Source organism: Vibrio chemaguriensis, assembly GCF_012275705.1.
Lineage (GTDB): Bacteria > Pseudomonadota > Gammaproteobacteria > Enterobacterales > Vibrionaceae > Vibrio > Vibrio diabolicus.
Genome location: NZ_SHOE01000018.1, coordinates 1 through 57,671 on the forward strand (window position 1 = coordinate 1; position 57,671 = coordinate 57,671).

Here is a 57,671-nt window from a genome sequence, read left to right on the forward strand (position 1 = left end):
GAGATGTGTATAAGAGACAGAGCTTGGGAAGGTTTTGCTGCAGGCGACTGGCAAAACGAAGTAAACGTTCGTGATTTCATTCAGAAGAACTACACTCCGTACGAAGGCGACGAATCTTTCCTAGTTTCTGAAGGTACTGAAGCGACTAACAAGCTTTGGGCTAAGGTAATGGAAGGCATCAAACAAGAGAACGCGACTCACGCTCCTGTTGATTTTGATACTTCAGTTATCTCTACCATCACTGCTCACGATGCAGGCTACATCGAAAAAGACCTAGAAACTATCGTAGGTCTTCAAACTGACGCTCCTCTAAAGCGTGCGATCATCCCTAACGGTGGTATCCGTATGGTTGAAGGCTCATGCAAAGCCTACAACCGCGAGCTTGACCCACAAGTTAAGAAAATCTACACAGAATACCGTAAAACTCACAACCAAGGCGTTTTCGACATCTACACTCCACAAATCATGGCGTGTCGTAAGTCTGGCGTATTGACTGGTCTTCCTGATGCATACGGTCGTGGTCGTATCATCGGTGACTACCGTCGTGTTGCTCTATACGGTATTGATTTCCTAATGAAGGATAAATTCGCACAGTTCTCTTCTCTACAAGAGCGTTTCGAGAACGGCGAAGACCTACAAATGACAATGCAGCTTCGTGAAGAGATCGCAGAGCAACACCGTGCTCTAGGTCAAATCAAAGAAATGGCTGCAAAATACGGTTGTGACATTTCTCGTCCTGCTGAAACTGCACAAGAAGCTATCCAGTGGACTTACTTCGGTTACCTAGCTGCTGTTAAATCTCAAAACGGCGCGGCAATGTCTCTAGGCCGTACTTCTACGTTCCTAGACATCTTCATCGAGCGCGATATCGCTGCTGGCCGCATCACAGAAGAACAAGCTCAGGAAATGATCGACCACTTCGTAATGAAACTACGTATGGTTCGTTTCCTACGTACTCCTGAGTACGATGATCTATTCTCTGGCGACCCTATCTGGGCAACTGAGTCTATGGGTGGTATGGGTCTTGACGGTCGTACGCTAGTTACTCGTACAAACTTCCGTTTCCTAAACTCACTATACACAATGGGTCCTTCTCCAGAGCCAAACATCACTGTTCTTTGGTCTGAGCAACTACCTGAAGGCTTCAAGAAGTTCTGTGCGAAAGTGTCTATCGATACTTCTTCAATCCAGTACGAAAACGACGACCTAATGCGTCCAGACATGAACTCTGACGACTACGCAATCGCATGTTGTGTATCTCCAATGGTTGTTGGTAAGCAAATGCAGTTCTTTGGTGCTCGTGCTAACCTTGCGAAAACTATGCTTTACACCATCAACGGTGGTGTGGATGAGAAGCTAAAAATCCAAGTTGGTCCACAAATGCCGAAGATCGAAGGCGATGTACTGAACTACGATGAGTTGTGGGAGAAAATGGACCACTTCATGGATTGGCTAGCGAAGCAGTACGTGACTGCACTAAACGCTATCCACTTCATGCACGACAAGTACAGCTACGAAGCGGCACTAATGGCTCTACATGACCGTGACGTTAAACGTACTATGGCTTGTGGTATTGCTGGTCTATCTGTTGCGGCTGACTCTCTGTCTGCAATCAAATACGCAAAAGTTAAGCCAATCCGTGACGAAGACGGTCTAGCAATCGACTTCGAAATCGAAGGTGATTACCCTAAATTTGGTAACAACGACCCACGCGTTGATGATATCGCATGTGAACTTGTTTCTGTATTTATGGGCAAAATCCGTAAGCTTAAGACTTACCGTGATGCAATCCCTACTCAGTCAATTCTTACTATCACTTCAAACGTGGTTTACGGTAAGAAAACTGGTAACACACCTGACGGTCGTCGTGCTGGTGCTCCATTTGCTCCAGGTGCTAACCCAATGCACGGTCGCGATGAGAAAGGTGCCGTAGCATCACTAACTTCAGTTGCAAAACTGCCGTTTGCTGACGCACAAGATGGTATCTCTTACACATTCTCTATCGTACCTAATGCACTAGGTAAAGATGAGGGTTCACAACGCGCTAACCTTGCTGGTCTGATGGATGGTTACTTCCACCACGAAGCGGGTATCGAAGGTGGTCAACACCTAAACGTGAACGTTCTTAACCGCGAAACTCTAGAAGACGCCGTTAAGCACCCAGAGAAATACCCTCAGCTAACAATCCGTGTATCTGGTTACGCTGTTCGCTTTAACTCTCTAACTGCAGAGCAACAAGCTGACGTAATCGCACGTACATTCACAGAGTCTCTATAAGACTTTAATGAAATAACGTTTTAGTGATACAACAAAGGCTGATGCTTCTAAGCATCAGCCTTTTTTTTATTTCTTGAATGAAAGTTGTGATATTACGAAAGATTTTGCCCACATTCTTACGTATGATGCGAAAAAAGTTAGTAAATAAAGTATATGAAACTCAGTAAATTAATTGTTCTTACTCTTCTTTCTCCAGTTGCGATGGCATCCACTAAGTCTACGGTCTCTTTTACACTCGACAATGATGGTATTTTCGGCGTCGACCAAGACTACACAAATGGTATTTTTCTTTCCTACGCAACAGGCCAACTGAAACAAGAAAGCCAATGGAAATGGCTGAGTCTGGCTGACTCAGAACACGCCAATATCGATAAAATAGAGTTGGTTCTTGGCCACAAAATGTGGACTCCGAGCGACATTGAAGCGGATTATCCACTGGTCAATGATCGCCCATATGCGGGTTATCTACATACTGAGATCAACTATCTTTCTTTGACTGATGATAAGGCCGTCCGCTACAACTTCACCATCGGTGCAACAGGTGAAAGTTCGCTTTCAGAAAAAGCGCAAGAAATCGTTCACGGCATAACAGGCTCGACTGACCCACAAGGTTGGGATTACCAGATCGACGATAAAGTGGCGTTTAGCCTTGGCTACCGCGTATTTAATAAATTGATGCGCAGCGAAGAACAAAAAACGCAATGGGAAATCACCAACATTAACGACATCAATGCAGGTAACTTCCGTAGTGATGTCTCTCAAGGCGTCATGTTTCGTTGGGGTACAAACCTAGCAAGCAGCATCGGAGCCGCCAATATTAGTGTTGAGAGCCCGTTCTCAGCGAGTATGCTCGCACAGGATACTTCAAGCTGGTTCTTATTTACGGGGTTTGAAGGTCGTTACCGTTTCAATGACATGACCATCGAAGGTGATCGCCCTGGTATTCCTGAGCCATCCGCGCCATACGACGTCACACTGCAAAATTGGCAAGCAAGCGCCGTAGCGGGTGCAACTTGGTATAACCAAAATTACGGTGCAAGCCTAACCTTTACGATAAAAACGCCAGATTATGAAGAATCCCAAACTGATGTTTATGGGACAGGCTCCTTCTCTGTGTTCGCCTTTTTCTAAAAGCTGACTTATCCCTGTATCCACACCAATCTAAATACAAGGCAAGTTCTCTCGTTTGGTATTAACCAACCCTGTGATCAAGCATTTATTTAGATTGGTCTATCTATTTTCTTTCTTCACATAACCTTGCCTTTAGTACCGACAAAGCTGTTTTAACCCTGCTTTTTGTAATAAAATAACAGCTAGAATTTACTAGTAATGAGAGCAAAAGATGTCAACAACTGGTCGTATTCACTCATTTGAGTCATGTGGTACCGTAGACGGACCTGGTATTCGTTTTATCGTCTTCTTGCAAGGTTGTTTGATGCGCTGTAAGTATTGCCACAATCGCGATACATGGGATACGCATGATGGCAAAGAAGTTACGGTTGAAGAGATCATTTCCGAAGCGAAAAGTTACCGCCACTTCATGAATGCATCAGGTGGTGGCGTTACTTGTTCTGGCGGCGAAGCGATGCTTCAGCCTGAATTTGTACGGGACTTTTTCCGCGCAGCTAAGGCAGAAGGTATTCATACGTGTCTAGATACGAACGGTTATGTTCGTAAACACACTGATGTTATCGATGAAGTACTGGATGTAACAGACTTAGTAATGCTTGATATCAAGCACATGAAAGATGAAGTGCACCAAGATCTCATCGGCGTATCGAACCGACGTACATTGGACTTTGCTCGTTACTTGCAAAAAATCGGAAAGAAAACTTGGATTCGCTATGTAGTCGTGCCTGGTTACACAGATGACCCTGAAGCGGCACACATGCTTGGTGAGTTTATTAAAGATATGGATAACATCGAAAAGGTCGAGTTACTTCCTTATCACAAATTGGGTGCCCATAAATGGGAAGCATTGGGCCTAGAATACCCACTCGAAGGGGTAAACCCTCCACCTAAGGAAACTATGGACGAGATTCAATCCATTCTTGCGCAGTACAACGATAACGTAAAATACTAAGTGAACAGCAAGACTAACCTCTTTAAAATACCAGCATATTGCTGGTATTTTTTTTAACTATACCTAAGTACCTGCAATGAATCTCTATGAGGTGATTTAGGTATAAAAAGAACAATAGAAATGATTGCGTTATGATCGCATAGGAAGGAAGTAACATGGATTGGTTTAACTTGGGCTCTCTGGTTGTCATACTTTGGATAGTACTCGCCTACTGTCTACCAGATTGGAAAAAAGTCGTTTGGCCCAAGCTTGAAAAGGAAAAAGCATTTCAGCACCTCGTTTTTGCAACACTCTTTTTTTTCAGTATCTTATGGGCAACTCAAGCTGGCGTAAAAGAAGGACTACAGATTCATTTTCTCGCGCTAACAACGCTGACGATGATGTATGGTTGGCGTATGGCCTTTCTAATCAGTATCCCTGCAATGCTGGTCAACCACCTGCTACATGATGTGTCGTTGTTGCAGTTACCCACGTCTTTAGTATTGTCTGCCCTGCTTCCTATCTTCATTAGTTACCTCGTCTTTCTTTTGAGTTATCACTACTTGCCAAGAAACATTTTTGTATTCATCTTCGTTGCAGGTTTTTTCAACGGCGCGATAACAGGAAGCCTGCATCTGCTGATTAACTCCTTTTACCATTTATCGGTTGGTCATTACGATTGGGAAACCATTCAACATAACTACTTTATTTTTGTACCGTTGCTTGCCTTCCCTGAGGGTCTATTAAATGGTATGTCACTGGCGGTTTTAACCGTATTCAAGCCAGAGTGGCTAAGAGTATTTTCAGACCGAGACTACATATACAATCATTACCATAAATAAGTGTTTTTAAACTGGTCAAAAGTGACAGTTCTTGCCATTTTTTAGTATTAAATATGTGTTGAGATCATGTTTCACTCATGTCTTAAGCGTTAACCTAAGCACATTAAAAATGTATTAGATATCTAGTGAGGTCATCATGGAAATGTCAAACGCTCAACGTTTGATTCTATCAAACCAATACAACCTTATGTCTCAACTTGATCCAAGTAATGCGGCCAAATACAAACGCTTACAAACGATCGTTGAACGTGGCTATGAGCTACAAATGCGTGAGTTGAATAAAGATTTCGGCTGTCTCTCAGAAGCGGAGTGTCGTGAGATCATCGACGTTATGGAGATGTATCACGCGATGCAAGAATCTTACAACATGCTCGATACCGAAGATCGTAACAAAGTGGATCAGCGCCGCTTGCAGTTCCTTGGGTTTGATATTGCTTCAGAGGCCCAACAAGTCCATTACGTACGCTTCCTTATTGATTCTGAAGGTCTGTACCCTCAATTTGATAAAGCAGACCATCACTTTAACAGCCAAATGCCAATGCTGGATAAATACCGTCGTATGCTACAAACTTGGCGCAACTGTCCTCGTCAGTACCATTTATGCGAAAACGAGCTTGCACAAATCTTCAGCGCATAAAATATTCGTCTACGAAAAGGAAAGCTCTCGCTTTCCTTTTTTATTTGCCCTGTCACAACCTTACCGCTGCTTTTTCACCTTCTTACGCTTCCCTTGTGCGATGTAGAGCAATGAATCACTGAGACCCTTCTGTCTTTGCCAAATATCTGATTTCTATTGCACCTATTCACGACATAAATTCATCTTCAGTGAAAGAGTGATTCAAATGTCACTTTTGCAATAAATTCATAATTGTTAAGCAAAATTGCAAATCCCCGACTAGGCTTAAGTAGAGAAAGGCTGTGATTGAAAGATTCATACCCACCGCTCACCGTTGTAATGAAAAAACTGTCCATAAAGCAAAGTCTTTGGTGTCGCCAATCTTACATTCTGTACGAACCAAATGTGATAACAGGACGTATATTCAAACAACAAGGAGCATAACAATAGGTGGGAAAGCCTGAATCAACGTTCGTCGGTAGACTGACTATTAAAGGGGAAAGCGACATGAGTATTTTCGACCACTATCAATCAAGATATGAAGCTGCAAAAGATGAAGAGATGTCGTTACAGGAGTTTCTAGCCCTGTGTAAGGATGACAAAAGCGCTTATGCTAATGCAGCAGAACGCCTACTGATGGCGATCGGTGAACCAGAGATAATCGATACGGCAAAAGACCCGAGATTGAGCCGCATCTTCTCGAATCGTGTTATCTCTCGTTATGAAACCTTTAAAGATTTTTATGGTATGGAAGATGCCATAGAGCAAATTGTGTCTTACCTAAAACACGCGGCGCAAGGTTTAGAGGAACGTAAGCAGATCCTTTACCTACTCGGTCCTGTCGGCGGTGGTAAGTCCTCACTTGCTGAAAAACTTAAGGCTCTGATGGAACAGATGCCTATCTATGTTCTTACTGCTAATGGCGAACGTAGCCCAGTGAATGACCATCCATTCTGTCTATTCAAAGCCACGGAAGACGGCGATATTTTGAAAAAAGAATATGGCATCGAGCAACGTTATCTTCGCTCAATTATGTCGCCATGGGCCGCTAAACGCCTTCATGAATTTGGCGGTGATATCACTAAGTTTAAAGTAGTAAAAGTTCGCCCTTCAATTCTCGATCAGATCGGTATTGCTAAAACAGAACCAGGGGATGAAAACAACCAAGATATTTCATCACTGGTTGGTAAAGTCGATATCCGTAAACTCGAACATTATTCGCAAGACGACCCTGATGCCTACAGCTACTCCGGTGCGCTGTGTAAAGCAAATCAAGGTTTAATGGAATTCGTTGAGATGTTCAAAGCGCCGATCAAAGTACTTCACCCACTTTTGACGGCAACGCAAGAAGGTAACTTCAACGGTACTGAAGGTCTATCTGCGATTCCATTCGATGGTATGATTCTGGCTCACTCGAACGAATCTGAGTGGCAGACTTTCCGTAACAACAAAAATAACGAAGCCTTCCTCGACCGTGTGTACATTGTAAAAGTACCTTACTGTCTCCGCGTATCCGAAGAAGTGAAAATTTACCAAAAACTGCTTGAAAACAGTGAGCTGTCTCAGGCTCCTTGTTCTCCAAGCACGCTCGAAACTCTAGCGCAATTCAGTATTCTTTCACGCCTGAAAGAACCTGAAAACTCATCCATTTTCTCAAAAATGCGCGTCTACGATGGTGAAACGCTAAAAGACACCGATCCGAAGGCAAAAAGCTATCAAGAGTATCGTGATTATGCGGGTGTTGATGAAGGCATGAATGGTCTCTCTACACGTTTCGCCTTTAAGATTTTGTCACGCGTATTTAACTTCGACCAAACCGAGGTGGCAGCCAACCCTGTACACCTGTTCTATGTGATTGAACAACAGGTTGAACGTGAACAGTTCCCTGCTGAAACGGCAGAGAAATATCTCGAGTTCTTGAAAGGCTACCTAGTGCCTCGCTACGTTGAATTTATTGGTAAAGAGATTCAGACCGCTTATCTCGAGTCTTACTCTGAATACGGTCAGAACATCTTCGACCGCTATGTCACCTACGCAGACTTCTGGATTCAAGACCAAGAGTACCGAGATCCAGAAACTGGTCAGCTATTTGATCGCTCTTCACTGAATGCTGAACTAGAGAAGATCGAAAAAACAGCTGGCATTTCTAACCCGAAAGATTTCCGAAACGAAATCGTTAACTTTGTGCTTCGTGCGAAAGCGAATAACAATGGTCAAAACCCGGTTTGGACCAGCTACGAAAAACTGCGCACAGTAATCGAGAAGAAAATGTTCTCCAATACCGAAGAGCTACTTCCGGTTATCTCATTTAATGCGAAAACCTCTTCTGAAGATCAGAAGAAGCATGACGACTTTGTCGCTCGCATGATGGAAAAAGGCTATACCGAGAAACAGGTTCGCCTACTTTCTGAGTGGTACCTACGAGTACGTAAGTCATCCTAACCCAGTATTGAGTTAGGTCGCTTGTGAAACATGAAGAGGGCTATTTCATGGCGCAATTTATAGACCGAAGGCTCAATGGCAAGAACAAGAGCGCTGTTAATCGACAGCGCTTCTTGAAGCGCCACAAAGAGCAAACAAAAGAGTCGGTAGCAGACGCAGTGAATCGACGCTCGATTACGAATACGGAAACGGGCGAAGACGTCTCTATCCCTCACAAAGACATCAATGAGCCGATCTTTCATCAAGGCAAAGGTGGTGTTCGCGAACGAGTTCATCCCGGCAATGACCAGTTCATTACTGGTGATAAAATTGAGCGTCCTAAAGGTGGCGGTCAAGGTAGTGGCTCGGGAGAAGGCAATGCCAGTCCAGATGGAGAAGGCCAAGACGAATTTGTATTCCAAATATCAAAAGATGAGTACCTCGATATTTTGTTCGAAGATCTCGAGCTGCCTAATCTAGAAAAAAACCAAATTGCCAAAATTACTGAATGGAAAACGCACCGCGCAGGCTTTCAAACTGCTGGTATCCCTTCAAACATTGCGGTAGTACGTTCGCTGCAACAATCTCTTGCACGACGTACGGCAATGACCGCGGGTAAGAAACGTCTTCTCAAAGAGCTAGAAGATGAACTTGCTCGTATCAAAAACATTGAACCCGCTCAGCAGTTTGAAGAGAACCGCTTGAAGGCTGAAATTGAAGAGCTGCGTAAGAAAATTGAGGGGGTTCCATTTATTGACACCTTCGACTTACGCTTTAAAAACTATGAAAAACGCCCTGTACCATCTAGTCAAGCTGTGATGTTTTGTTTGATGGACGTATCGGGCTCGATGGATCAAGCAACGAAAGACATCGCAAAACGTTTTTACGTTCTGTTATACCTGTTCTTAACTCGTACTTACGAGAATGTAGACGTTGTCTTTATTCGCCACCACACCCAAGCGAAAGAAGTGGACGAACACGAGTTCTTCTACTCGCAAGAAACCGGGGGCACCATTGTATCCAGCGCATTGAAACTGATGGACGAAATCGTAAAAGAGCGCTATCCAATTGGACAATGGAACATTTATGCTGCGCAAGCATCCGATGGCGATAACTGGGCAGATGACTCGCCAAGATGCCGCGATCTATTAGTGAACAAACTACTGCCAAACTGTCAGTACTACTCCTACATAGAAATTACGCGACGCTCGCACCAAACTCTATGGCATGAGTACGAAAAGCTTACCGATGAATTTCCGAACTTCGCAATGAAAAACATTCGCTCTGTGGAGGATATTTTCCCAGTCTTCCGTGAACTATTCCAAAAAGAAACGGCGTAAGGAGGCTAGCGATGAGTACCGCAACGAAAAACCTCTCAGGAGAGGCGCCTAAGAAGCGTAATAGTAAAATGCTGCCAGATGGACCGGATTGGACATTTGAGCTGTTGGAACGCTACCACAAAGAGATTAAGCGTGTCGCACAACACTATCGCCTAGACACTTACCCTAACCAGATAGAAGTGATTACTTCCGAGCAAATGATGGATGCCTACTCAAGTATTGGTATGCCCATCAATTACAACCACTGGTCGTTTGGTAAGAAGTTCATCCAAACGGAGCAGAACTATAAGCATGGTCAAATGGGGTTAGCCTACGAGATTGTCATTAACTCCAATCCGTGTATCGCTTATTTGATGGAAGAAAATACCGTGACAATGCAAGCGCTGGTGATTGCTCACGCTTGTTACGGGCACAACTCTTTCTTCAAAGGTAATTATCTGTTCCAAACCTGGACGGACGCTAGCTCCATCATCGATTATTTGCTGTTTGCCAAAAAGTATTTAGCTGAATGTGAGGAGCGATATGGAGTACAGGAAGTGGAAAAACTGCTCGACTCCTGCCACGCCTTAATGAACTTTGGTGTGGATCGTTACAAGCGACCAGAGAAAATCTCCATTACCGAAGAGAAAGCGCGACAAGAAGAACGCGAGGCATACTTACAGTCTCAAGTGAATGAATTGTGGCGCACAGTACCAAGAGCCAAAACCAAAGAGGAAGATCTTAAAGAGCGATTCCCAAGCGAGCCTCAGGAAAACTTGCTCTACTTTTTCGAAAAGCATGCCCCGCTACTAGAGCCGTGGCAACGTGAAGTCGTGCGGATTGTACGCAAAATCAGTCAGTATTTTTATCCGCAAAAACAAACGCAGGTCATGAACGAAGGCTGGGCAACATTCTGGCATTACACCATTCTCAATCATCTTTACGATGAGGGTTTGGTATCCGAAAAGTTCATTCTAGAGTTCTTACATAGCCATACCAGTGTGGTAGCTCAACCGCCTTATAATAGCCCTTACTTTAATGGTATTAATCCATACGCCTTGGGCTTTGCAATGTTCCGAGATATTAAACGTATCTGTGAAGAACCAACTGATGAGGACAAGGAGTGGTTTCCGGATTTGGCAGGAACAGATTGGTTAGATGCGGTACATTTCGCGATGCATAATTTCAAAGATGAAAGCTTCATTAGCCAATACCTTTCTCCGAAATTAATGCGTGATTTCAAGCTGTTTGCGATCAACGATGATGACCACAAAAACTTTATTGAAGTCGCCGCGATACACGATGAGATGGGTTATAAACGCATTAGAGAAACCTTAGCCGCTCAGTACAACTTATCTAATCTTGAGCCAAACATTCAGGTATTTAATGTCGATGTTCGTGGTGATCGCTCACTCACGTTGCAATACGTACCTCATAACCGAATCCCGCTTGATGACAGTTATGAAGAAGTTCTGAAACACGTGTACCGATTGTGGGGATTTGATGTCATTCTGCAAGAAGTAAAAGACACAGGTCACCGAGAAGTCTTAGCGACCTGCCCTAAACGGAACCAATATGACACAAACATCTAACTAATACTTGGATATAAGCAACAAAAAGGCTCCTGAATTAGGAGCCTTTCTCGTTCTTAATTCAATGTGACCTTTAGTTATGCTTGCTTCGCCACAATAGCGCGCACCGCCTCTAGATCTTCTGGCGTATCAACGCCGGCTGCTGGCGCTTCTTTCGCTACCGCTACATGAATTTTTTCACCGTACCAAAGCACTCGTAGTTGCTCAAGGCACTCGATCTGCTCCAATGCGCTCGGAGCCCAGTTTACATACGTATTAATAAAACCAGCTCGATAAGCATAAATACCAATATGACGCATTAATGGGTTGGCAATGATTTTGTCTTGTTTGGCAAAGTTATCGCGATCCCAAGGGATAGTTGCTCGGCTAAAGTACATCGCATAGCCTTGCTCATTAGCCACAACTTTAACTGCATTCGGATTGAACACTTCTTCTTCCGAGTCTATTTCTACGGCTAATGTCGCCATCGGAGCATCACATCCCGATAAGTTATCAGCAACCTGACGAATGATAGACGGTGGAATCAAAGGCTCGTCCCCTTGCACATTAACAATAATGTGGTCTGCAGGAATAGCCATCTTTTCAACAACTTCAGCAAGGCGTTCAGTACCTGACTCGTGATTGGGAGAGGTCATACAGACTTTACCACCAAACGACGAGACAGCATCAGCAACACGCTCGTCATCAGTTGCCACGATAACATCTTCCGCACCCGCTTGTAGCGCTTGCTCGTAAACCCACTGAACCATTGGCTTACCGCCAATATCCGCCAACGGTTTACCAGGCAAACGGCTCGATGCGTAACGCGAAGGAATGACAACCGTAAAAGACATTAGCGTCCCTCATCCATACTCATAGTACGAGCCTCAGGCTCGAGCAGAACGGGAATACCTTCTTTGATTGGGTAAGCGAGGCGATCCAATTTGCAGATCAACTCTTGATTCTCTTTATCGTACGTCAGCTTACCTTTGCAAACAGGGCAAGCTACAATCTCAAGCAGACGGTGATCCATAAGCCGCTTTAACCTCTTTTATTCTCTTTAAAATTTGCTCTGCATCGTTTGGTTCAAACTGGGCAGATACAGGCAGATACCACCAATTATCTTGCGCATAATGGCTGCACTTGACGGCATCTTTCTCGGTCATAATCACATTGGCCCCTTGTTGAGCCAATGCTTCTAATTCTTGTTGGTTAAAGTCTTGATGGTCAGCGAAACCTTTTGTGACTTTAACATCTGCGTTCATCGAGTTTAGTGTATGAAAAAATCGTGGTGGATGCCCAATCCCTGCAAATGCCACTAGCTCTTTTAATTCAGAAACGTCCACAAGTTGCTTAGTCTTGAGGTTAATGGCTTTAGATGGCGCTAAAGTCATTGCGATTTCGCCCGTATGTGCTTGACCACCATTGGTGATGATAAAGTCGACTTCAGCAAGACGCTCGACCCCTTCACGAAGTGGGCCAAGCGGAATGAGGCTTTCATTCCCAAATCGGCGATTCCCATCCACAATCACTAACTCAATATCACGGCCTAACGCATAATGTTGTAACCCATCGTCCGTAATAATGATATCCACACCTGACTCTAACAGTGCTTTCACAGCATTTGAACGCACCGGGTCTACCGCAACAGGCGCTCCTGTGCGGCGATGAATCAACTTAGGCTCATCACCACAATGTTTCGCAGGCGTATCTTCTTTTAGCACTAACGGATAGGCCGGAGCTTTTGCTCCATAGCCACGAGAAACGACCCCTGGCTTAAGCCCAAGCTGTTGCAGTTGCTCAACAAGCCAAACCACAACTGGCGTTTTGCCATTACCACCAGCTGTGATATTGCCGACAACAATAACAGGGATAGGCGCGTTGTAGGCTTGCTTACGGCCTGATTGATATTGCTTTCGCTTAGACTTACTTATTGCTCCAAATAATACACTCAGTGGCCACAAAAGCGGCCACAAGAGGTATTTTATTGGATGGTTTTCAAACCAGATTTTTTCAACCACCGCGTCTATTCACCAAACTGAATACGGTGCAATTGTGCATACGCACCATTTTTTGCAATAAGATCGGCGTGGTTGCCACGCTCAATGATGGCGCCATCATCAACCACAAGAATTTCATCGGCTTTCTCGATTGTGGATAAGCGGTGCGCAATCACGAGTACCGTTTTGTCTTTCTGCAGCTCATCTAATGCAGCTTGGATAGCGCGTTCTGATTCCGTATCCAAAGCAGAGGTCGCCTCATCAAGAATCAATACCGGTGCATCACGCAATAGAGCACGTGCAATAGCGACACGTTGACGTTGACCGCCAGATAGACTCGCGCCATTTTCACCAATCATGGTATCAAGTCCATCATCCATTTTGCTGATGAATTCCATAGCATGCGCGAGTTTTGCCGCTTTCTCGATATCACTACGCTCGTATTTTCCATCCGTTGCGTAAGCAATATTGTTTGCAATCGTGTCATTAAATAAATGAACATTTTGTGATACTAGCGCAAACTGCTGACGCAAGTTCTTTAGCTCGTATTCACGAATATCATGTCCGTCTAATGTGATAGATCCACTATCAACATCATAGAAACGATTGAACAAGTTCGCGATGGTACTTTTACCGGAACCGGAACGACCAACCAGCGCAACGGTCTTCCCTCTTGGAATATCGAAGCTGACATTTTCCAATGCTGGCTTTTCTGCGCCAGTATAAGTAAAGCTTACGTTTTTAACTGAAACATCGCCATTTGCGCGTTCAACTGTCAACTTACCTTCGTTTTTCTCAGGCTCAAGGTCAATCAACGCAAAGAGCGTTTGGCTCGCGGCCATACCACGTTGGAACTGAGAGGTAACGTTAGTAAGCGCTTTAAGCGGACGCATCAAACCAAACATCGCAGAGAAGACAACGGTAAATGTACCTGGAGTCAGTTGCTCTTTAATCGAGTCAATACTTGCTAAGTAAAGAACGGCAACAATAGCAAGTGACGCAATCATTTGGATGATAGGGTTAGCCGCTGCTTGAGCTGTCACCAACTTCATGCTTTGTTGACGCATTTGGTTGCTGACCTTCTCAAATCGTTTACGTTCGATATCCTGGCCGCCGTAGCTCAGCACGACTTTATGGCCTTTAAGCATCTGCTCTGCTGACGCAGTCACGTTGCCCATCATTGTCTGCATATTTTTGGATATTTTTCTAAAACGTTTAGAAACGACACCAATACCCCACGCGACAACAGGAGCAACAGCAAACAGCACTAACGACAACTGCCAGCTGTTGTAAAACATCAGGACTAACAGGCCAATGATACTTGCACCTTCGCGAACGATGCTCACTAACGCTTGGCTAGTTGCCGCAGAGACTTGCTCTGAATCGTAGGTAATACGTGACAATAAATTGCCCGTCTTTTCCTTATCGAAGTAAGACACAGGCATATGCATAAAGTGATTGAATACCATACGGCGGACTTGCATAACCACATTGCCGGATACCCAGCTCAAACAGTATGTGGAGACAAATCCACTTATGCCACGGACAAACATCATGGCAAAAATAATCAATGGAAGCGTGCGTAGAAAATCAGATTCAGCGTTCCCAAAACCTTCATCTAGTAATGGTTTTAATAGGGAAATCATATAGGTATCTGATATAGCATTAATAACTAATGCAATGACTGCAACGACAAGACCTGACTTGTAAAGGCGAATAAATTGCCATAGACGCTTAAACGTCTGCCAAGTCGTTTCATCAGTATTTATCGACATAGAAGTGCTTTATTTTCTTACATTAAGACTCTCATTCTACTCCCTTACGCAGCATCTGCCTATACCAAGGCTCAAATGTATCGCTACGTTTGGTTTCTGAGCGCCAATTATCACGGTGAATAGAGAAGCTTACCTGACCATATTCCCCAGTATCAAGCCAAGTAATGTCAAGCTTGCGATATGCTGCAACAACATGTTCTGCCGGCATTCCCCATTGATTATTTTTTGCCAAAGAAGCAACGGCCACACTCGGGTTTACCGCCTCAATAAAGCGAGGATTCGACGAACTTTTACTACCATGATGAGGGACCAACATCACATCACTTTTTAACTTTTCAGGCTCCCTGAGCAAGATCCACTCGCTAATGGTCTCAATATCACCAGTAAAAAGCATACTGAACATAGAAATAGGGTCAGTAAGACGTAGTACACAGGAGTGCGGATTATATGCACGTTGAACAAGAGCAGGAGGCCAAAGTACTTCTATATTTAACCCTTGCCATTTCCAATGATCGCCGCGAGTACAAGACTCATATCCGATAAAGTTTTGGCTACTGAGTTTGCGCTGTGGCGAAAAGGCATCTTCAATGAACAAGCGCCCTCCTGCATGGTCATTGTCGGAATGGCTGAGGATCATCGTATCGATGCTTTCATAACCTCGTTGATGCAAGACCGGAGTGACGACCTGCTCCGCAATACTGCCATTTTGCCATGCTTTACCTGTGTCATAGAGCAACACTTTATCGTCTTTTTCTACAATCACCGCAAGGCCATGGCCCACATCTAGTACATCAATGCGCCAATGTTGCTGATCATATTCCGATGTGAGCTTAATACTAATTACAATGCCAAGTAACAAACACCACGCGTACTGAAACATGAATCGTTGAAACACCAAGCAAACAATTCCCGCCAGAATCAACCCTGTCATTTCTATACTAATGGGTTGCCAGGAGCCTATCGCGTACTGAATTGACGTGCTCAATGGCTGCAATGACCAGTCCACCAACTGCCACAGAGACTTTGCTATCATTTCAAGAAATAAAGATGAGAACAGGGCCAGAAACATCAAAGGCACAACGATAAATCCGAACCAAGGAATAAACGCCAAGTTGTATGCAATTGATGACAAACTGAAACCAGAAAAGTAATAGCCACTAATAGGCACGATTAACACACTCAACATCAATTGAGTAAGCAATAGCACTTTTAACTTCGCCTTCCAGCCCCCGTTTTGATGCCGAATCAAATTGATTGCGAACAACACTGCGCAAACTGACAAATACGATAACCAAAAACTCATGCTATACGATGCAAAAGGTTGAACAAGCAGTTGTAGCGCTACCGCGAGCAAAAGTACTCGCCAGGAAGCCCAGTGCACTAAGGTATACTTGAGAACGACGTAAATAACACATACCGACACCGCGCGGGTAGTAGGTAATGAGAAGTCCGCTAACCAAGCATAGGCAACGGCAAACATCAGCCCACATAAGCTAGGCAATAGCTGGTATTGAGGTAACGTATAACGAATGGCACCGCCCACCACTAGCCCAAAAGTGAACGCCATACCAATATGTAAGCCCGAAATCGAGACCAAGTGCAGTAAACCACTGTCTCTGAGTGCTTGCCAATCCTCCTTAGATAACCAAGAGCGATCGGCAAAAACTAACGCATTTATTAACGAGAAATGATGAAGGGAGGACACATCCTCCGAAACATCAGCGATAATGGCTTGGCGCAAAGATGTAGTAGAACGAATAATCCAGGTAACATCCTTGTTAACAACACCGCGTGCGATAATACTTTTACCCATTGCGTGCTTTTCGGCGTCAAAACCAGCTTCGTTGCGTAGGCCTGTAATCGGCTTTAGCGAGACAGATGTCGTAAACTCACTGTTAACATCGAGTGGAAAAGGCGTAATAAGACGGATTTTAGGTTTAAGAAAAGGTAACAGAGTTTGAGAATTTACCTTTTTTAGAGCCACAATGCCTTCATATCCGTGACTTATTTGCGTAAAAGGGCTGTCAACTTTACCAATTATGGTAATATTCTCCCCTGCTTGAAAAAGGGCTTGTCTCTGAGACTCCAATACATTGCCGTGGACGATGACAACCATAAAGCCCGCAATTGCGCCTATGCTAATTAAGCCACGACGTAATTTGATTATTGAGCCAGTGGTTATTATTCCCAGCAGCAACCAACGCCAATCTGGTATTGTCGGCCACCAAGCTGACGAAATTACGCTCGCTACAAATAACGCCAAGGTCCAACTTTTTTCTGAGAGAGTCATGCTGTCCTATGCCTAGAAAGCTGATAAAACGCTTCATGCCAGATCATGAATTGATCAAACGCCAAAAAGCATTGAAGGTCTTCGGCAATGTGTTATACAACCCGAACTTGTGGTGTTTAAATCGTCGCTCGGCGTCTGGGGCTTTTGCTGTCGGGTTATTTATGGCATTTGTTCCGCTACCAAGCCAAATGATCATGGCTGCAGGTTTGGCAATCATGCTTGGCGTCAATTTACCTCTCTCCGTCGCTTTGGTATGGATAAGCAACCCCATCACCATGCCTGTGTTATTTTATTTTGCGTATAAGCTTGGCGCTTTAGTGATGCATGTTCCTCCGCAACCTTTCCACTTTGAACTTTCGTGGGAATTCATCATGCAACAGATGAGCACTATTGGCCCTCCATTCTTATTAGGCTGTGCTATCTGTGGTGTCATATCCGCGATTATTGGCTACTTCGGCATTAGAGGACTTTGGCGCTACTCAGTGGTTCGGAGCTGGCAAAAACGCAAAATAAGATAAGACGTTACTGCATAAAAATCAGCATTTGCGCTATCAGTTGAGGGGCACCTAACAGTTAGAATGAAACACGATGTCGCTCAAGTTGGATAAATACAAAAAAGGACCGAATTCGGTCCTTTTTGCTTTTCTCGTATTGTAAAACGGTTGGTTATTTAGAACTCAGCACCGCTGCCGGATTTAACTTCGCGGCGCGAGAAGCGGGATACCACGTTGCAAGCAAACTCAAAACGATCGCCGTCACCGACACCAATGCTACGTCTGGCCAGTGTAACTGTGATGGTAAGAAGTCGACGAAGTAAATATCACCCGATAAAAACTGATGACCGATTAAGCTCTCTAACCCTTTAATTAACGGAGTCAGGTTTAACGCCACTAAGACACCAATAACACTGCCGACGAGACTGCCAAATACACCAGAGAACACGCCTTGCCAAACAAAGATACGTTTGATTAGGCTATCTTTTGCTCCCATTGTTCGCAAAATTGCAATTTCTGCGGCTCGATCTTTCACTGCCATCATCAGCGTAGACACAATGTTAAAACATGCCACACCAATCACGAGTACCATCACCAAGTACATAATGGTGCGTACGAGCTGAATATCGCGATACAAAAAACCAAACTTTTGCTGCCAGCTTTTCAAATACACGTAAACATCCACCATGCTACCTACCTCACGAACAATAGAAGGCGCATTGAGAACATCATCCGTTTTTAGTGAAATGCCAGTGACCCCTTCCCCTAACCTCGCGTATTGCTGAGCATCCGCTAATGGTACTAACGCTAGAGAGTGGTCGATTTGGCCATTCAACGTTAAGAACCCTGACACCTTCACGCGCACACGCTTAGGAGCCTGCACTTTGTTTGCGCCGCCTGTTTGCGGAATCATCAACGTAATGTAATCCCCCACGGCGACATTTAGCTCGTTTGCGACACCTCGGCCTAAGATCACTTGCTGCTGACCGGCATAAAAGTTTTGCCAAGCTTCCTGGTCAATAAAATTCGATAAGCTCGACACCGCTTGCTCGAAAGTAGGCTCTACGCCACGAACTTCTATCGCTTTTAGATTACTGCCTTTTTCTGCTAACCCCGTAAAACGAACGTACGGCGCTGCCGCAACAACATCTTCATGGTTTAGAGCTTGATTCATCGTTTTGGTGTAGTTATGAAGCGGACCATTTACGCCTTCCAACTCACCGTGTGGAATAACTGACAACACACGCGATTGCAGCTCGCGCTCAAAGCCATTCATTGCAGAAAGACCGATAATGATCACGGCTACACCAACCGCAATGCCAATCGTTGAAGAAAGCGAAATGAAAGACACCATCTTGTTGCGCTTTTTCGCTCGACTGAAGCGACCACCAATCATCAATGCTAAAGATGAAAACAAAATTAGCCCTCCGCAGACGCAGTATCAGTCACAAAACGATCTACGAGCAAACCATCTTGCATGTGCATTTGACGATCCATTTTCGCTGCCAGCTCTTTGTCATGCGTGACAACCAAAAATGCAATGTTTGACTCTTTATTGAGCTCGCGCATCAAATCATAGATAGACAGTGCCGTATTGTGATCTAAGTTCCCCGTAGGTTCATCGGCCAAAACCAGATCAGGCTTATTCACCAATGCACGCGCAATCGCAACACGCTGACGCTCACCGCCCGATAACTCAGAAGGCCTGTGTTGCATCCGATGACTCAAACCCACTTTATCTAACAGCGCTTTAGCCGCCTGTTTTGCATCCGTTACTTTAGCGCCGCCAATCATCAGTGGCATCGCCACGTTTTCAAGCGCAGTAAAATCAGCTAACAAGTGATGGAACTGGTATACAAAACCAAGGTGCTTGTTGCGTAAAGCCGCCTGTTTATTCGAACTTAAAGCCGATAGGTTTTGCCCTAGAAAATCAACTTCACCATGAGTTGCGTCATCTAACGCCCCTAAAATATGCAATAAGGTACTTTTTCCCGAACCAGAAGAGCCAACAATAGAAACCAGTTCCCCTTTATCGATATCGAAACTTACGCCTTTCAACACTTCCGTATCTAACGAACCCTCTCGGTAGACTTTACGAATATCACGACATTCTAATAGCTTATTCATAGCGAAGTGCCTCAGCAGGTTTAACAGAAGATGCTCGATAAGAAGGATAAAGCGTAGCAGCAAGGCTAAGAGCAATCGCCAACACCACCACTAAAAGAATTTGCAGTGAATCAATCAAGATGGGTAGATGACCACCAAAACTGAATAGCGCCACACCAGCAGATTCAAGAATAGCGTTCAGGTTAAGTGACAAGATCACGCCCGCAGCACCACCGACAATCGCGCCAATTACACCACTGCTTGCACCTTGCACCATGAAAATGGTCATCACTTGAGATTGAGTCATGCCTTGAGTTTTCAATATTGCGACTTCTGATTGCTTCTCCATCACCACCATGATTAAGGCGGAGATAATATTGAATGCAGCAACGCCCACAATTAGACCTAGCATAAGTCCCATCATGTTCTTTTCCATTTTCACCGCTTGGAAAAGCTCACCACGCTGTTCGCGCCAATCACTCCATTGCCACCCGTCAGGCATGGGTTGATCAGCAAAATCCGTCACCATAAATGGATCAGAGAAAAAGACACGCCAACCAGAAACCGTGTCTTTCGGAAAACGCATCAGCTTAGATGCATCCGTCATGTTAACAATCATTAATTGACCATCAACGTCCGATCCCGTATTGAAAATACCAGCGACAGTAAAATTGCGCTGGCTAGGAATACGGCCAAGTGGGGTAAACTGCGTCGCGTTGGTCACCATTAAGCGCACTTTATCCCCCATTGATACCTTTAGAGAGCGCGCCAAACTATGACCTAAAAAGACATTGTAATCGCCCGCTTGAAGTGACGATAATCGCCCAGCAATCAAATGGTTGCTAATCGGGTCGCCTTTCTTTGGTTCAATGCCAATGAGGTAACCTGCCGTCAGTTGCGCAGAACTCTGAATTACAGCCTCTCCACGCACGATAGGCTCCGGTTCAGATTCACTCGACATCGCTTGAACAAATGAAGGGGCAGACTCGGTCAACGGCGTTTTTCCATCGTGTTGTGAAACAACAGCGTGAGGCAGCACACCTAAAATGCGCTCTTTTAACTGCGATTCGAACCCATTCATCACAGAAAGAACCGTCACCAACGCCATTACACCGATCGTAATACCCGCCGTCGACATATAAGAAACAAATCGGCTGAACCTATCTCCAGAGCGTCCCCGAAGATATCTCAAACCAATAAATAATGAGATAGGATGATACATATAAGACAAACCAACTGGTTGTTTTGATATAAAGCTTTAGCAGATTATCTTACCTTACTCTTCTCATTAAGAAGACAAGAGAATCGCTAAATTTGTCAACGACATGCAATAAGTCTGTATTTAGGGCAAAAAGTTCAAGGACAAATCAGGTAAACTTGATAACTTCATTCAGTTAGCGATAATCAGTGCCCTACTTCTCTTTGTTTGTTGAGTGAACAGGGAGCGCTCGCTGGCAAAAGGACCGACTATATGACAGAGCAAGAATACTTTACCGTCCATCATAATCTCACTATCAACGTCGAAACGTTGAGTGCGGATTTTGCTTTGCCCGATGAAGAAACCTTTGTCTCCGAAATTCCAGCACCGTTTATTGTTGCCAGCGAATTTAGCCATCTAGATATGTTGGCAGACAATGCACGTCTAGAGCTAAAAAACAAAGATTTAAAACATGTGATTAACTTGCTTGATACGCAAAACGCGAAACTTAACCTCTTGTTGAGCTTTATGCTTTCACAACAAGATGACGCCTCCATTCGATACCAAACCACGAAGTTTGGCGCCAGCCAACTCAGTTACCGTTCAGATACAGCTCTATCTGCCCAACAACTCGTTCGTGTTAAACTGTTTCTCGATCATCCTGCTGCAGCGATTTACGGTTACGCTCAAGTAGAAGAATGTGATGCTTCAGAGCAAGATTTCATTATCACTCTTAGATATAAGATGCTCCGAGAATCTGACCAAGATTTGCTGATAAAGGCGGCACTGTATCAACAACAAAAACTTTTACGTCAGCGCTCGATGGAGCGAGATAAAAAATAACTCCTATGACAAAAGCAACGATTCTTTCCGTCACCAATCCTTCTGAGCGTGGCGACAAAAAACAGCTAGGTAATTTACCGGGCGCGGCTCTACCTCTCGCTATCGCTGAGCTAGCCAAGCAGCATTCGAGTCACTCGCTACTCGTCGTGCCTGACCCGCAAATCGCTTTAAAGCTTCAAGCGGAGATTGAGCAATTCACCGAACAAACAGTAAGCCTGTTCCCTGATTGGGAAACGCTGCCTTACGATAACTTTTCTCCGCATCAAGAAATCATCTCTGAGCGTATCGCGCGCCTATACCAACTGCCAAGCCAACGCAATGGTATTACCATCGTGCCGGTCAGTACGGTGCTGCAGCGACAGTCGCCACGTGATTTTCTGTTGCAACATACCTTAATGGTGAAAACCGGCGATCAACTCTCGCTTGAGAAACTACGTGTACAACTTGAAAATTCGGGCTACCGCCACGTAGACCAAGTATTTGGGCCAGGTGAATACGCGAGCCGTGGGTCGATTCTGGATCTCTTTCCTATGGGCAGCGATGACCCGTATCGCATCGACTTCTTTGATGATGAGATAGATACCATTCGCACGTTTGACCCAGAGAACCAACGCTCTATCGACGATATTCAGCAAATTCAATTGCTGCCTGCGCATGAGTTCCCAACCACTAAAGAAGCGATTGAGGATTTTCGTACACGTTGGCGCACCCAATTTGAAGCACGCCGAGAGCCAGAATCGATCTACATGCAAGTGACCAAAGGCACTTGGCCCGCTGGTATTGAGTATTGGCAACCGCTGTTTTTTGACCATACCGAGACTTTATTTGAATATTTGCCAGAAGACTCTCAAGTCATCACATATGGTGATATTGAATCTGCGGTCGATACTTTCTTAACCGATGTCGAATATCGGTACGACCAGAAAAAAATTGATCCGCTACGTCCTCTTTTGACTCCTGAACAACTTTGGCTGAAAAAAGACGAACTCTTCAGCCAACTAAAACAGCTCCCTATGGCTCAATTGAGCCTAGAGAAAGTGGTTAAGCGTGCTGGTCGTCAAAACCTACCAGTACAATCGTTAGCCGAGCTTGGCGTTCAGCAACAAAATAAAGAACCGCTTTCGCGTCTTCGTCAATTCAGTGAGCAATTCAGCGGCAAAATTGTTTTCTCGGTAGAGTCAGAAGGTCGTCGTGAAGCACTAACGGAACTGTTGCAAGGCATCAAAGTTCGCCCAGTCGTACATGGCTCACTGTACCAAGCTCTAGATTCGGGTGATCGCTTCAGTTTGATCTTAGGCGCTGCAGAGCATGGTTTCATTCACGAAGAGCTGAACTTCGCTCTGATCTGTGAAAGTGATCTACTTGGTGACCGCGTTATCCAGCGACGCCGCAAAGATAAAAAAGCCGTCAACAGTGACACCGTTATTCGCCACCTTGCGGAATTGAAACCCGGTCAACCCGTGGTTCATATTGATCACGGTATTGGCCGCTACATCGGTTTACAAACACTTGAAGCCGGTGGCATGAAAACGGAATACGTCACCCTTGAGTATCAAAACGATGCCAAGCTCTATGTACCAGTTTCATCACTAAACCTTATTAGCCGTTATTCAGGCGGTGCTGAAGAAAGTGCACCACTGCATAAATTGGGTGGCGAGGCTTGGGCAAAAGCACGTCGTAAAGCGGCAGAAAAAGTGCGTGATGTCGCGGCTGAGTTGCTGGATGTTTACGCTAAACGAGAATTAAAACCTGGCTTCAAATTTGAGCTAGATCGTGGGCAATACGCAACGTTTAAAGCAACGTTCCCATTTGAAGAAACGGATGACCAAGCGATGGCCATCAATGCCGTCTTGTCTGACATGTGCCAAGCAAAAGCGATGGATCGCCTAGTGTGTGGTGACGTGGGCTTTGGTAAAACGGAAGTCGCTATGCGCGCAGCATTTGTCGCAACGGATAACAGTAAACAGGTCGCCGTACTCGTACCGACAACCCTGCTTGCTCAGCAGCATTTCGAAAACTTCCGTGACCGTTTTGCCAACTTACCAATCCGAGTTGAAGTACTGTCTCGCTTTAAGTCTGCCAAAGAACAAAAAGTCATTTTGCAAGACGTTGCAGATGGTAAAGTCGATATTGTCGTCGGTACGCATAAGCTGCTTTCAAGCGACATTAAATTCAAAGATTTAGGTTTGTTGATCGTTGATGAGGAACACCGCTTCGGGGTTCGTCAAAAAGAAAAAGTCAAAGCAATGCGTGCGGATGTGGATATTCTTACCCTCACCGCAACACCAATTCCACGTACTCTGAATATGGCCATGAGTGGCATGCGCGATCTGTCGATCATCGCGACACCTCCAGCGCGTCGTTTAGCCATCAAAACCTTTGTTCGTCAAAGAGAAGAATCTGTGGTCCGTGAGGCGGTACTGCGTGAAATCATGCGTGGTGGTCAGGTTTACTTCCTGCACAATCAGGTAGAGACTATCGAGAAAACCGCGGAAGACTTGCAAAAGCTGATTCCTGAAGCACGAATTACCGTGGCACATGGTCAAATGCGTGAGCGCGAACTGGAGCGCATCATGAATGATTTCTACCACCAGCGCTTTAATGTGTTGGTGTGTACAACGATCATCGAGACTGGTATCGACGTACCAACGGCGAATACCATTATTATGGATCGTGCAGACAACCTTGGTTTAGCGCAACTGCACCAATTGCGTGGCCGTGTTGGACGCTCTCATCATCAAGCCTATGCTTACTTATTAACGCCACATCCAAAAGCCATGACCAAAGATGCTATCAAGCGTCTTGATGCGATTGCTTCACTGGAAGACTTAGGCGCAGGCTTTACTCTAGCAACTCACGACTTGGAAATCCGTGGGGCTGGTGAACTGCTTGGTGACGAGCAAAGTGGGCAAATTCAATCGGTTGGTTTTACACTGTACATGGAAATGCTGGAACAAGCAGTCCAAGCATTGAAAGAAGGTAAAGAACCTTCTTTGGACGAGCTGCTTCGTGAACAAACTGAAGTTGAAATGCGAATCCCAGCGCTCTTGCCAGACGATTACATCCCGGATGTGAATACACGACTGTCGATGTACAAACGTATTGCGAGCGTTACGAGTGGTGAAGAACTCTCAGAGCTCAAAGTGGAACTTATCGATCGATTTGGACTGCTTCCAGACGCGACGAAGAACTTACTTGCTGTCTCAGAATTGAAAATTTCGGCTGGTAGCCTAAAAGCGAAAAAGATAGAAGCCCATGATAAGGGTGGATTTATCGAGTTTTACCCTGATGCTGACATAAATCCAGCGTATTTGGTTAAACTGCTGCAATCACAGCCGCAAAAATTTGCAATGGAAGGTCCAACTAAGTTCAAGTTTAGCGTACCATTGGCGGACCGACGTAAACGCATTCAGTTTGTTCAAGACTTATTGAATGATTTTAAACAGAATTTATTACCAACGAGCTAATAGTCGAATGAGAATACTGATCCCGTTATTGCTTCTATGTGTCTCAATGCCTTCTTGGGCACAGCGTCAATTTGATATTGAAGTGATCATTTTCAAGCGAGCAGTCGACGCTGAAAGCACCACTGAATCTTGGCCGAATCAACTGCCAAAAATCGATATGGAAAATGTCGGCAGCTTAGAGAGTGAATCATACCGTCGCTCTAAAGGCGTAACACTACTGCCACGCTCATCTTTCCGCCTGAATGCGCAAGAAGCGGCATTAAACAACCATGCTGGGTTTAAAGTGCTTAAACACGTAGCATGGCGTCAAGGTGACCGAGGCAAATCTAGCGCCCCAATTTTCCGTATTGTTGGTGGACGAGATTTTTCTGATTCTTATCACGCAGATGGTAGTCCAATCAATGGCAGTACTCAGACATTTTCCACTGACGGTTACAGTGAAGAGACAGTCAACGGTCCTTTGTATGAACTAGACGGTCGATTCCAAATTTACGTGCAGCATTATCTATTCGCTGAAACGACACTAGACCTGCGCGAGCCAAGTGTTAGAGAAGTGCGTTTTGAACCAACTTCAACCGAGCAATTGGCGGATGATTTAGGTGAGGTCGATGGTAATGTTCAAGTGGGTAACTTGGCGGAAATCTCCCCTACAATAACAGAAGAAAAGTTCCTCAAGAGCTATCGAATGGATCAAAAACGCCGTATGCGTAGTAGTGAGACTCATTACCTAGACAACCCATTGATGGGCATGATCATTCAAGTTCGTCGCGTTCGATAAGCACGAGTGATTCAACAAAGCGCAGCATTTGCTGCGCTTTGTTTTTATCTGTTATGTCCTCAGTTATTCCTAACCAACGCAGAGCAAGGAAAATAACTGCGTTACAGTATGAAGTAGACAGTTTTCAAATTACTTAAACTCAACATGGAAGTCGTATCAGTTCATGAGTCCAGATTTTGAAATCATTGCGCCCCGCTTAGCGCTCAAGCTCATCCCTTCTGAAGAAGCTCACTTACTACAACGTTTGCTTGCAGAATCCCCTTCCCTACACCAGTGGCTAGATTGGTGTAATCAAAACGTTACGTTGAAAGATGCACAGGACTTCCTGTTGGCAACCCGACTTAACTGGGTAAAAACAGAAGCTTTCGGTTTCGGTATCTATGAGCGACAAAGTAACACTCTAGTAGGAATGGCCGCCGTAAACGAGTTATATCACACGTTTAATATGGCAAGTATTGGCTACTGGGTTGCTGACCGCTATCAACGACAGGGCTATGCTCAAGAAGCCGTTAGAGCCTTGGCTGAATTCTGCTTTGCAAAGCTGAGTTTAACTCGACTGGAAATTGTCTGTGACCCCGACAACGAAGCAAGCCAAACCTTAATTGAGTCAGTCGGTGCGCAAAAAGAAACCATCGCCAGAAACCGGTTTATTTTTCATGGTAAGCCTAAGGATGGTGTTGTGTACTCACTTTTACCGGCAGATCTAACATAAATAAAAAGCCACCGACTTGCGGTGGCTTTTTATATTTCGAAGATACAGCATCCGCGCAATCCGCGTAGATGTGAATTTAGCGTCTTAGTGAAGCTTAAGGTTTGGACGCAGTACTCGGTTGATACGGCCCACAAGCATCATCAGTCCGGTTTTAAATACGCCGTGCAACGCCATCAGGTGCATTCGATATAACGAGATATAAACGACACGTGCAATACGGCCTTCTACCATCATCGACCCTTTGGTTAGGTTGCCCATCAAGCTACCAACGGTAGAGAAACGGCTTAGAGACACCAATGAGCCGTGATCTTTATACACATAATCTTTCAGCTCGCGTCCGTTGATCTTCGCAACGATGTTGCTGAATGCTTGGCTTGCCATTTGGTGCGCAGCTTGCGCACGTGGTGGAACAAACGAACCATCAGCCTGAGTACATTGTGCTAAGTCACCAATAACGAAAATGTCATCATCACGCGTCGTTTGTAGTGTATTTTTCACTATCAGCTGGTTGATACGGTTCGTTTCTAAACCAGCGATATCTTTAATAAAATCTGGTGCTTTAATACCCGCAGCCCAAACCATGATTTGTGCCGGGATCTTCTCACCATCTTTCGTGGTGAGGCCATCTTTTTCAGCTTTAGTCACCATGGTTGCCGTGCGTACATTTACGCCCAACTTCACCAGCTCCTGATGAGCAGCAGCCGAAATACGTGGAGGAAGCGCAGGTAGAATACGCTCACCTGCTTCAATCAGGTTGACGTTCAGCTTGCTAGAGTCAAGATCGCCAAAGCCGTACGTACGCAGCTCTTTAACGGCATTGTGTAGTTCTGCAGATAGCTCAACGCCAGTTGCACCAGCACCAACAATCGCGATATCCACCGTACCGTTGCCGTTTTTCGCGTGCAGTTTTAGGAACTCATTGTTCATTTCTGTGCGGAAACGGTGCGCTTGTTCTGGACTGTCTAGGAAAATACAGTTCTCACGAACGCCAGGAGTGTTGAAGTCGTTTGATGTTGAACCAATCGCCATGACCAGAATGTCGTATTCTAGCTCGCGACTTGGCATCAGAAGCTCACCATGCTCATCTTTAAGCTCACTTAAGATGATCACTTTACGTTCGCGGTCGATGTCTTGAAGGCTACCCATTTGGAAGTCGAAGCTGTGGTTTTTTGCATGAGCTCGATAACTCAGAGCATCCACCCCTTCGTCCAAAGAGCCAGTTGCAACTTCATGCAATAATGGCTTCCACAAGTGGCTCGCCTTACGATCTACTAGCGTAATTTGCGCACGGTTCTTGCGACCTAGAGTTCGGCCAAGCTTAGTTGCCAACTCAAGACCACCAGCACCGCCGCCTACAACGATAATGCGTGTCACAATGATTTTCCTCTACAAAAATGAATATATGGGGTTCAGCTCGACATATGGCTCACAGACATGCTGTGCCGTACATCCAACCGATGAATTCTTGGTTCTTAGAGGTGTCTCAATTTATTTGGATTAAAAACTGCTGCCTAATTTTATTCTTTATCTATCAATAACTTGTTAGGAATCAGCATATTTGTCTGGTACGCATACGACGCCAGAGATTTTTGGGCAAGTTTATTACTCGCTCTCAATTTTTTTTGATATTTATCAAATTATTTTAGTCTGGTTCATTATATAGAGACGTACTTTGAAGGCAACCAAAATCCGTGTGACGAGTACGGATTGACTACTTTTCGACTACTCTACAACAAGGTATTCGTGCCACATAGGATGGAAGTAAGAAAACGGTAAGGAGAACACAATATTCTAAGCGCTAAACCAAGAAAATGAGGCCTTTAAAGAGAAAGTGACTCGGCATACTCACAAGAGGGGGTCGCAGCAAAGCAGCCGATAAAAAATGCCGCTTTACTGTTCACACTCAAAAACTCTTAAGTATTTTTAAATGCCTTCATCGCTTGTAAATGGTGAGAGATCTTTTTGAACTTGTGGGACTGCGTTTCGTCCCAAATGATTTGATAGTATTTTTCTAACTCAGCTGCAGTTTTCGCATTGTCATGCACTTCATCATCTTTGGATAAAATCACCAAGCAGTGCGCCTGATTTTTCGCTCGAAACTGATCAACACATTTTGTTGCGATGTCTTCGTACTCTTCTGGGCGATCGATTCGACCTGCCATCGTTTTTTCTGGGTGCAAGTTCGGGTTAAACATCACTTGTTTGATACCGCATAGAAAACCAATTCGTTCAGACCAATAACCACCTAAACCAACCCCACAGATTAACGGGTTTGGATCATCAGATTGATCGATAACTTTAGACACCTCTTTTAACAAGTGTTGCATGTCGTGCTTTGGGTGAAGGGTGCTGTAATTAATAAAACGAACGTCGTCGTCGATGAATTGCAGTTGAAGAACTTTTTCGTGGTTACCCGGGCTTGTACTGTCAAAGCCGTGTAAGTAAATAATCATGTGTACCTCTCCCTGTGTGTATCTGGTACTTTTATTAAAACTACCACTATTTCCTTACTGTTAAAGGGGAAAATATCACGAGTTCTCAAAACAGTGATCTTCCATACACAATGAGCCTTTCAACTCATACGCACTGTTTAAGTATTGCTCATCTCCCCACAATTTATAGGCCAGTAAATACCAAAGCATCGCCATCACTAGGGTTCTTGGCTGCCACGCCTGTACACCACTTAACCAAAGAGACGCATCTTCGATACCTCGAATTTGGCAATACTGTTTCACCGCCTCTTCCACAGGCGCACCCGCGACTTGAATAGTCAAGGTCAAATCAAGCCTAGGGTCAGCAATACCAGCATATTCCCAATCAATGACTTTCACCCCACTCTCTCCCCGAACGAGGTTGTAACACCCCAGGTCAAAGTGACAAAGAGCGAGTGGAACCGCCGCTACACTCGGTTCCGTGCGCCACTTCATGTATAGAGCCTCAAATTCCGTATCCGCATACTGACCATCAAGCTCAAGCCAATAATGATCGATGCGAGAAATATAAGAAAATGGAACCAAAGGGAGCGCGCTGATCGGGTGCTGATGAATGGTCGCCGCAATGGATAATAAATCTCTTACTGGTAGCCCTACATCCGAAAGTGCTTGCCCTTCGATCCATTCCACCAGTAAACCTTGCTCGTGGATAAACACTGGCTTAGGACCAATTTCTAATGAAGAGATAGCATTCAGAACTTGATATTCATTGTGGCGAGAAATTGAAAAAGTCTTGCAAACATTACTGGTCGGTCGCCAGATGTATACAAGGCCTTGAGAGGATTCCAACCGCCAACAACGGTTGGTTAGCCCCCCGGTAACGGTTTGAACTTTTACCGGGGGCTCAGTAAAGAAGCCATCGAGAGCATTAAGACTCGGATCTAACTGTTTTGCTTGTTGCCAAGAAAACCATGCCATTGATGACTTCTCCATCAGTATCGATTAAAGACCGAATAAGCTCTTCGATTGCGCTTTACGAATTTCCGTTTCATCCGCCCACTCAATCAAACCTGTTTCTAGGTCCATTAGGCGCATGGTCATCTTGTAGTATACATCTTTATCGCTACCTGCATTTTTGACGATGCTAGATAGGTTACCGTAAAGCATGTATTGCGCACCCACCATTTTACCAAATTGGATCGCTGTGCTTTGGTTAACCAGCTCATCCGTGTTTTGGAAGTTAAGCTGTTCACGCACAGACTCAACACGGTCCATATCAACAAAGCGGAACTTACCAGAGTTCAGCATCTTAGTAGAAATAGTGTCGGTAATGGATTCAGTGTCAATGTGTTCACTGGTCTTGTTCTTAATTCGCTCAACAAAAACGATAGGACGTTGATCACGAGTAATTGCTGCTACAGAACCCGACATCATCATGCTATCCACCATTTCAGCCGCGATTTTTTGTAAATCTGTTGAGCCAAAATCGATAGTTGTGGTTTCTGTTGCTTGCGCATCGCCGTAAGAGACTTTGTTAGAACAGCCACCCAAAATGACGGCAAGACCTAAAAGAGCAATAATACTTTTTTTCATGAGAGTTCCTTAGTTTTTCAATACCAGCGCATCGTTAGCGCGGCAGCTTCGGCAAAGCCGTTAAGATTAATTGTCTTGTGCTTCTCTAATTTGAACACGGAATTTGGTGCCATTTGGATTCACAGTAACTTCAGATAACGTGACTTGCTCAAACCCTCGCACAATCATTTTGCGCCATGGGCCAGGCTTGGTATTCACTTCTAAACCATTATTGTCATACCAATAGAAGCGGTAAAGAATGTGCTGGTCACCTTTATAGTTACTGCTTAGTTGCACCACTCCACGTGGACGATCATCAACGTAAGTGGTGGTGATGTTGTCCACTAATAAGCGACTACCCAAAACGTTATCATTAAAAAATACTTTTTGCGTTTGACCATCAATTCGAATACCAGCCGTGTTTTCGGCGCATCCAACTAAACCAATAGCCATTGCTAAACAAATAAGCCATGCTTTCATTACAGTCTCCCTAGCTGTTTATGCCACACGGTTGAGTGCGTTCCCTGACGAGATACCCATACCAATGTAGTCTGCTGTGCAGGCACTTCAAACTGATAGGTTTGATCACCCAAGTTTAAACTTTGTGTTCCCGGTTTCACGACTTTTGATGCCGTTTTCACTTGCGCTGGTAATGTTTGCCAACTTCTCGTATCCGGCTGCTCGGTCAATGTGTTCCATACATTGAAAAGTATGTTACCCACATCATCGCCTTTTTTCGCTGCCTCTTTTCGGATTCGATCTTTTGCCCAAACGCGAAGAGCTTGACGGATCACCATTGTAGTCAGACGTTCATTAAGATCGTTTTGTGCCATCGCATTAACATCAGTCAGCGTGCTAGAAGGCAATACCTGACCATTTAAAACCACATCGCTAAAACGTTGAGCACCCCGATTCGGATAATAAGGAAGCGCCAACGAATAAATGGCCCCATTATCGCGACTGTCGTAAATCGGTAGATCAATACGCCAACCTTTCAAAGCCTCCACAACGCCTTGTTCATCAATAACGATGACTCGACCTTGAGACTGAGTTAACCCAGAAGATGCTTTACCATACCGTTTCTCTAGCATGCGTAAGTCTTCACGCATGCCTAGTTTCTTAGCGGCGTACAACGTGCTTTCAACAACTTGTTTGTTGTCTGGCATCACAGCGAGTGCTCGTCGGTAATCAACATAAGCACTGTTTAAATCTCGTGACGCTTCATATAACAAGCCAGAAAGATAGAACAAATAGCCGTTTTGTACTGCGCTTAGTTTTTTACCAGCATCAGGGTAGCTCGCCAACACGCTGCCTAAATTGGCAGACATGCCTTGCTTTTTCAGGTCTTTTTCTGCTGCTTTTAGTTCTTTTTCACGCGCCTTTCTGGCCGCTTCCTGAACTTGATTGGCTCGACGCACTTCAACAAGCGCCCCTTCCAAATCGTTTTTCTGTAAATAGTTTAGCCCGAGATAAAGGTGCAGAAAGCCAAGTTCATAATCGGCGGGATGATAATCTTGGAGATTGTCGTTCACTGCGAGAGAGCCGACGCTCGTTGCCGTTTCTGACACAGAAATAGTCGCGCGATCTTGCTGAACACGAACGGCACGATCACCATTTTCCAGCGCTTTCAAACTTGTCGGGTAATCTTCAGCAAGAAAAGAAATACGGCCCTTTTCAAAGTTGCCAAGTATCTCGCCACCCACATCGCTCGATTGAAGTTGTTTCGCTTTCGCATATTCCCCTGCAACAACGGCTTGATAAACTTCTTGATTCTGGTTGCTGTAGTGACTAAACAGATTGCCCGCAGACAAATTCGCGCAGCCAGAGGCCATTAAAGCCCAGCTCATCAGCCCTAACAGCTTTACACCTAGTTTCACATTTATCTCCACAAATGTGTCATTCGACAGGAAAAAGAAGTGGGTGAACTGCGCCACCCACTTTTTTAAAGCTTAGCTCAATACCATTGGACCTAGAGGACGACCGCCTAATAGGTGCATGTGAATATGGTAAACCTCTTGGCCACCGTGCGGATTACAATTAACGATCAGGCGATAGCCGTCTTCCGCAATGCCTTCCTCTTTCGCCAGTTTTTTAGCAACAGTGAACAAACGCCCCATCATTGCTTCATCTTCAGCTTCAACATCATTCGTTGTTGGGATCAATTTATTCGGAATAATGAGAATATGGCTCGGTGTGCGCGGGTTAATATCGCGAAACGCAGTCACCAACTCATCTTGATAAAGAATATCGGCAGGGATTTCCTTACGAATAATTTTACTAAAGATCGTTTCTTCCGCCATGAGGACTCCATTTTATAAAGGTAATTAGACCCCAATTAGTATGCGCCAACCAAAAGCGGAGCTCAATAAAAACAGTGTTCACTTAACATTATTAATCAAACGCTAATTAACGAAGCTTTTTTTGTCGTGTGCGTCATAAAATGCGCGTCACAAACTCAATACAATCCAATGAATTTTGTTACTTTTTTAAGACAATTATTATTTTTATACCCAAGTAAGCTCAAAATTCTTGGGTAGCTTGTCTATTTTGGGAGAGGAAGCTCACTTATGCGAGGTTCAGTTATTAAAAGGATGTATGCGGGCTTTGCTCTGATCATCATCCTATTTGCCGTCACAATTGCCATTATGATGGGAGGAATGAGTGATATTCACGGGAAGTTTGGCACCGTGTCTAAATCATCCCTACCACTGGTATCGTTATCTAACCAAACCAGTGTTGAACTGCTTTCTGCCGACAAATCGTTTAAAGATTTTCTGACGACAGAGAATAAACAACGCATGGATGAAATGCGTCAGGAATTTGCTAGATCTCAACAACGTTTCGAATCCACTTTGGCTCAACTGGAAACTGCAAGCCAAATCTACCCCTCTCTTGCCGAACCGTTTTCACAATTAAAAACGTTAGAGCAGAGCTATTTTACTGAAGCTCTTGAAGCCATGGACAACTACGAAGCAATGTTCGCTGCGCAAGAAAAAGTGCAAAAATCGTCACGTCGCTTCCAAAAGCTGAATACCGAGTTGTCGGTCGGCCTTAAAGAATATGTGGCAGATCAAACCAGCATTTCGGTCAAAGTCATGGCGAAGAGTTACTTCATTAAGCTAAAAGATGCCGAAGTTATAACCTCTGATGCCCTCGCCAGCTCTGATCCTGAGTTTGTTACGCAAGCCGTGACCAAAAACCGCAAAGCAGTGACTCATTTGAACTATGCTTTCCGTGGTTTAGTTACTCAATTACCTGAACTAAAAACAGCGTTTGGTGAGTCGGTAGAACAATTCACACGCGATGTGGGAATGCGTGGAGGTGTCTTAGACCAGCACAATAATTACCTCAATGCTCGTGCAGCGCTATACAACAACATCGCCAACCTAGCGAATAAAGTTGATTCAACCATGGCGATTCTTGAGCAATTTACGTCAACCGCAACGGATAAACTTAATGAATCGTTAGCAGACGCTGGTGACATTTATTCTGCGGGTGTGACGAAAGCCATCATCATTGGCGTTGTTGTCGTGTTACTTGCCACAGCGATTGGCTACCACATCGCGCATAGCGTTCGCGAACCATTGACTCGTATTCTAAAAGTGCTTGAAAGCCTGACTGAAGGTGACATGACACAACGTATCGATATTCGCTATAACAACGAGTTCAGCCGAGTGAGTGGACACATTAACTCACTAGCCGACAGTCTTCACGAGATCTTAGTGAAACTCAACGAAGCGTCAGAGAACCTATCTTCGACCGCAGCAACAAACGAAAGCACGTCTTCGCAAGCGCAAAGCAAATTAAGCTCACAACGCGAGCAAACAGCAAACGTTGCGACCGCAATGACGGAAATGTCTCACTCAGTGCAAGAAGTCGCTCAAAGTGCACAAGGTTCACTAGAAATGGTGCAGCGTGTCGAATCTGCCTCTGAAGAAGGCAGAAATGTCATGAGCAGCAATATCTCGACCATAAATCAACTGGAAACGCGTTTGAACGAATCCGTTTCCGCTGTCTCTGAACTTCAAAAAATGAGTGGTCAAATTGGTTCTATCCTCGATGTGATTCGCAACATTGCTGAACAAACTAACCTACTGGCATTGAATGCAGCAATTGAAGCGGCTCGCGCTGGCGAGCAAGGTCGCGGCTTTGCGGTAGTGGCCGATGAGGTGCGTGTGCTTGCATCCAGAACCACTCAGTCCACCACTGAAATTGAATCGATGATCAGTAATCTGCAATCCAGCTCTCAGTCAGCAAATCAAGTAATACAAAGCTGTATGAGCGATATGGAGATGTCTGTTGAGCAAGCATCAAAAGCGAACAGCTCAATGGAAGAGATTCAAGCGCTAATCATCGAAATCAGCCAAATGAGTACGCATATTTCGCAAGCGGCAGCAGAGCAAAGTGAAACCTCAGCAGACATTGCACGCAGTATTGAAGATATCAATAGTATCGCCGATGAAAGCTTCCAAGCTATGTCGAGCATCGCACAGACCAGTGAATCCCTGACTCACTTGGCTCATCAACAGAATGAATTGGTTCACCGCTTTAAGTTATAAATAATTTATAAATTTGAGCATTAATTAGTGCAATCAACTGTATAAGGGCGACTTTTTGTTAAGTCGCCCTTGTTTTTTATCAGCCATGTCTACATATGATTAATATGGCCAGCTCATCCCCTTGCACATCTCTTTTCGAGCGGCCTTATAAAAAGGAAAATCTATGGCTGTTCATGTTGGTATTATCGACCAAGACCCAGTGAGATTGGTCACTCCTCTATTAGATAATCGTACGCTAAGCACACATATCGTCTTCATCGGAGACAAGAGCCAGTTAGATATATTTGACCGACTGAGTGCCGTTTTAGAGCAACGAGACATTACTTCCGAATTTTTTGAAATCCCATCCGCCGTCAATACTTCGCTGATCAAACAAGCGATTCAAAAACTGGCAAAAGATCTCCATGAACGCGGCGAAGATGTGAAATTGAACGCCAGTTGCGGTCTTCGTCATCGCTTATTGTCTGTGTACGAGGTTTTCCGTACCTATCGCTGGCCAATTTTTGTGGTTGAGCCAAGTAGCGATAAGCTTTGCTGGTTATACCCAGATGGCAAAGAAGATACTCAAGTCGAAGACCACATTACGATTGCTGACTACCTCACCATCTTCGGCGCACGCGGCGAGTTCCACCACGTTGATTTACCTCCTCTTCTTGATAAAAAACTGTATGAACTTGGTGAACGCTGGGCCTCAAATGCGCTTGAGCTTGGTCCAGGCTTAGCGACTCTTAACTACCTTGCAACCACATGCCGCAAAGAGCAAAAACTTGATGTGGAGCTTTCTGAAAAGCAACAAGGCTACCGTGAGCTCAACATGCTGCTTTCGGACTTAGTGGAAGCGCAAATCGCCACTTATGAGAATGGCGTTCTAACGTTTGCAGATGAAGATGCACGCCGCTTTTCAAACGGTGAATGGTTAGAGACTCTGGTACACAGCACGGTCAAGCAAATTCAAGATACAATGCCGACGATTCAAGATCGCTCTTTGAATGTTCAGGTTTATCGCAAACTTGGTGAAAGTGAAGTACGCAATGAGTTGGATGTTGCAACGGTGGTAAACAACAAGCTCCACATCATTGAGTGTAAAACCAAAGGCATGCGAGATGACGGCGATGACACCTTGTACAAGCTAGAATCCCTCAGAGATCTGCTAGGTGGTTTACAAGCACGTGCAATGCTGGTGAGCTTCCGACCGCTTCGTCACAATGACATTACTCGTGCAGAAGATTTGGGGCTAGCTCTGATTGGCCCTGATGAGCTTAAAGACTTAAGAACGCACCTAACGGCTTGGTTTAAAGACGCAGGTGGCTCGGACGAGATCTAACATCAGCGATAAAAGCTAGAATTCAAAATGATCAAAAGCAGCGTTACAGGCTGCTTTTTTTTATACCTAATTTTTAAGTGTGGGTTTAGATAGGTAGAAAAAAACCAGAGGCGTGCCTCTGGTTTTTCCGTTTGTTTAAAATGCCAATTATCGCGGCTTACAGCATTTTACGCGCTGCTTCTACTACCACCTTAATTGAACGAGCTTCCGTCTCTTTCAGAGTTGAATGATCTGGAATCTCTTTTTGTGTACGGTTGATGATTACACCCGCTACACAACCTGCTTTTAGACCAGAGCTCGCACACATTGTTAGCAATGTTGCAGACTCCATCTCAAAGTTAAGTACGCCCATGTCTTGCCATTCTTGCATAGAACCTTGGAAACGCTTAACAACGCGACCAGAGAACGTGTCGTAGCGCTCTTGACCTGGGTAGAAAGTATCACTTGAAGCCGTCACACCCATGTGAACCGCAGCGCCAGACTCTTCTACTGCTGCTTTCATTGCAGTTGCTACTTCAAAGTCAGCAACTGCTGGGAATTCCATTGGCGCAAAGTGCAGGCTCGCACCGTCAAGGCGAACTGACCCCGTCGTTACGATCATGTCACCTACGTTTACATGCGGTTGAATTGCGCCAGTTGTACCAACACGTAGGAAAGTACGAACACCAAGCTGCGCGAGTTCCTCAACTGCGATAGAGGTAGAAGGGCCACCAATACCTGTAGAACAAACCACAACAGGTTTACCGTCTAATTCGGCACGGTATAGCGTGTATTCACGGTGACTTGCTAGAAATACTGGGTTTTCCATTTGTTCTGCGATTTTTTGAACGCGCGCTGGATCACCAGGAATGATGGCTAGAGTCGCACCATTAAGATCAGCTTCAGTAACACCTAAATGAAATACAGCTTGAGACATAAGTCGCTCCTTATTGTGGCTTATTTTATGAACAATAAGCTCATTAATCAGTTATTGGGTACAAATGCACTGTAGCGAACCTTTCACCAACATAGAGTGATCACAATCACAATGAGAAAATGTAATGAAACTATAATTTCATCCAAAACAAGCAGTGATCACACTTTTGGGGAGTTTGGCTCATTTTGTTGCATAGCGATGCGTGATTTCAAAAACAAACTAAAACATATTATTAGATTTCGTCGATACGGTTAAAAAAGCCCGAGACACAAATGCCTCGGGCTTTTTATTAGCTAGTTAGGTAGGTCACTTGGCCTGCTTGGACTCAAAACGGAGCAATCTCAACGCATTTAACGTAACCAGTGCAGTTGCACCGCTGTCGGCTAATACTGCCACCCATAGACCCGTAATGCCCAGTAAACTTGTCACCAAGAAAACGCCTTTCAAACCAAGCGCTAACGCAACATTCTGACGAATATTACTTAACGTCGCACGCGATAGTTCTATCATGGCAGGTAACTCAATCAGACGATTGTGCGTTAATGCCGCGTCGGCCGTTTCCAGCGCAACATCCGTACCGCCTCCCATCGCAATACCGATACTCGAAGCTTTCATCGCTGGCGCATCATTAATACCATCTCCCACCATTGCAACGGTGTGTTGCTGTGATAGTTTCTCGACGTAATGCACTTTATCTGCTGGTAATAAGCTTGCTTTATAATCCAAGCCTATTCTGGTCGCCATTGCTTCAGCACTTCTCGGGTTGTCACCGGTTAGCATCACCGACGTTATCCCAAGATCCTTCAACGTAGCGATAGCTTCTTGGGCATCTGGGCGCAATGTATCTTGCCATGCAATCACGCCAATGACCTCGTAATCATAACGCACAATGACAACCGTTTTACCTTGTTGTTCCAACGTCACCACTCGCTCTTCGGTTTCTTGAGAAAGTGGGAAATCGGCCTTAGAAGGCGTGACTACTTGGACTATTTTCCCATCGACGTAACCAGTGACACCAGAGCCCACTTGCGCGGTTTTATCTAGCGCTTCAGGAATAGGAAGCCCCTGCTGTTGCACTTTATTAACTAAAGAAACCGCGAGAGGATGGCTTGAGCCAACTTCGATTGAGGCTGTCAGGCTAAGTAACTTGTCTTCATCTACATCAAAAGCAAAGACGTCGGTCACCTGCGGCTTACCTTGCGTCAATGTACCGGTTTTATCAAATGCGACGGACTCAACCTTACCAAGCAACTCAAGCGCCGCACCACCTTTGATTAATGCCCCCCGCTTCGCCGCAGCCGCCAAGCCAGAAGTAATCGCTGCAGGCGTTGAAATAACCAACGCACACGGACAGGCGATCAGTAACAGGGCAAGTCCTCGATAAATCCACGTTTCCCATGGTTGAGCAAACAACAGTGGTGGCGTGACGATAACCATCAAGGACACCAACATCATCAGCGGCGTATACCAACGGCTGAATTTATCCAGAAAACGTTCTAATGGTGCCTTACGAGATTCTGCGTCTTCAATCAAATGGAGAATTCGGTCAATCGCATTCTCGCCTTGACGAGAAGTCACCTGTAAACGAACGACTTTATCGACAACCACAGCCCCGGCCATCACTTTGCCACCCGTTTGGTGCTCAACGGGAACGGATTCTCCCGTTAACGCGCTTTCGTCAAAACTTGCAAGCGCATCTTGCAACACACCATCCGCTGGCAAACGACCACCGGGTGCAACTTCTATAATATCCCCCGGCTTAAGCTGAGCTGCAGGCACCTCTTTACGCTCACCATCAACAATTAAAATTGAATTTTCTGGGACTAAGTCCATTAGCGCTTGGACACCACTTCGAGCTCGGGATGATGCATATGCTTCTAACTTTTCACCAATAAGGAAAAGCAATAACACCATTGCCGCTTCAGCGGTTTCACCTAAATATAAAGCGCCGAGCGCTGCCACACTCATTAACGTTTCAATCGCAAAAGGCGTACCGCTACGCGCCAACTTGAACGCTTTAAGCGCAATTGGGTATAAACCCAGTAAACAGGTCAACGTGAATAACCAAGTACTTATTTGAGGGTCGATCTTAGAAATTATTGCCGCGACAACCATCGCACTAGCAATAGAGAGAATTTGAATGTTGTCTTTTACTACCCCACGCCAGCCCTTCGTTGCGGTATTTGGTTTTGGAGCCTCGAGTGAAGAAAGCGGAAAACCTGTTTGTTGGGCTGTATGCTCTATCGTAGAGGTCAGCTCGCGATCGTCAAAATCGACAACCAGTTTTTCTGTTGCAAATAAGACTTTTGCTTGGTTAACACCTTCCAAAGACGTAATAGCCTTCTCAAGCTTTTGCGCACATGAAGGGCAATCCATACCTGACACAAGCCACGAGTTTCGAATTGAGGAATCACTCTCCCTTGAGGGCTCTTCTTCCTCACCAGGGTCGGCGCTACAACTCCCTCCGCTGCAACATGAACTTTCAGACACTTCTACGCCAGCTTGAGAAATGTTGAGTGAAGATTTTACTGGTGCGCAGCACGACTCGCTCGCGCCAAGCGGCACCGCAGTTTTGATTTTGCTAGATTGGCAACCTTGATGTTTCGTACACATAATTTATTTTCCTTATTGGTGTAGGCTCTTTGCCTATGACTAAGGATAAACCTTAGAGCTAGCTCCAAGGTCAAGGTGATTTTTTAAAAACTCGTCGATTGAAAATAAAAAAGACGCCGAAGCGTCTTTCCAAATGACTTATTTAAAATCAAGCACCTATGATATTTGATCAAAAAGGTTAAACTGGATGCTTAAAACACTCATTTAAAGTCATCCCGATGGCGCGCAGCACATCTCGCCTAGTGATAACGCCAACCAATTTACCTTTACCGTCAACCACTGGATACATTTTTGGCTTACCAATCTTCATCATGTCAGCCAACTCAATCACTGACATGTCTGGAGAAACAGATAAAACATCGTCATGCATACACTCTTGAACGGTATGCGTATCTTGGCAGTGATAACTCGCTTTCACCAATTTATCTAACAAGTCTTGCTCTGATAAGAATCCAACTACCTTTTCATTCTCATCAATGACGGGCCCACCTAATGTGACGCTTTGCATGACTTTATTCAAAGCAGCCGAAAGTGACATATCTTTAGTGAAGGTCACCGCTTGCAACGTCATGTAATCTTTTACTTTTAATGAATGCATTCTTATCTCCTTAAGGGCATTTTATTGCGGCCTTTAGATAAGTGTCGCCTAATTTCCTGAATTTACTAAATGGAAATGAGTAATTTTATTTATAGGTGCAGCCTATTGATCTGAATCAAAATTAAGTCATCATCGGCATTCACTGTTGTTTAATTGAGTACAACTTGCAAATGGGCTCATTTTTAACAGGTGGTAAATACAACAAAGCCAGTCAAATTGACTGGCTTCATTATTAGCGCATAGTTACATTAACAATGATGTCGACGCATGTTGTCTAAAATAATACCGGTAGCCATTGCGACATTCAGCGACTCAGCACCACCAAATGCCGGAATCGTGATCTTATTTGTCACGAGCTTCGCAGCGTCTTCACGTACGCCGTGGGACTCGCTGCCCATCAACAAAATACCTTCAGCAGCGAATTCCGTTTGATGAACACTCTCCCCTTCCAGAAACGCGCCATAAACTGGCAAATTGGCTTCTTCTAAGTAACTTGGCAAATCCACCAGACTCACTTGTACGCGGCCAAAACTGCCCATGGTCGCGCTGATCGTCTTAGGGTTATACGGATCAGCACAATCTGTACTCGCAATAATGTGCTTGATGCCATACCAGTCTGCGACACGAATAATCGTTCCTAGATTACCTGGGTCAGATACGCCATCTAGCGCAATCATCAAGCCTTTTGCTTGAGGCACTTTTACACTCGGGATTTCAACCACTGCAATGGCCGCGTTATTGCTCACGAGAGTGCTCGCTTTGGTCAGGTCGTCAAGCGATGCTTCAATGCAATCAAAACTACATAGCGCACTAGCGTTTTGTTCGAGAAATGCCTCGGTTGCGAAGACATGCTTCACCTTTAATGAACTGCTTGCCAGCTCTAAAACGTTCTTTTCACCCTGAACTAGGAATAAGCCATGCGCTTTACGCTGTTTCTTTTGACCTAAAGCACGAAGCAGTTTTAATTGGTTTTTTGAAATCATTAAAGTATCCCAGGTGAAAATGGTTATTCGGCGAATGTACTCGAAACAATCTTCACGACAGTTCGGTATCAAGCGCGTGAGATTATAAATTATACCTAAATAACCTCAAGAAACTTGATTCATCAGAAGACTTTGAAGAGCAAACGCAGTAAAAGAGGGGTCAAAAACGAAAAAAGCCCTGCGATATACGCAGGGCTTTTAAAGTGATGCCTGCGATATATGATCGCATATCACGAACATGATTTCAAATAGTTACAAAACAACTTGCAGCAAAAGTTCGCATAAAATTGCATCAAAAGTCTGCATATTTGACCAACTACTTAAAGTCAACGTTGTAAAATTACCACATTCCTATCAGTCCCTCGAGAAACATATGGTCCTTGGGTCGACAATGTTTTTATTGAGCGATTATGGCGAAGTCTGAAACTTAAAAGCTTACAGCACGCCCCATAAAGTGGAACTTGAAATCGGGCACTACATCGTGTTTTATAATGAGGAGCTTAATCATCAGGAACTCAATAACCTCATCCCTGATAAAGTCTACTTTGGCAGACAGAGATTTGCTGCTGAGCAGGATCAATCGCCTAAGGTATTGGCTTATGTGTCCAACCATTAGGCTCCACTTTTCTAATCTGTTCATAAAAATAAATTTTGTGTATGCGTAAAGATAATTTATACACCTTTGATTGCTGGCCTGTAGGTACACCAGAACGCTTAATTCATGGCTATTGGGAGTTGGACATGATGAGATTTCACACATTTGCTAGTGAATGCGGTAAAGAGCTTCAAGATACGTACAACCGCACTAACCATGGACTAGGTGCCAATGTTGTGTACATAGACCTAACGTCAATGGGAGATGGGTATCGATACAAGTCAGAAATCTTAGACATTATTCGAAGTCATCAGCAAACATGGGTGTGGTTCGTAGGCTGTAGGGCGCTTTTGGAGGACTCATTGGCGGGTTGGTTACGCTCTGTTTTAACGACATACGACCTAGACCACGTTCGAGTTGCTTTTGTGCTTGATAGCCGTGAGCAGTTCAACCATATCTTTCAGGATTATTCAGCTCCGTTCTATCAATCGACCACAGCTCTAGATCTCTCAAAGAACGGCTAGGCTTACACTTAGTAACTATTAAATGTTTACTCCACTCTTTAGCTAGTTCGTATAAACCCTGCCCTAAATGATCCCATCTAAGTGAGCAACGTAGCTTTTACGCTAATACCATCGCTAAATCTAACTTTTATTGTTTATTTTTCGGTCGGGTGACAGTTCAAACAAATAAGTAGTTGATGGACTTGGGGCAAAGGCAAGTTAGCGCTAGTCGTCCTAGCACGTTTCTGGACACAAATGTGTTTCAGGAATTCTAATATTAGCGATTAATGAATAAATTTTTATAAGGCAAATTTGCCAATTAGTACTTATTCGTACAGTGCGTACTTTGTATATGGAATTATGTTGAGAGCTTGCCTCAGACCTGAACGACAGCAAATGGTGGGCGAATGAAATCGTGATTCCGCACCGAGGGCGGCTTGTCCGTCTAGCCGTGTGTGAAGATGGTGAGGGAGAATCGCTTTGCCCGTGAAGCCCGCACACATAAATCTCATAATGCGAATTTTTTAGATTTTATTCAATCAGGGGGGTACCATGATTATTCCAACAATTTCATATGGTAAGTTTTAATGTATAAAAATCAATTCATTGAAGCATTCGACACTACAAAATCTTTAGGCTTGGAAACAGGCTCCATCACCTTGGATTCTCCTCTTTTGGATCAAGATACTCGCTCTAGTATTTATTCGATTATCCAACAACACCTAGGTCAATTTAGTCCAGAAGAAGTCTCTCAAAAATGCTTTTGGGTGACATCACTGTTGAAGAATGAACTTGAGAAGCGCTTAGGTATCACTTTTTATTATACGCTTGGTTATGTCTTACTCGAAGGTAAGCCAGTGTTTCACACTGACCTTGATACGCTGAAAAGTTACATGGGCAAGGAAGATACTGATTTCAACCCATCGGTAAATCTTCATGCTTGGTTGACTGCACCTAGTGGTGAAATCATCGATGCGGCCTTATTTACAACTATTAGTGTTGTTAAAAATCAGCCCGAATTTATGGGTGGAGTAATTGCCTCCACTAACGAATCCCTCACTGATTTAAGCTATCACCCACAACTTATTGGTCAAAGCTACCTTAAAGAATGTGGTTTTATGGTTGATTTCGAGTTGTGGGAGTTTTCTTAATTTTTGGCTTTAGTCGCTCCGCACTTCGCTCCCACGCTTGGCGCCGCTCTGCGAGCGCGGGGCGTTGGCGCGGAGGGCGTAAGCCACATACTTTAATATTGGCTAAATCTGTAAGAATTGTCACAGACTGGGGTGAGAAAACCCAATAAATAGGATATGAATGAGTATGTACTCTGTCTGATAATGGGGTATTTTCGTGCTTCATACCCCGCCATCACGGCTTTGGACATTTCCGAGTTACGATGGGACTGAAGCAGCCAAACTTTCAGATAACTTATTGTATAACAAACACGCCAATTAACTACAACGTAGTGGCCAGTTTTGCCAAACCACTACACTACGGCTCCAACAATAAGTGGAAAAAACGGTATGGCTATCATAAACGCTCACTATCAGAGACAGCCATGTACCGAGTAAAGCAATTACTAGGAGGGAAGTTAAGCCTGAGAAATTACAATGCTCAGGTTGGTGAGACTTATGCAATGATCAAAGCACTGAACAAGCTTACAGGACTTGGTATGCCAGAAACTCAGTATTTTGCATAAGAATCAATCAATATGGTCACTCATGCCTTCTTACCGAATTAAGCAACAAAGCCATAGAAATCGTAAAAATCAGGCCATAGACTGGAATCGCGATAGATAGAGGAGCCAACCAAAAAATCGGCAGTACTAATAAAGGAAGAGCGAGTAAAACATGACACATAATGGATTAGCTCGATTGACACTTTAAATAAGTATAGTTCGCAATCAGCAGACATATATCAGGCTCTGGGGGCAAAAGATCCCTTCATCAAACAGTAAACTCTTACAATACTCTTGTGTGGTTTGACGCGCTACGCACTCTATCTGATTGATTCCAATCAAATTTGTTCCCAGACTTTATCCCGTAAAATGACAAATCCCGTTGTCTCTGCTCGCGATTAAAAACTGACCTTTCATGACAAAAAAGTCACTTTACTGAAAGGATGGTGTCAGAGGAGATGTTCAATAATGTCAACACTGAAAACAAGCACTCAAAGGATAAAAATATGAACACAATCAAAACTGCTCTTTTTGTTACTGTAATGACATTAACTAGCGCATCTGCATTAGCTCAGCCACTCTACTCGGCTGGCAACTACATTAGCCGTGAAGAGATGAAAACCATTTATGTTGCACCAACGTCAACGTCAGATACGGCATATCAACAAGCATTGTCAGAACTTAAGACCCTTAAATCATTGACAGCTAGCGAACTGAACAAAGAGCTCGGCATTTTGACCTTCAAAGTGAAATCACGAAGTACGCATTTGAAAGACGGTGGTTTCGTCACTGTGCAAGAGCGTATGAATGAAAATGGTCAGGTGGAATACTTGGGTAAGGTAAACGTCAAAGTACATTATTTAGAACGTGATAGTAATCGATAATGGCATGACAATGGAAAAGAGTATAATGCGGTTCACATCATGCTTTTTTTGATATCTTTATACTGAGTGTTTTCCCATCCCGCTAATGCCATAGGTAAGTTAACTTGAAGATACTGATCGTCGAAGATGAACATAAAGCCGGAGAATACCTACAAAAAGGGTTGATTGAGTCTGGGTATGTAGTTGACTTAGTGCACGATGGTGTCGACGGGCTCTACCACGCGACCAGTGAAGAGTATGACCTGATTATCCTCGACATTATGTTGCCAAAACTCGACGGTTGGCAGGTGCTTAATACATTGCGCAGTAGCGGGATTCACACGCCAGTCATTATGCTGACAGCGAAAGAACAAGTAGAAGATCGTGTACGTGGTTTCGAACTTGGCGCCAATGATTATGTAGTAAAACCATATGCATTCGCTGAGCTAATGGCACGAATTCAAAATGTGTTTCGTCATCATACCGCAGCACAGGTCGTCGCTTCGCCTCAAACTTTACGCGTAGCGGATTTGGAACTTGATATGATAAAACGAGTTGCCACGCGAGCAAGACACTCGATCCCCCTTACAGCCAAAGAATATGCACTATTAGAACTGATGATGCGAAAAACTGGACAAGTGCTTTCTCGCACCACGATTGCCTCGTTAGTCTGGGATATGAATTTTGACAGTGATACCAATGTCATTGATGTGGCCGTGAAACGCCTGCGCAGTAAAGTGGATAAACCTTTCGACAAACCAATGATTCACACAATTAGAGGAATGGGCTACAAATTAGAAGATATCCCCGATGCCTAAACTTTCACTCCCTTTATCTATGAAAAACACGCTCGTGCTGATGTTCATTGGTATGACGCTTGTCACCTATTTTTCTTTGGCTTTCATTCTCCACTATGCGATAGAACGCCACTTTTACACTCAAGATTTCAACTATATCTCCAGTAAGTTTAATGCCATTGATAAGGATTTAGAAAAGTCGCCAGAATCAATATTTAAACAGTCAAACAGTACCGCACTCTACATGTGGGTGTTTGAAGGCAAAAACGCTATCTATCAAAACTCAAGCCTAACGATTCCTCAAGTTCGAGCCTATACCCTCAGCTCTCCACAAATTTTAAACAACGACCGGGCGATAGAATGGAGCGAAGATTCACTTAATATTCGTGCCTTTGCATTTCAGACGGGCGATTACGTGGTCGTGCTTGGTATGAGTATTAATCACCACTTTTTATTTTTAGACAAGTTGAATTGGATTCTATTCTGGTTACTTGGCTTTGCATTTTTAGTCTCTTCTGTATTTAGCAGCTTTATCGTAAAGCGAGGGCTTCAGCCGCTCGTTGGACTTAATAAGCACATTCAGCAGGTTTCGCTAGAACAGATGGGGATCCGTATCGATCCTGATTCTTTGCCAACAGAACTGCGAGACTTGGCAAACAAGCACAATGCAATGCTCGATCGATTACAAATGGGGTTTCGTCGGTTAAGCGAGTTTTCTTCGGATATTGCCCATGAATTAAAAACGCCACTGACCAATATTACGACGCAAAACCAGGTTATTTTGGGAGCCTGCCGATCGCCAGAAGAATATCAGGATGCTATCGCATCGACCTTGGAAGAGCTCTATCGCATCACAAAGACCATCAATGATTTGCTTTACATCGCTAAGGCAGAAAACAAACTAATCCATCGCAACGACGAAGTGCTCGCTGTGCATGAGGAGCTTGCACGGTTGGTGGAGTATTTTGAGATACTTGCTGATGATGCCGACGTGCAGATAGTAAGCTCTGGTAAGGGGCGACTTTACATGGATAAGAATATGTTTGAGCGAGCCGTGGGCAATTTGCTTTCTAATGCCATTCGCCACGCTTATCCTCACTCGACGATCATTATCCAAGTCCGAGAAGTTGGTAAACACTTAACGATATCGGTCAGTAACCAAGGTGACGAGATTCCTAAGCAAAGCTTACCGTATATTTTCGACCGCTTTTACCGGGCAGATAAATCCCGCCAAAACTTGGGGAGTATTGGCGCTGGATTAGGCTTATCCATCACTCAATCGATAGTGCACGCTTATGATGGTGAGATAAATGTAAAGCCTAAAGGCCAACAAACGACTTTCCAAATTACGTTTCGCTCCGCGAATTAGTTATTTCTAATTTTAGGGAAGATACAACCAATCAATGGTCCAACAAGATAAATCCCACCAACACTGCCCTGAGTATCTTTGGGAAGAGAATTAAATTAATAACGTTTACGGATATTTTTTGTACATGCCAAAAGCAATCCGGCCAGTTTTATATAAGTGGCCGGATTGTTGCCTAATAAAGAATTGAACACTAGCCAAAGAAATAAGCTAACGCTAACACCAAGATCAGCAACACACCTATCCCTTTAAGCATAAAACCCATTTCATTATTGTTGGGGCCTCCTGCAGGAGGTCGGTTACAGCAACTCATAATATATTCTCCATGTTATACGCTAACACCAAAATTCTTAAGCAGTAGCGCGTTAGTCATATTTTTTATACAAGCTTGGTTTACCGTTTTTATCGAAAGCCACGACGTTGAAGTTTTTATATGCTTCCCCATCACGAGCCATACCTGGGGAATAACGAGGCATTCCTGGTACTGATATGCCTGATAGATTTGCCGGACGTTCTTTTAGAAGACGGGCTACCTCTGCCTCTGGCACATGACCTTCAATCATATAGTCATCAATAATCGCGGTATGGCATGAACTAAGCTGTTTAGGCATATTGAAAGGCGCTTTCACTGAATCCCAGTTGTGTTGTTTGTGAACGTTGACTTGATAGCCTTCTTTCTCCATTGTGGCCGCCCATTGACTGCAACAACCACATGTTGGTGATTTATAGAGTTCCACGACCGGATTAGCGAAGGTATTTACACTAAACACAAGTGCTGAAATTGCGGTAATGTTAAGATACTTTTTCATCAAATTTCCCTTAATTTTTTAGAACATGAAATGCATGTCAATAACATGCTGTTTGTACTTCAATCTGTAATCATCGGCATTAGCGGCCCATGAGTAGGATTTTGTCTCATAAGGTTCAATTGACAATGCACGGCCAGATCCAATCGGCTTCAACGTCAAATCCAGGGTTTCAAAGGTCTTATTTAATATAACCAGTTGATTAGGGGTATTTTTGTCAACGTTTACTTCGGTGTATGAAGCGTCTCCATCGATCGTCCCCTCAACGAGCTGTAGTTTACCTAAGGCTTTTAGATATCCCGCCAATGCATACTTTTCTCCATCGCTAAGCGCATTATTCAGGAGCTGCATTGTCGGTTCATTTTTTAGCGCATCATTTATCTGGCTTAATGAGTGGCCTCGTATATTGCCTCCCACGTTACCACCCCCTTGTGCAAACAGACCATGACAGGCGCTGCAGCCATAACCACCAACGGTACGAAAAAGCGTTTCTGCTTGTTTAAATTTGGCGGAATCCAATGTTAATGCTGGTACACCTTGATTTGCCTCTTCTACACTCATTTGCTCCGTTGGGTGATTCGTACCTTCATGGGCAAATGCTGTGAGTGCATGAGCACCTAATAGAAAGGCAGAAAAACAGGCTAAAAATCTTCTGGTATTCATGAAGTTACCTTCTCGCGCTTATAAGCACGGCTACTAAGTGTTCGTTAAACTAATGACTTTGTTTGAGCAGGTTATATTGACAAACTCCATTTAGAATGAGCTTGTGAATGTAACGATAGACAGAGCGATAGCCCTTGAAGGATTTAGACTATTGGAGGTCGGTATAACGAACGAGTAGCCGAGTTGGCATACTCGACTGTGTCTGCGAGGAAAGGTATCAAACGAGGGGTTTGATGATGATTAATCATAACTTGTGATATTAGTGGATAACTGGCCGTACAACTTGCGGGACAGCATTGATGCGCAGAAACACTGCTATTTACTGTTTCATGGCAACCAGTTTTTACAGCGAGAGTAACATGTTGTGATGATGAACAATCTATGTGTGCATCATGTGTTAGAGAGAGTGACGGCAGCGCACCAGCCTGGTTTAGAGCTGGTGAATGAAGAGATGCATTAACAGGCATACTGGGGAGCACTAAAGCAACCAGTGTTAGTCCAGTTAACCAAATTGTGTGCAGCGGTTTTAGCATCACAACCTCTCAATTAACGATACAATATCGATTTACAAAACTCACTTAAAAAATATAAACCCTTCCCCTAGGGAAAGGTCAAGAGGATCGAATAAAAACCTCACTAATAGCAAGCCTTTAAGGCATGTATATCTAACCCTATTCTTATCAGTCTTTGACCAGCGCCGACACCTCATTTTTTATCGATAATAATTAACGCACCACGGTACATTTGCATCTGGCAGGTAAAGCTATATTCTCCTGGTTCGCTGGGAGGCAGAAAAACATCTTTATTTTTGTTCAGTGGCAGCTCTTCGCTGATATCGAAATCGGCAAATACCACTGTCGCAGCGCAAGGTGAAGCATCTTTGCGCAGAAACCGTAATGTTGTAGGCTCACCTGCCTGTACTCGAATACGTGATGGTTCATAGGTACCGTTTTCAACTTTTATCGTGATCACTCCCTCACCCGCCGTCACTTCTTTCGGTTTATACAGCCAAAACCACCAAATAATTAAACCGATTAACAGCAGCCCGAGTAGATTAATTAGTACCATGTCGCTCTCTCCGTTAATGTTCTTTTGCTTTAAACAACCGTAATCGGTTTGCATTACTCACTACTGTAAGTGATGAGAATGCCATGGCCGCCCCAGCGATCACAGGGCTTAACAGCACCCCGAAGAACGGATAAAACAGTCCGGCAGCAAACGGAACACCAGCGACGTTATAAATAAACGCTCCGAATAAGTTTTGTTTTATATTGCGCAATGTTGCTTTGCTTACGGCTATGGCATCAGCAAGACCGTGTAAGGAGCCTCGCATCAATGTAATATCAGCACTCTCAATCGCCACATCGGTACCTGTACCGATAGCAAAGCCGACATTGGCCAAGGCCAGAGCAGGAGCATCATTGATACCGTCACCGGTCATGCCAACAATTTCTCCCTCCATTTGTAGCTCTGCAACTTTATTCGATTTATCCTCAGGCAAGACTTCTGCAAAAAACTCCTTAATCCCTACCTTGGCGGCAACGGCTTTGGCTGTTGCCCTGTTGTCACCAGTGAGCATCACTACGCGGATACCGTTATCCTGTAATCGCTTAATTGCACTGATGGAGTCTTCTTTGATCGGATCGGAAACCGCAATGATTGCGGCCAACTTGCCATCAACAGCAAGGTACATGGGGGTCTGGGCTTCTTTGGCCATCGCCTGCGCAATTTCAATATGTGGTTCAATCTCGATTGACTGGTCGCGCATCAGCTTTTCATTACCAAAAAACAACCGATGTCCACGGACGACGCCTTCGACTCCGTGCCCGGCAATCGCCTGAAATTTCTCAGCTTGTTCTGGAACCAAGTCCCGATCTTTGGCTGATTCAACAATCGACAACGCCAATGGGTGTTCGGAACCTGCCTCAAGGCTGGCAGCCAGTTGCAATACTTCATTTTCATCAGAGGCTTCTGCCAGATAGATGCGGGTTACTCTAGGCGATCCCAACGTTATCGTGCCGGTTTTATCGAGGATCATGGCGGTTATTTTTGACGATGTCTGCAAAGCCTCACCATTTCGGATCAATACTCCGGCTTCTGCGGCTTTACCGACACCAACCATAACCGACATAGGGGTTGCCAAACCCAGGGCACAAGGGCAGGCAATAATTAACACAGAGGTAGCAGACACAGTAGCAAAGGCGATTGCGGGAGCTGGGCCAAAGTTCAGCCACATAAGGGCACTGACGATAGCAATAACCATCACTACCGGCACAAAGTAAGCGGAGATGACGTCAGCAAGGCGTCCAATAGGCGGTTTTGAGTTTTGTGCCCGTTTCACCATGCTTATAATTTGAGCCAACGCAGTATCTTTACCAACCCTGGTTGCTTCAAATAAGATTGACCCACTTTTATTCATCGTTCCTGCGACCACCTTATCACCAGTGGTCTTCTCGACCGGCATAGGTTCGCCTGTCAGCATCGATTCATCTATGCTGGTGTGGCCCTCTAATACCACACCATCGACTGGAATTTTTTCTCCCGGCCTGACTCTGACGTTATCACCAAGCAATACTTGCTCAATAGCAATATCAACATCTTTACCATCTCGAATTACCCGAGCCGTCTTTGCCTGTAAGCCAATTAACCGCTTAATCGCTTCTGATGTACGCCCCCGAGCCTTTATCTCCAGGGCTAAACCAAGGTCAATCAGGCCAATAATCATGGCCGAGGCTTCAAAATAGACATGGCGTGCCATTTCCGGTACAAAATGCGGGAAAGATACCACTACCATGGAATATAGCCATGCCGTTCCGGTACCTAGTGCGATGAGGGTATCCATGTTTGCGCTATGGTTGACAAAAGACTTCCATGCACCAATATAAAAGTGTTTACCCGAGAAATACATCACCCCTAAAGTCAGCAATCCGACGACAAACCATACAACTCGCTCTGTGGTTGTTGTGACTGTCATTTCACCGACAACAATACTGTAGAGCATTAAAGGAATACCAATTGACAAGGCGACTGTCATTTCGCGCATCAAACGCTTGTAGTATGTCCAATCAGCTTGCTCTTTGTCTTCAAGCAACTCTTCATCGCTTGCTTCTTCGCTACTTCTGGCGTTATACCCTGCTCGCTCAACAGCTTTTATCAACATCTCTGGAGAGGCGCTTCCCGTTACTGTCACGGTACGCAAAGCAAAGTTCATTGTGGCAATGTCTACGCCATCTACCTCCAATAAAGCTTGTTCTATCTTTCTGGTACAACTGGCGCAGGTCGCCCCATCGATGATTAGCTCGCACGTTACACCATGCTCATGATGGATATGAGAATTGTTCACTTGAACCTCCTCTGCTTATTGAGGCTTGATACAACCGACTAGTAACGGTCAGTGATCCTGCGCTTCTGGCCCCGAAGTACCTTCGGCCAAATAATTGACTAAATCATCTAGATCCTGTTCGCTCATCATCCAACGCGGCATTGTCGAATCCAGATGCTCTCCGGACGGGTCTACACCTAAGGTTATCACCTTTTTAAGGCTTTCTTTGTCGTAAGCCGGATGCTCGCCATGTCCATCACTATGATCGCCAAACAAGGCTTCTGTCGTCAGCGAGGGGGCCTTCAGCCAGAAAGTCGGATACATCCGCCGACCACCCTCGCGGTGCCCGCCATGGCAGTCCGCGCAAGCAGTAACATGCATCTGGGCATGCATATTACCGCCTTGATAAGCAATCAAGCTCCCGGCTTGACTCCTTCCGGTAAAATATATTTGTTCTCCATTTGTAGGGTATGTACGGCTCTTGTCTGCTGCAGAGTACATGTGGCTAACCGACATATCACAACCGACTAATACAGGGGCGGTCAGAAGCCACCCCCACCGTAAGTGCCTTATTTGTATTTTCATGCCTAATCAACCTTTATGAAGAGCTAAAAATTACGACACAATAGGTTCCGTTACCGTAAAAATAGCTCAGTCAGGATCAGAATGGAGATAACATTATTTATGACCATGGCTCTGCTGTTGATGAATTTCACCCGATTCCAGCATTTGTTCCATCATCATATTCATCATGCCCATCCTCTGTTCCATCATATTCATGCGTTCATCGATCTTCATTTCAGCATGCTGTGCGCTCGTACCGCCCATCATCATATGCATACCTTCCTGCATACTATTGTGGTGTTCTCTCAGCAGCTGTTCAAGCTTTTCAGGGTCACTTTCTTGCTTAATACTTGCCATTAGCGATTGCATTTCGTGCATATGTTTGTGCATCACATCCATTTGATCGCCACTCATCATACCCATCGCCATTCCTCCTTGTTGCGCACCGTGGTTTTCCTGATGCGCACTGGCAACAATAGATGTCGATGCCAATACGGCCGAGACTGCAATGGTAGTAATCAACGTTTTCATACGAATCTCCTTAAATACTTCTTGTCTGAAAAATCTAAAGCTGTTTAGGAAACCAACCGGGTGTAAGCTTCATGTACTGAAGATATTCATCACCGAATTCTTGTATTGAGTATTTCTCTTCGCGATTAGCAAGACGTACATATAGAACCACAAGAATTGGAAACATAATCAGGGTCGGAATAGTTGGCCACTGTAATAAGAAGCCCAGCATGATAAGGATAAAAGCAATATATTGCGGATGCCGACAACGGGCATACCATCCTTCCTTAGCGACAACATGTAACTGCTGCGCCCGATGAAGTGCACTCCACGCGGTTGCTAACATATAGAAGCCAAAGAAAATAACGAGCATACTTAATATATGCACCGGATCCCAATGGGGATCGCCCTCGAAACCCAACAATGTGTGCCATAAATGTCCATTTTCATGTGTTAAAAAATCAACATTGGGAAATTGCTCCGTTAACCAACCAGACAATAGATAGATAGTTAATGGAAAGCCGTACATTTCTGTGAACAAAGCGACAATGAATGCTGAAAAAACACCTAAGCTGCGCCAGTCCGCCTGGCTTTTCGGTTTAACGAAACTAAATGCAAAGAAGATGAAGATCGCTGAGTTCATCAACACCAAGCCCCAAAGCCCGTAATCACTTCCTTCGCTCACGATTCTCACCCTCGTTTTCAGACTGATGTTTAGCCTGACGCCAGCTCTCTTTCATATGACAATCTTTTACTCTGTCTGAAGACGACTCATCTCGTTGCCTATATTTTTGATGCTGAACATCATTATTATGATGATGGCCATGACCATGATGCATAAAAAGATGCATCACAGGACAGAGCAAAAGAATGAGGTATGGCAAATACTCAAAAACATGCTCACGATGTTCGGTAATAAGAAAATAACTCACAACTCCAATCAGAGCGATAGCCCCCCCAACCGTTCGGAGTGGTCCAAAAAGAATGTGATTGCCTTGCCATTATTCTTCACCATGAAATCTGTGTTCTTCGGGCTTTGGAGGTTGTTTTGTATGGATCCGATAAAGGCCATCTACGGCTTCCACCGCAACCAATCCTTCCGCATCCGCATTAACATACGCAGTATCAACGATTAGCTTGGCTATTTTTTCTGCATGCTCTGCAATAGTATAGATACTTAGCTGGATATGTTTAATAAGATGTTGCTCATTTATGGCGTCAAAATACTTTCCTCGACCGTACACTTCATGGACCGTGAAGCCCGTGACACCATGCTTTATCAGGCTCGTTTTCACTACCTCTAGTCGCTGCTCATCGAAAATTGCGACCACTTTCTTAAACGCCATCCATTATTCCTCTCAGCACTTCAGTTTTATCTAGTCCCATATTTACTATACGAATAAGTACTTTCAGCAAACTGACGCACAGATGACATTTCTGTAATCTAGCCTCATGATGGATTTAAACTACGAAGTTTCTATAAAAATCGGGGACGGATTGCCTTTTAGATCTTCGGATTAGTTTGAGTATGGAAAAATATCAAGAACGGGATGGTGGTAAACTTTCACTCTAAGTGGTTTTGGGGCACTTTGGCGTTAGAAAGTGCCCACTGCGAAGGTTCTAGACAAAACTGTTTCAGCAACTTTGCTAAATTATCAATTAACGAATAACTACAGGTATGGCATGTTGCTTTACTGAGTAACCTGTGTTGATGAGGCAAATCACAATCATAAAATCAATATGTATAGACATATAGACTGTGTTGTAAGCACACCATGCATAGCAAGGCATAATGTGGCTTTTATGCGACAAAATCCACTTTGTCACCATTTTTTGGGGACATGACTTTAATTTTTTATATTTACAATGGAGGAAATTATATAGCGTAAGAAATTGAAATATATGGACAATTTAATTATCACCGCCGCCGTTAATGGCGGAATCACCCCAAGAAGTAAGAACCCCGCAGTCCCACACACGCCAAAAGAAATTGCAGATGCTGTCGTTCAGTGCAGTGAGGCAGGCGCCAGTGTCGCGCATATCCACGCCCGTGATGAAGCGGGTAAGCCAAGCTACAACAAAGACGTTTGGCGCGAGATCATCGAGCGTGTCCGCGAACGTTCCGACATTATCCTCAACCTAAGTACCTCGGGCCTCAACTTACCACACGGCATGCCAGAAGAGGAAGCCTGGAATCATCTTCAGTACGGGCCAGACATCGCTTCCTTTAACTGTGGGTCAGTGAATCATGGCGACAAACCCTTCATCAACAGCCCCGCACTGGCAAAAAAACTCGCACTGGCGCTGAAGGAGCATCAGGTGACCCCAGAGATAGAAATTTACCATTCCGGGGTAATCCACGAGGCCATCACCCTTCAGCAACAAGGTTACTTGGACAAGAAGTTGGTGTTTGCTTTTGCGATGGGCATTCATGGTGGGGTCCGGCCGACCTGCAAAGACTTGCTGCATCTGGTGGACTGCCTTCCTAACAACAGCATCTGGTCAGCCATCGGGATTGGGCAGGCGCAGTTGCCGCTGAACACCTACTCGATTTTATTGGGTGGCCATGTCCGCACGGGGCTCGAAGACAACATTTATTACCGAAAAGGTGAGCTCGCTACCAGCAATGCCCAGTTGGTGGATCGCATCGTCAGACTGTCTCACGAATTGGGACGGGATGTGGCCACTATCGATGAGGCCAGAACACTCTTAGGCCTAAACCCACAACCTGCCAAGCCCGACACCATCGCTGAGATAGCTGTGTAACCGCCTTCAAAACAAGGACTAGATAACGTGTTAACCCTCAAATCCCAATCTAACATTAGCCCGTACACCGTGGTTATTAAAGGCGCTGAACTGAGCGCCGGCAACCCTGTGGTGATCCTTTTGCATGGACGCCGCCAAACTACAGACGATATGACGAAACTGATCAACAAATTGAACTTGGCTGAGGCGACCTATTATCTGCCGAGTGCACCCGGCGCCACCTGGTATCCCCGAGGCTTCACCCGCGCTCTTGACGACAACCAGCCACAGTTAAATCAGGGGCTCGAGGTGATCGATCACGTCCTGCAAAACTTGCTCTCACAAGGCGTGAGCCGCGAGCGCATCTGGATCATGGGCTTCTCGCAGGGCGCGTGCATGGCGGCCGAGTTCATCAGGCAATCTCAACCGCCGATCGGGGGCGCCATTTTATTCACTGGTGGACTGTTTGGTCCTCAGTGCCCGACAGCATCGGATCAAAAGCCCGTGTTTGATGGCATGACGATGTTGCTCTCGGGCAGTCATACCGATACTTGGGTCTCCGCGGAACGTGTCACTCAGACGGCCGACTATTTTGAGCAGTTAGGAGCGAGTGTCCACCTTGAGATCTTTGCCGAGCGAGAGCACCGCATTATCCGATCGGAAATCGATCTGGCCAGAGGATTGATCACCGCCAGCTTCGCGGCGTCTCACAAGGAGGTGGCGCATGTCTAACGCGTACCTGTGTGATTTCGTCAGAACCCCGATTGGCCGCTACGCCGGTGCATTGTCGTCGATCCGCGCGGACGATCTGGCCGCCATCACGTTAAAAGCACTCACAGAACGTCACCCAACGCTCGACTGGCGTCGCGTCGACGATGTGATTTTGGGGTGTGCGAACCAAGCGGGTGAAGACAACCGTAACGTCGCCCGAATGAGTTTGCTGCTGGCCGGACTGGACACCCAAGTGCCGGGGTCCACTGTCAACCGACTGTGTGCGTCTGGGATGGAAGCTGTGTCTAACGCCGCGCGGGCCATCAAAGCGGGCGAAGCGCACCTGATCATTGCCGGCGGGGTGGAGTCGATGTCACGCGCACCGTACGTGCTTGGAAAAACCGACTTGCCGTTTGCCCGCGACGCCGAATTCTATGACACCACCATGGGCTGGCGTTTTGTGAATGCCAGATTGGATGAGATGTACGGCACCTGCTCGATGCCAGAGACCGCGGAAAACCTGGCAGTCAAATTCGGCATTAGCCGAGATGAGCAGGACACGTTTGCCCGGTGGAGTCAGACCAAATACGCCGCGGCGCAAGAACGGGGGTTCTTCCGTCACGAAATTGTCCCGGTCGAAGTCGCGCGCAAACGTCAGAGCCCGTTGGTTATCGAGACCGATGAGCACCCCAGACTCTCCAGTCTCGAGACCTTGGCCAAACTCAAACCCGTGGTGCACCCACAGGGCTCCGTAACAGCGGGAAATGCATCGGGCATTAACGA

General features: G+C 44.9%; 51 protein-coding genes and 2 pseudogenes (1 of these 53 running past the window's edge). 25 read left to right on the plus strand and 28 right to left on the minus strand.

The genetic code is table 11. The features are described 5' to 3' along the window. Positions 1-3: 3 nt before the first annotated feature. The 8 genes from pflB to EX191_RS16375 all read left to right on the plus strand — a co-directional run bounded on the left by pflB (position 4) and on the right by EX191_RS16375 (position 11,129). Complete coding sequence (gene pflB / locus EX191_RS16340) at positions 4-2,277, plus strand: formate C-acetyltransferase (protein ID WP_193448107.1); 2,274 nt, start codon at positions 4-6, stop codon at positions 2,275-2,277. A 153-nt stretch (positions 2,278-2,430) separates the two neighbouring features. Beyond that, positions 2,431-3,408: a lipid A deacylase LpxR family protein gene (locus EX191_RS16345; protein ID WP_167394145.1), complete on the plus strand. Its 978-nt coding sequence runs from the start codon at positions 2,431-2,433 to the stop codon at positions 3,406-3,408. A gap of 211 nt (positions 3,409-3,619) precedes the next feature. After that, positions 3,620-4,360 carry a pyruvate formate lyase 1-activating protein gene (gene pflA, locus EX191_RS16350; protein ID WP_104971455.1) on the plus strand — a complete coding sequence of 247 codons (741 nt, stop codon included), beginning with the start codon at positions 3,620-3,622 and terminating at the stop codon, positions 4,358-4,360. A gap of 155 nt (positions 4,361-4,515) precedes the next feature. Then, positions 4,516-5,181, plus strand: coding sequence for an energy-coupling factor ABC transporter permease (locus EX191_RS16355; protein WP_006742143.1), 666 nt, complete (start codon positions 4,516-4,518; stop codon positions 5,179-5,181). A gap of 136 nt (positions 5,182-5,317) precedes the next feature. Further along, complete coding sequence (locus EX191_RS16360; protein WP_005390659.1) at positions 5,318-5,818, plus strand: YfbU family protein; 501 nt, start codon at positions 5,318-5,320, stop codon at positions 5,816-5,818. Between the two features lie 486 nt (positions 5,819-6,304). After that, on the plus strand, positions 6,305-8,239 hold the full coding sequence (locus EX191_RS16365; protein WP_005390658.1) for a PrkA family serine protein kinase: 1,935 nt from the start codon (positions 6,305-6,307) through the stop codon (positions 8,237-8,239). Between the two features lie 47 nt (positions 8,240-8,286). Continuing rightward, positions 8,287-9,558, plus strand: a complete 1,272-nt coding sequence (locus tag EX191_RS16370) for a YeaH/YhbH family protein (protein ID WP_193448068.1) — start codon at positions 8,287-8,289, stop codon at positions 9,556-9,558. An 11-nt stretch (positions 9,559-9,569) separates the two neighbouring features. Next, complete coding sequence (locus EX191_RS16375) at positions 9,570-11,129, plus strand: SpoVR family protein (RefSeq protein WP_006742146.1); 1,560 nt, start codon at positions 9,570-9,572, stop codon at positions 11,127-11,129. A gap of 77 nt (positions 11,130-11,206) precedes the next feature. Here EX191_RS16375 and kdsB read toward each other — a convergent pair whose 3' ends face one another. The 5 genes from kdsB to EX191_RS16400 are packed head-to-tail and all read right to left on the minus strand — an operon-like array spanning position 11,207 to position 17,173. Next, positions 11,207-11,962 carry a 3-deoxy-manno-octulosonate cytidylyltransferase gene (gene kdsB / locus EX191_RS16380; RefSeq protein ID WP_005390653.1) on the minus strand — a complete coding sequence of 252 codons (756 nt, stop codon included), beginning with the start codon at positions 11,960-11,962 and terminating at the stop codon, positions 11,207-11,209. After that, positions 11,962-12,141: a Trm112 family protein gene (locus EX191_RS16385; RefSeq protein WP_005390649.1), complete on the minus strand. Its 180-nt coding sequence runs from the start codon at positions 12,139-12,141 to the stop codon at positions 11,962-11,964. Before EX191_RS16385 ends, kdsB begins: the two co-directional genes overlap by 1 nt. Continuing rightward, positions 12,122-13,129 carry a tetraacyldisaccharide 4'-kinase gene (gene lpxK, locus EX191_RS16390; protein WP_193448069.1) on the minus strand — a complete coding sequence of 336 codons (1,008 nt, stop codon included), beginning with the start codon at positions 13,127-13,129 and terminating at the stop codon, positions 12,122-12,124. The genes EX191_RS16385 and lpxK overlap by 20 nt, the downstream gene beginning before the upstream one ends. A 5-nt stretch (positions 13,130-13,134) precedes the next feature. Then, on the minus strand, positions 13,135-14,883 hold the full coding sequence (msbA, locus tag EX191_RS16395) for a lipid A ABC transporter ATP-binding protein/permease MsbA (protein ID WP_005390646.1): 1,749 nt from the start codon (positions 14,881-14,883) through the stop codon (positions 13,135-13,137). Between the two features lie 31 nt (positions 14,884-14,914). Next, positions 14,915-17,173: a DNA internalization-related competence protein ComEC/Rec2 gene (locus tag EX191_RS16400; RefSeq protein WP_193448070.1), complete on the minus strand. Its 2,259-nt coding sequence runs from the start codon at positions 17,171-17,173 to the stop codon at positions 14,915-14,917. Positions 17,174-17,181: 8 nt separating this feature from the next. Between EX191_RS16400 and EX191_RS16405 the strand changes: the two genes are divergently transcribed. After that, complete coding sequence (locus EX191_RS16405; protein WP_006742150.1) at positions 17,182-17,691, plus strand: DUF2062 domain-containing protein; 510 nt, start codon at positions 17,182-17,184, stop codon at positions 17,689-17,691. A gap of 148 nt (positions 17,692-17,839) precedes the next feature. Here EX191_RS16405 and lolE read toward each other — a convergent pair whose 3' ends face one another. Genes lolE through lolC form a run of 3 tightly spaced genes read right to left on the minus strand, consistent with a single transcriptional unit; the run spans position 17,840 to position 20,995 of the window. Then, a complete protein-coding gene (gene lolE / locus EX191_RS16410) occupies positions 17,840-19,084 on the minus strand; it encodes a lipoprotein-releasing ABC transporter permease subunit LolE (protein ID WP_193448071.1) in 1,245 nt (414 codons plus the stop codon). A 2-nt stretch (positions 19,085-19,086) separates the two neighbouring features. Next, positions 19,087-19,794 carry a lipoprotein-releasing ABC transporter ATP-binding protein LolD gene (gene lolD, locus EX191_RS16415; RefSeq protein ID WP_046874713.1) on the minus strand — a complete coding sequence of 236 codons (708 nt, stop codon included), beginning with the start codon at positions 19,792-19,794 and terminating at the stop codon, positions 19,087-19,089. Beyond that, positions 19,787-20,995 (minus strand): lipoprotein-releasing ABC transporter permease subunit LolC, encoded by a 1,209-nt coding sequence (gene lolC, locus EX191_RS16420; protein WP_065645406.1) that lies wholly within the window; start codon positions 20,993-20,995, stop codon positions 19,787-19,789. The genes lolD and lolC overlap by 8 nt, the downstream gene beginning before the upstream one ends. A gap of 249 nt (positions 20,996-21,244) precedes the next feature. Between lolC and EX191_RS16425 the strand changes: the two genes are divergently transcribed. The 4 genes from EX191_RS16425 to EX191_RS16440 all read left to right on the plus strand — a co-directional run bounded on the left by EX191_RS16425 (position 21,245) and on the right by EX191_RS16440 (position 26,771). Continuing rightward, positions 21,245-21,814 (plus strand): hypothetical protein, encoded by a 570-nt coding sequence (locus EX191_RS16425; protein WP_006742154.1) that lies wholly within the window; start codon positions 21,245-21,247, stop codon positions 21,812-21,814. A gap of 5 nt (positions 21,815-21,819) precedes the next feature. Next, on the plus strand, positions 21,820-25,281 hold the full coding sequence (gene mfd, locus EX191_RS16430) for a transcription-repair coupling factor (RefSeq protein ID WP_193448072.1): 3,462 nt from the start codon (positions 21,820-21,822) through the stop codon (positions 25,279-25,281). 7 nt (positions 25,282-25,288) lie between these two features. After that, positions 25,289-26,059, plus strand: coding sequence for a peptidoglycan binding protein CsiV (locus tag EX191_RS16435; protein ID WP_074191059.1), 771 nt, complete (start codon positions 25,289-25,291; stop codon positions 26,057-26,059). A gap of 163 nt (positions 26,060-26,222) precedes the next feature. After that, on the plus strand, positions 26,223-26,771 hold the full coding sequence (locus tag EX191_RS16440; protein WP_048626173.1) for a GNAT family N-acetyltransferase: 549 nt from the start codon (positions 26,223-26,225) through the stop codon (positions 26,769-26,771). Positions 26,772-26,855: 84 nt separating this feature from the next. Here EX191_RS16440 and EX191_RS16445 read toward each other — a convergent pair whose 3' ends face one another. From EX191_RS16445 to hinT, 7 genes are all read right to left on the minus strand, one after another. Then, a complete protein-coding gene (locus EX191_RS16445; protein WP_193448073.1) occupies positions 26,856-28,145 on the minus strand; it encodes an FAD-dependent oxidoreductase in 1,290 nt (429 codons plus the stop codon). Positions 28,146-28,684: 539 nt separating this feature from the next. Then, positions 28,685-29,224, minus strand: coding sequence for an alpha/beta hydrolase YcfP (gene ycfP / locus EX191_RS16450; RefSeq protein ID WP_012842003.1), 540 nt, complete (start codon positions 29,222-29,224; stop codon positions 28,685-28,687). A gap of 75 nt (positions 29,225-29,299) precedes the next feature. Continuing rightward, complete coding sequence (thiK, locus tag EX191_RS16455) at positions 29,300-30,181, minus strand: thiamine kinase (protein WP_193448074.1); 882 nt, start codon at positions 30,179-30,181, stop codon at positions 29,300-29,302. Between the two features lie 24 nt (positions 30,182-30,205). Beyond that, positions 30,206-30,796 (minus strand): penicillin-binding protein activator LpoB, encoded by a 591-nt coding sequence (lpoB, locus tag EX191_RS16460; RefSeq protein WP_005378467.1) that lies wholly within the window; start codon positions 30,794-30,796, stop codon positions 30,206-30,208. A 66-nt stretch (positions 30,797-30,862) separates the two neighbouring features. Continuing rightward, positions 30,863-31,255, minus strand: coding sequence for a YcfL family putative periplasmic lipoprotein (locus tag EX191_RS16465; RefSeq protein WP_005390620.1), 393 nt, complete (start codon positions 31,253-31,255; stop codon positions 30,863-30,865). Then, the gene (locus EX191_RS16470; RefSeq protein WP_193448075.1) at positions 31,255-32,652 is read right to left on the minus strand and encodes a COG3014 family protein; all 1,398 of its coding nucleotides are present in this window, start codon (positions 32,650-32,652) and stop codon (positions 31,255-31,257) included. Before EX191_RS16470 ends, EX191_RS16465 begins: the two co-directional genes overlap by 1 nt. Positions 32,653-32,724: 72 nt before the next feature. Beyond that, the gene (gene hinT / locus EX191_RS16475) at positions 32,725-33,075 is read right to left on the minus strand and encodes a purine nucleoside phosphoramidase (RefSeq protein ID WP_005390611.1); all 351 of its coding nucleotides are present in this window, start codon (positions 33,073-33,075) and stop codon (positions 32,725-32,727) included. Between the two features lie 267 nt (positions 33,076-33,342). On the opposite strand from hinT, the gene EX191_RS16480 reads away from it, so the two are divergent. Together EX191_RS16480 and EX191_RS16485 are read left to right on the plus strand one after the other, a co-directional pair. Further along, positions 33,343-35,334, plus strand: coding sequence for a methyl-accepting chemotaxis protein (locus tag EX191_RS16480; RefSeq protein ID WP_193448076.1), 1,992 nt, complete (start codon positions 33,343-33,345; stop codon positions 35,332-35,334). A gap of 163 nt (positions 35,335-35,497) precedes the next feature. Then, positions 35,498-36,658: a DUF1887 family protein gene (locus EX191_RS16485; RefSeq protein WP_005390608.1), complete on the plus strand. Its 1,161-nt coding sequence runs from the start codon at positions 35,498-35,500 to the stop codon at positions 36,656-36,658. Positions 36,659-36,815: 157 nt separating this feature from the next. On the opposite strand, the gene udp is transcribed toward EX191_RS16485, so the two are convergent. The 4 genes from udp to EX191_RS16505 all read right to left on the minus strand — a co-directional run bounded on the left by udp (position 36,816) and on the right by EX191_RS16505 (position 41,768). Further along, positions 36,816-37,574 carry a uridine phosphorylase gene (gene udp, locus EX191_RS16490; protein ID WP_012842006.1) on the minus strand — a complete coding sequence of 253 codons (759 nt, stop codon included), beginning with the start codon at positions 37,572-37,574 and terminating at the stop codon, positions 36,816-36,818. A 306-nt stretch (positions 37,575-37,880) separates the two neighbouring features. Beyond that, on the minus strand, positions 37,881-40,187 hold the full coding sequence (locus EX191_RS16495; protein WP_193448077.1) for a zinc/cadmium/mercury/lead-transporting ATPase: 2,307 nt from the start codon (positions 40,185-40,187) through the stop codon (positions 37,881-37,883). Between the two features lie 178 nt (positions 40,188-40,365). Continuing rightward, entirely contained in the window at positions 40,366-40,785 is a 420-nt protein-coding gene (locus tag EX191_RS16500; RefSeq protein ID WP_005390603.1) for a CBS domain-containing protein, read from the minus strand. A 248-nt stretch (positions 40,786-41,033) separates the two neighbouring features. Continuing rightward, a complete protein-coding gene (locus EX191_RS16505; RefSeq protein ID WP_193448078.1) occupies positions 41,034-41,768 on the minus strand; it encodes an RNA methyltransferase in 735 nt (244 codons plus the stop codon). A gap of 375 nt (positions 41,769-42,143) precedes the next feature. On the opposite strand from EX191_RS16505, the pseudogene EX191_RS16510 reads away from it, so the two are divergent. From EX191_RS16510 to EX191_RS16540, 7 genes and pseudogenes are all read left to right on the plus strand, one after another. After that, positions 42,144-42,384 (plus strand): annotated as a pseudogene (locus EX191_RS16510) (IS3-like element ISAfe17 family transposase); the annotation flags it as partial. A gap of 125 nt (positions 42,385-42,509) precedes the next feature. Further along, positions 42,510-42,887 (plus strand): hypothetical protein, encoded by a 378-nt coding sequence (locus tag EX191_RS16515; protein WP_229650999.1) that lies wholly within the window; start codon positions 42,510-42,512, stop codon positions 42,885-42,887. A 566-nt stretch (positions 42,888-43,453) separates the two neighbouring features. Then, a complete protein-coding gene (locus EX191_RS16520; protein ID WP_086609715.1) occupies positions 43,454-44,017 on the plus strand; it encodes a hypothetical protein in 564 nt (187 codons plus the stop codon). A gap of 338 nt (positions 44,018-44,355) precedes the next feature. Then, positions 44,356-44,562, plus strand: a pseudogene (locus EX191_RS16525) (IS5/IS1182 family transposase); the annotation flags it as partial. A gap of 485 nt (positions 44,563-45,047) precedes the next feature. Further along, positions 45,048-45,425: a DUF3316 domain-containing protein gene (locus tag EX191_RS16530; RefSeq protein WP_193448080.1), complete on the plus strand. Its 378-nt coding sequence runs from the start codon at positions 45,048-45,050 to the stop codon at positions 45,423-45,425. Between the two features lie 104 nt (positions 45,426-45,529). Beyond that, the gene (locus EX191_RS16535; protein WP_193448081.1) at positions 45,530-46,222 is read left to right on the plus strand and encodes a heavy metal response regulator transcription factor; all 693 of its coding nucleotides are present in this window, start codon (positions 45,530-45,532) and stop codon (positions 46,220-46,222) included. Beyond that, positions 46,215-47,570 (plus strand): heavy metal sensor histidine kinase, encoded by a 1,356-nt coding sequence (locus EX191_RS16540; protein WP_193448082.1) that lies wholly within the window; start codon positions 46,215-46,217, stop codon positions 47,568-47,570. Before EX191_RS16535 ends, EX191_RS16540 begins: the two co-directional genes overlap by 8 nt. A gap of 362 nt (positions 47,571-47,932) precedes the next feature. Here EX191_RS16540 and EX191_RS16545 read toward each other — a convergent pair whose 3' ends face one another. From EX191_RS16545 to EX191_RS16585, 9 genes are all read right to left on the minus strand, one after another. Further along, entirely contained in the window at positions 47,933-48,376 is a 444-nt protein-coding gene (locus tag EX191_RS16545) for a DUF411 domain-containing protein (RefSeq protein ID WP_193448083.1), read from the minus strand. Positions 48,377-48,394: 18 nt separating this feature from the next. Further along, on the minus strand, positions 48,395-49,036 hold the full coding sequence (locus EX191_RS16550) for a c-type cytochrome (protein WP_193448084.1): 642 nt from the start codon (positions 49,034-49,036) through the stop codon (positions 48,395-48,397). Positions 49,037-49,741: 705 nt separating this feature from the next. Next, positions 49,742-50,158 (minus strand): cupredoxin domain-containing protein, encoded by a 417-nt coding sequence (locus EX191_RS16555; RefSeq protein WP_243238747.1) that lies wholly within the window; start codon positions 50,156-50,158, stop codon positions 49,742-49,744. Then, positions 50,118-52,379: a heavy metal translocating P-type ATPase gene (locus tag EX191_RS16560; protein ID WP_193448086.1), complete on the minus strand. Its 2,262-nt coding sequence runs from the start codon at positions 52,377-52,379 to the stop codon at positions 50,118-50,120. Before EX191_RS16560 ends, EX191_RS16555 begins: the two co-directional genes overlap by 41 nt. Positions 52,380-52,427: 48 nt before the next feature. Then, positions 52,428-52,859 carry a c-type cytochrome gene (locus EX191_RS16565; protein ID WP_206677672.1) on the minus strand — a complete coding sequence of 144 codons (432 nt, stop codon included), beginning with the start codon at positions 52,857-52,859 and terminating at the stop codon, positions 52,428-52,430. Between the two features lie 177 nt (positions 52,860-53,036). Then, positions 53,037-53,453, minus strand: coding sequence for a hypothetical protein (locus tag EX191_RS16570; RefSeq protein ID WP_193448087.1), 417 nt, complete (start codon positions 53,451-53,453; stop codon positions 53,037-53,039). 34 nt (positions 53,454-53,487) lie between these two features. Next, positions 53,488-54,117, minus strand: coding sequence for an isoprenylcysteine carboxylmethyltransferase family protein (locus EX191_RS16575; RefSeq protein ID WP_193448088.1), 630 nt, complete (start codon positions 54,115-54,117; stop codon positions 53,488-53,490). Continuing rightward, positions 54,101-54,418, minus strand: coding sequence for a DUF2933 domain-containing protein (locus tag EX191_RS23150; protein ID WP_479688057.1), 318 nt, complete (start codon positions 54,416-54,418; stop codon positions 54,101-54,103). Before EX191_RS23150 ends, EX191_RS16575 begins: the two co-directional genes overlap by 17 nt. 15 nt (positions 54,419-54,433) lie before the next feature. Further along, complete coding sequence (locus EX191_RS16585) at positions 54,434-54,778, minus strand: P-II family nitrogen regulator (protein ID WP_193448089.1); 345 nt, start codon at positions 54,776-54,778, stop codon at positions 54,434-54,436. A 556-nt stretch (positions 54,779-55,334) separates the two neighbouring features. Here EX191_RS16585 and EX191_RS16590 point away from each other — a divergent pair. The 3 genes in view from EX191_RS16590 to pcaF are tightly spaced (at most 27 nt apart) and all read left to right on the plus strand, a layout consistent with a single transcriptional unit that may run on beyond the window. After that, the gene (locus tag EX191_RS16590) at positions 55,335-56,198 is read left to right on the plus strand and encodes a beta-keto acid cleavage family enzyme (protein WP_048624876.1); all 864 of its coding nucleotides are present in this window, start codon (positions 55,335-55,337) and stop codon (positions 56,196-56,198) included. A 27-nt stretch (positions 56,199-56,225) separates the two neighbouring features. Beyond that, a complete protein-coding gene (locus EX191_RS16595; RefSeq protein ID WP_193448090.1) occupies positions 56,226-56,909 on the plus strand; it encodes a dienelactone hydrolase family protein in 684 nt (227 codons plus the stop codon). Beyond that, a protein-coding gene (gene pcaF, locus EX191_RS16600; protein WP_193448091.1) for a 3-oxoadipyl-CoA thiolase crosses the window boundary here: on the plus strand, positions 56,902-57,671 show its 5' portion. The gene runs 433 nt beyond the window's last position; the window shows 770 of its 1,203 coding nt (coding positions 1-770); its start codon is at positions 56,902-56,904; the stop codon falls past the right edge of the window. The genes EX191_RS16595 and pcaF overlap by 8 nt, the downstream gene beginning before the upstream one ends.

Bases quoted from the DNA above. Each gene is read 5' to 3' on its own strand.
- pflB (WP_193448107.1), top strand. From the start codon at position 4: ATGTGTATAAGAGACAGAGCTTGGGAAGGTTTTGCTGCAGGCGACTGG.
- EX191_RS16345 (WP_167394145.1), top strand. From the start codon at position 2,431: ATGAAACTCAGTAAATTAATTGTTCTTACTCTTCTTTCTCCAGTTGCG.
- pflA (WP_104971455.1), top strand. From the start codon at position 3,620: ATGTCAACAACTGGTCGTATTCACTCATTTGAGTCATGTGGTACCGTA.
- EX191_RS16355 (WP_006742143.1), top strand. From the start codon at position 4,516: ATGGATTGGTTTAACTTGGGCTCTCTGGTTGTCATACTTTGGATAGTA.
- EX191_RS16360 (WP_005390659.1), top strand. From the start codon at position 5,318: ATGGAAATGTCAAACGCTCAACGTTTGATTCTATCAAACCAATACAAC.
- EX191_RS16365 (WP_005390658.1), top strand. From the start codon at position 6,305: ATGAGTATTTTCGACCACTATCAATCAAGATATGAAGCTGCAAAAGAT.
- EX191_RS16370 (WP_193448068.1), top strand. From the start codon at position 8,287: ATGGCGCAATTTATAGACCGAAGGCTCAATGGCAAGAACAAGAGCGCT.
- EX191_RS16375 (WP_006742146.1), top strand. From the start codon at position 9,570: ATGAGTACCGCAACGAAAAACCTCTCAGGAGAGGCGCCTAAGAAGCGT.
- kdsB (WP_005390653.1), bottom strand. From the start codon at position 11,962: ATGTCTTTTACGGTTGTCATTCCTTCGCGTTACGCATCGAGCCGTTTG.
- EX191_RS16385 (WP_005390649.1), bottom strand. From the start codon at position 12,141: ATGGATCACCGTCTGCTTGAGATTGTAGCTTGCCCTGTTTGCAAAGGT.
- msbA (WP_005390646.1), bottom strand. From the start codon at position 14,883: ATGTCGATAAATACTGATGAAACGACTTGGCAGACGTTTAAGCGTCTA.
- EX191_RS16400 (WP_193448070.1), bottom strand. From the start codon at position 17,173: ATGACTCTCTCAGAAAAAAGTTGGACCTTGGCGTTATTTGTAGCGAGC.
- EX191_RS16405 (WP_006742150.1), top strand. From the start codon at position 17,182: ATGCCTAGAAAGCTGATAAAACGCTTCATGCCAGATCATGAATTGATC.
- lolD (WP_046874713.1), bottom strand. From the start codon at position 19,794: ATGAATAAGCTATTAGAATGTCGTGATATTCGTAAAGTCTACCGAGAG.
- lolC (WP_065645406.1), bottom strand. From the start codon at position 20,995: ATGTATCATCCTATCTCATTATTTATTGGTTTGAGATATCTTCGGGGA.
- EX191_RS16425 (WP_006742154.1), top strand. From the start codon at position 21,245: ATGACAGAGCAAGAATACTTTACCGTCCATCATAATCTCACTATCAAC.
- mfd (WP_193448072.1), top strand. From the start codon at position 21,820: ATGACAAAAGCAACGATTCTTTCCGTCACCAATCCTTCTGAGCGTGGC.
- EX191_RS16435 (WP_074191059.1), top strand. From the start codon at position 25,289: ATGAGAATACTGATCCCGTTATTGCTTCTATGTGTCTCAATGCCTTCT.
- EX191_RS16440 (WP_048626173.1), top strand. From the start codon at position 26,223: ATGAGTCCAGATTTTGAAATCATTGCGCCCCGCTTAGCGCTCAAGCTC.
- ycfP (WP_012842003.1), bottom strand. From the start codon at position 29,224: ATGATTATTTACTTACACGGCTTTGACAGTACAAGCCCGGGTAACCAC.
- thiK (WP_193448074.1), bottom strand. From the start codon at position 30,181: ATGGCATGGTTTTCTTGGCAACAAGCAAAACAGTTAGATCCGAGTCTT.
- lpoB (WP_005378467.1), bottom strand. From the start codon at position 30,796: ATGAAAAAAAGTATTATTGCTCTTTTAGGTCTTGCCGTCATTTTGGGT.
- EX191_RS16465 (WP_005390620.1), bottom strand. From the start codon at position 31,255: ATGAAAGCATGGCTTATTTGTTTAGCAATGGCTATTGGTTTAGTTGGA.
- hinT (WP_005390611.1), bottom strand. From the start codon at position 33,075: ATGGCGGAAGAAACGATCTTTAGTAAAATTATTCGTAAGGAAATCCCT.
- EX191_RS16480 (WP_193448076.1), top strand. From the start codon at position 33,343: ATGCGAGGTTCAGTTATTAAAAGGATGTATGCGGGCTTTGCTCTGATC.
- EX191_RS16485 (WP_005390608.1), top strand. From the start codon at position 35,498: ATGGCTGTTCATGTTGGTATTATCGACCAAGACCCAGTGAGATTGGTC.
- udp (WP_012842006.1), bottom strand. From the start codon at position 37,574: ATGTCTCAAGCTGTATTTCATTTAGGTGTTACTGAAGCTGATCTTAAT.
- EX191_RS16495 (WP_193448077.1), bottom strand. From the start codon at position 40,187: ATGTGTACGAAACATCAAGGTTGCCAATCTAGCAAAATCAAAACTGCG.
- EX191_RS16500 (WP_005390603.1), bottom strand. From the start codon at position 40,785: ATGCATTCATTAAAAGTAAAAGATTACATGACGTTGCAAGCGGTGACC.
- EX191_RS16505 (WP_193448078.1), bottom strand. From the start codon at position 41,768: ATGATTTCAAAAAACCAATTAAAACTGCTTCGTGCTTTAGGTCAAAAG.
- EX191_RS16515 (WP_229650999.1), top strand. From the start codon at position 42,510: ATGATGAGATTTCACACATTTGCTAGTGAATGCGGTAAAGAGCTTCAA.
- EX191_RS16520 (WP_086609715.1), top strand. From the start codon at position 43,454: ATGTATAAAAATCAATTCATTGAAGCATTCGACACTACAAAATCTTTA.
- EX191_RS16530 (WP_193448080.1), top strand. From the start codon at position 45,048: ATGAACACAATCAAAACTGCTCTTTTTGTTACTGTAATGACATTAACT.
- EX191_RS16540 (WP_193448082.1), top strand. From the start codon at position 46,215: ATGCCTAAACTTTCACTCCCTTTATCTATGAAAAACACGCTCGTGCTG.
- EX191_RS16545 (WP_193448083.1), bottom strand. From the start codon at position 48,376: ATGAAAAAGTATCTTAACATTACCGCAATTTCAGCACTTGTGTTTAGT.
- EX191_RS16550 (WP_193448084.1), bottom strand. From the start codon at position 49,036: ATGAATACCAGAAGATTTTTAGCCTGTTTTTCTGCCTTTCTATTAGGT.
- EX191_RS16555 (WP_243238747.1), bottom strand. From the start codon at position 50,158: ATGCAAACCGATTACGGTTGTTTAAAGCAAAAGAACATTAACGGAGAG.
- EX191_RS16565 (WP_206677672.1), bottom strand. From the start codon at position 52,859: ATGTACTCTGCAGCAGACAAGAGCCGTACATACCCTACAAATGGAGAA.
- EX191_RS16570 (WP_193448087.1), bottom strand. From the start codon at position 53,453: ATGAAAACGTTGATTACTACCATTGCAGTCTCGGCCGTATTGGCATCG.
- EX191_RS16585 (WP_193448089.1), bottom strand. From the start codon at position 54,778: ATGGCGTTTAAGAAAGTGGTCGCAATTTTCGATGAGCAGCGACTAGAG.
- EX191_RS16590 (WP_048624876.1), top strand. From the start codon at position 55,335: ATGGACAATTTAATTATCACCGCCGCCGTTAATGGCGGAATCACCCCA.